Source organism: Methylorubrum populi (assembly GCF_002355515.1).
GTDB lineage: Bacteria > Pseudomonadota > Alphaproteobacteria > Rhizobiales > Beijerinckiaceae > Methylobacterium > Methylobacterium populi_A.
In genome coordinates this window covers 2,416,282-2,469,772 of the sequence record NZ_AP014809.1, presented here as the reverse complement: position 1 = coordinate 2,469,772, position 53,491 = coordinate 2,416,282, and the positions used below count along the sequence as shown (strand labels likewise).

Below are 53,491 nucleotides of genomic sequence, written 5' to 3'. Positions count from 1 at the left end.
CCGACGGCATTTTCCGGGATCAATGACATGGCCTCAGCCGCCGAGCAGCTTGCCGCCAACCTGAATTTCGGCGCCATCGCCAAGGCCGACGAGCTCAAGAAGCGCATCTGGTTCACCCTGGGCGCGCTCATCGTCTTCCGGCTGGGCACCTACATCCCGATCCCCGGCATCGATCCCGAGCAGTTCGCGCGGAACTTCCAGAACCAGGCCGGCGGCGTGCTCGGCATGTTCAACATGTTCTCGGGCGGCGCGGTCGAGCGCATGGCGGTCTTCGCGCTCAACATCATGCCCTACATCTCGGCCTCGATCATCGTTCAGCTCCTCACCTCGGTGGTGCCGAGCCTGGAGGCGCTGAAGAAGGAGGGCGAGTCGGGCCGCAAGGTCATCAACCAGTACACCCGCTACCTCACGGTGGTGCTGGCGCTGGTCCAGTCCTGGGGCATCGCCTTCGGCCTGCAGGGCTCGAACGCGGTCATCAATCCGGGGCCCTTCTTCGTTCTCTCGACCGTCGTGACGCTCACCGGCGGCACGCTGTTCCTGATGTGGATCGGCGAGCAGATCACCTCGCGCGGCATCGGCAACGGCTCCTCGCTGATCATCTTCGCGGGCATCGTCGCCCACCTGCCGGCCTCGATCTTCGGCGCCCTGGAGCTGACCCGCACCGGCGCGCTCTCGCCCGCCATCCTGCTCGGCGCCGGCATCGCGGCGGTCGCGCTGATCTACTTCATTGTGTTCATGGAGCGCGCCCAGCGCCGGCTCCTGATCAACTACCCCAAGCGCCAGGTCGGCAACCGCATGTACGAGGGCCAGTCCTCGTTCCTGCCGCTCAAGCTCAACACCTCGGGCGTGATCCCGCCGATCTTCGCCTCCTCGCTGCTGCTGCTGCCGACCACGGTGGCGAGCTTCTCGGCCAATCAGGGCTCGACCGGCATCCTCGGGACGCTCACGGCCTATCTCGGCCACGGCCGGCCGCTCTACATGCTGGCCTATGCCGGCCTGATCATCTTCTTCACGTTCTTCTACACGGCGATCGTCTTCAATCCGCAGGAGACCGCCGACAACCTGAAGAAGCAGGGAGGCTTCATCCCCGGCATCCGCCCGGGCGAGCGTACCGCTGCCTTCATCGACAAGGTGCTGACCCGTATCACCGTGATCGGCGCGGCCTACCTCACCTTCGTCTGCCTCGTTCCGGAGATCGTGGCCTCCTACACCTCGGCCGCGCTCGGCTTCGGCGGCACCTCGCTGCTGATCGTGGTCTCGGTCACCATGGACACCGTGGCGCAGATCCACGGGCATCTGATGGCGCACCAGTACGAGGGCCTCGTGAAGAAGGCGAAGCTCCGCGGCGCCTCCACGACACGGCGGCGCTGAACCGCCTGACAATCGAGCAGCCTCCGACAAAGGTTCGGTGGACGCGCGCGCCGGAATTGCGCATCACAGCGGTGTGACGACGGCGTGGCTTAGGATGGGGCCCGCCGCCCATGAAGAACGAGCCCGGCGCCGGGCCTTGAGGACGGGGAGACGCTATGCGGATCATTCTGCTCGGACCGCCGGGAGCGGGGAAGGGTACGCAGTCCGAGCGTATTGTGGAGCGCTACCGCGTTCCGCAGTTGTCGACGGGCGACATGCTGCGCGCGGCGGTCGCCGCCGGGACGCCGGTCGGACTGGAGGCGAAGTCGATCATGGAGAGCGGCGGCCTCGTGCCGGACGCGGTCGTGGTCGGGATCGTCGCCGACCGCATCGAGGAGGCGGATGCCAGGAACGGCTTCATCCTCGACGGCTTCCCGCGCACGGTGGAGCAGGCGAAGGCCCTCGATGCCATGCTGGCGGAGAAGGGTATCGCTCTCGACGCGGTGGTGGAGTTCGTCGTCGACGAGAACGCCCTCGTCGGCCGCATCGCCAAGCGCGCCGAGGAGACCGCGGCCAAGGGCCAGCCGGTCCGCAAGGACGACACGCCGGAGGTCTTCAAGACCCGCCTCGACGCCTACAAGCGGCAGACGGCACCGCTCTCCGACTACTATGCCGGCACCGGCCTCTTGCGGAAGATCGACGGCATGAAGCCGATCGACGAGGTGACCGGGGACGTGACCGGACTCCTCGACGGATTCCGGGAGAAGGCGACGTCCTGAGACGTCCCTCTCAGGTGACGCCCACGAAGCCCGCTGCCGTTCCGACGGGGCGGGCTTTTTCATGCCGCGAGGCGGTTCGGCGAAGCGCAGATCGCAATTCCGTTTGCAAAGCGTTGACAAGGGGGGCGGCTCGCGCTAGGCGGACCCCCTTCGTCCAAGCGGGATGTGGTTCGGGGCACCTCTGAGAGGCTGCTTGCGGACCGATTTGTCGTTTCGGGCGGGCGTGCAGGGGCCGGCCTCCACCGGACGCGCGCTTATTCCTGAGTGGCGGCGGGCAACAGACCCGCCCATGGAGAGATCATCTTGGCCCGTATCGCAGGCGTCAACATCCCGACCGCCAAGCGCGTCGTCATCGCGCTCCAGTACATCCACGGCATCGGCCCGAAGAAGGCCGAAGAGATCACCGAGAAGGTCGGCATTCCGGCTGAGCGCCGCGTCAACCAGCTCACCGACGCCGAGGTGCTCCAGATCCGCGAGACCATCGACCGCGACTACCTCGTCGAGGGCGATCTGCGCCGCGAAGTCTCGATGAACATCAAGCGCCTGATGGATCTCGGCTGCTACCGCGGCCTGCGTCACCGCAAGCAGCTCCCGGTCCGCGGCCAGCGCACCCACACCAACGCCCGCACCCGCAAGGGCAAGGCGAAGCCGATCGCCGGCAAGAAGAAGTAATTTTTGGCATTGGAAGGTCGTGCTTCGCTCGGCCTTCTTTCCGTCGCGCCGGGTGTCCCTCGACGTCGGCGGTTGATCGGGACGGATCTGCACGGCAGCCGCGCCCAGGTGACAAAAGAATCCCGAGCGCCTGGTGTTACGGGCGTGATTGAAGGACCAGCGAGAACAAGATGGCCAAGGAACCGACCCGCGTCCGCCGCCGCGAACGCAAGAACATCGTCTCCGGCGTGGCGCATGTGAACGCCTCGTTCAACAACACGATGATCACCATCACCGACGCGCAGGGCAACACGATCTCGTGGTCGTCCGCCGGCGCCATGGGCTTCAAGGGCTCGCGCAAGTCGACCCCGTACGCTGCCCAGGTCGCCGCCGAGGATGCCGGCCGCAAGGCCGCCGAGCACGGCATGCGCACCCTCGAGGTCGAGGTCTCCGGTCCCGGTTCGGGCCGTGAGTCGGCGCTGCGCGCGCTCCAGGCCGCGGGCTTCACCGTGACCTCGATCCGCGACGTCACCTCGATTCCGCACAACGGCTGCCGCCCGCGCAAGCGCCGCCGCGTCTGATCGAACGACACCGGAGCCCCCTCGAACGGAGAAGCCCATGGCGGACGGATCGAAGCCCCTTCCCGGCGCGCTGCGTTGGAATCTCGGCGACCTCACGGTCACCGCGCTCAACGACGGCTGGTTTCAGGGCTCGCTCGATCTCGTCACGGGCATCTCCAAGGAGGAGGCCGGCGCGCTCCAGCGCGCGGGCTTCCGCTCCGAGGCCCCGGTCGTCACGCTCAACGCCTTCCTCGTCACCGGCGCCGGCCGCAAGCCGGTGCTGATCGATTCGGGCTACGGCCATTTCGGTCCGGCCACCATGGGCCGGGTTCCCGCGGCCCTCGCGCTCGCCGGCGTGAAGCCGGAAGAGATCGAGACCGTGCTCCTCACCCACCTCCATCCCGACCATGCGGGCGGGCTGATCAAGGAGGACGGCAGCGCGGCCTATCCGAACGCGGAACTCGTCGTTCACGCGACGGAAGCCGCGCACTGGCTCCCCGACGAGGCGCTGTCGCGGGCTCCCGACGCGGCGAAGCCGTATTTCGAGAACGCCCGCAAGGCGGTCGCGCCCTACGGCGCGCGGCTGCGCAAGCACGAGGGCGGTGAGCTGGTGCCCGGCATCACCGCCGTCCCCCTGCCCGGTCACACCCCGGGCCATTGCGGCATGCGGATCGTATCGGGGGACAAGTCCCTGCTGATGTGGACCGACGTGGTGCATATGCCGGCGATCCAGTTCAAGCAGCCGGAGGCGGGCGTCGCCTTCGACGTGGACGGGGATCAGGCGCGCGCCACCCGCAAGCGGGTGCTCGATGAGGTGGCGACGGAGAAGACCTTCATCGCCGGCTCGCATCTTGAATTCCCGGCGCTCGGCACCGTCGCCCGCGACGGCGCCGGTTACAGCTTCGTTCCCGCCCTCTGGGTGGCAGGCGAGCAGCAGTGATTTTTGGGACCGGTCCGGATGCTCTCAGAGCCATCCAGGGCCGGCCGAAGCGCTTTCCGGGACGCCGGCGGCGCGGGTTTGGCAAGAGGTAGGACCGTGGTCATTCAGAAGAACTGGCAAGAGCTCATCAAGCCGAACAAGCTGCAGGTCTCCGCCGGCGACGATCCCAAGCGGGTCGCCACCGTCGTGGCCGAGCCGCTGGAGCGCGGCTTCGGCACGACGCTGGGCAATTCGCTCCGCCGCGTGCTGCTCTCCTCGCTTCAGGGCGCCGCGGTCACCTCGGTGCAGATCGACGGCGTGCTGCACGAGTTCTCGTCGATCCCCGGCGTGCGCGAGGACGTGACCGACATCGTCCTCAACATCAAGACCATCGCCATCCGTTCGCAGACCGACCAGCCCAAGCGCATGACCCTGCGCAAGACGGGCCCCGGCCTCGTCACCGCGGGTGACATCGGCGCCGTCGGCGACATCCAGATCCTGAACCCCGACCTCGTGATCTGCACCCTGGACGACGGGGCCGAGATCCGCATGGAGTTCACCGTCGCCACCGGCAAGGGCTACGTCCCGGCCGACCGCAACCGGCCCGAGGACGCGCCGATCGGCCTGATCCCGGTCGATGCGCTCTACTCGCCCGTGACCAAGGTCAGCTACCGCGTCGAGACCACCCGCGAGGGTCAGGATCTCGACAAGGACAAGCTGACCATGACGGTCGAGACCAACGGCGCCGTGTCGCCGGAGGATGCCCTGGCCTACGCCGCCCGCATCATCCAGGACCAGCTCCAGGTCTTCGTGAACTTCGAGGAGCCCCGCAAGGAAGAGACCGCGCCGCTCGCGCCGCAGCTCCCCTTCAACCCGGCGCTGCTCAAGAAGGTGGACGAGCTGGAGCTGTCGGTCCGTTCGGCGAACTGCCTGAAGAACGACAACATCGTCTATATCGGCGACCTCATCCAGAAGTCGGAGGGCGAGATGCTGCGCACCCCGAACTTCGGCCGCAAGTCGCTCAACGAGATCAAGGAAGTGCTCGCCGGCATGGGCCTGCACCTCGGCATGGACGTTCCCGGCTGGCCGCCGGAGAACATCGAGGATCTCGCCAAGCGCTTCGAAGAGCACTACTGAGGGGCGAAGCCGCCCCTGGCCGGATTGAGCGGCGCTGCGCGGCGCCGCTCGTTTGGCCGCCTGACCAGGTGCTAAGCCGCTGGGACGACGCTCCCTCCCGCCCCAGCGAAGCCGGGGCGGGCGCTCCCAAAAGAATCCCGCCGCTGGGTTACGCGGAGTTCGATGAAAACAGCCCCAGGGCACTCGGCCGTACCGTGGCACGGCGGCCGTGACTGAGAAGGACCAGCCACCATGCGTCACTCCTACCGCGGTCGCCGCTTCAACCGCACGGCCGAGCACCGCAAGGCGATGTTCGCCAACATGTCCGCCGCGCTGATCAAGCACGAGCAGATCGTCACCACCCTGCCGAAGGCCAAGGACCTGCGTCCGGTCGTCGAGAAGCTGATCTCGCTCGGCCGCACCGACAGCATCCACGCCCGCCGCCTCGCCATGGCCCAGATCCGCGACGCGGACATGGTCAAGAAGCTCTTCACCGTGCTCGGCCCGCGCTATCAGTCGCGTCCGGGCGGCTACTGCCGCATCATGAAGGCCGGCTTCCGCTACGGCGACAACGCACCGATGGCCGTCATCGAGTTCGTGGACCGCGACGTCGATGCCCGCGGCAAGGATTCCGGCCCGACCGCGGTCGAGACGGCCGACGCCGCCTGAGCCCGCTTCCTGCCGCGAACAGCGGCAGAACGGGTGACAATGTGACCGGTGCGAAAGGCGGCCTCACGGCCGCCTTTTTGCGTGTTCGCTCAAGAGAGGTAAGAACGAACGGCCGAACCGGCGGTGGAGAAAGTGCCGGGGCGCGGTCACTGGGACAATTGTGCATATGCCGCGCCGCCTTGCATCCGTTATCGTCTGAAGTCGCGGCAGGGTTGAGGATCACCGGCAGGGTCGCCCGATCTCAAGGCGTCGCCGGCCGGAAGGCATTGTCGAACGGCAGGATGTGAACCGTGAATGCTCCCAATGAGAGCGCAGAGGTGCTGAGGGATCCGCTGCTGCTCGACAACCAGCTCTGCTACGCGCTCTACGCCGCGGCACACCGGATGACCAAATCGTACCGGCCGATGCTCGAGCGGATGGGGCTGACCTACCCGCAATATCTGGTTCTGCTCGTGCTCTGGGAGAACGACGGCATCACCGTTTCCGAAATCGGCCGACGGCTGCGCCTGGATTCCGGCACGCTCACGCCCGTGCTCAAGCGGCTCGAAACCAGCGGCCTGCTGAATCGCAGCCGCCGGCAGTCGGATGAGCGGGAAGTCGAGATCGCCCTGACCGATCAGGGCCGGGCTCTGCGCTCAGAGGCGGTCGCCGTGCGGCAGTCCGTCATGTGCCAGCTCAACATGTCGGAGCCCGAGATCCAGGCGATGCGGGCCGACCTGAACGCGCTCATCGAGAACCTGTCGACCGCGAGCTGATTGCCGAAAATCCGGGCCTGTCGCGTCCTTTTGCCGGTTAAATTTCCATTGAGTTGACGCATCGGTTTCCGGTAGGGACCCTTGTCGCCCAGGCCCCGGCGGCGACAGCAGCATCGATTGCGGCGACGTGCCTTCCCGTCATCAATCCTTCAAGGAAGTTTGGCCTTGTCTCTGCCCGCTCGGGAAAGGCTCGGCGGCAAACGCTGAGCGCGAACTGCGCCGGCCCGAAGGCGTTTCAGACGTATGATGGCCGGCCTGATCGAGAGCAGCCGCGAAGCGCGGCCCCAGGTCGGCGTGCTGCCGATGCGTCGGACTCCGGAGGGTGGAACCGAGATCCTGCTCGTCACCTCGCGGGAGACGCGGCGCTGGATCATCCCGAAGGGCTGGCCGATGAAGGGGCGCAAGCCTTTCGAGGCGGCCGCCCGCGAGGCCTACGAGGAAGCCGGCATCGTCGGCCGCGTCGGCAAGCGTCCGCTCGGGTTCTACCTCTACGAAAAGCGCCTGAAGAACCGTGATGCCGTGCTCTGTCAGGTGACGGTATTCCCCCTTGAGGTGCGCAAGCAGCTCAAGAAATTCCCTGAGCGGGGCCAGCGCGAGGCGCGCTGGTTCTCACCCTCGGAAGCCGCCGACATGGTCATCGAGGCCGGCCTCGCCGGACTGATCCGCGCCGCCGGCAATCGCGATCCGAAGAAGAAGCGCTGAGGCCTGATCGGCCAGGCCGCCTTCTGGACCAAGGGCACGAATCTCGTCGACGCCGCCCGCCCGCGGCGGTGTTAACGGCCTCGGCGGGCCTTGGAGACGTCTCCTATGGGCCGACAGGACCGCACCGAGCCCTCATTCCGGCCGGGATGCCCCGTTAACCCAGACGTGCCCTCCAGCATGGTCCTGAGCCCGCTGAGTTCGATCCCGCAGCCTGACAACGGATGGTCATCCGCCGGTCGCTGGCCGCGATCAATCAGCCGCTCCCACCGGACTACGCGTCTGAGATTCTCGCAGTTCCCTGCTCGCAAGCCAGGATGAGCGCGAACAGGTCCGACCCGGCGGAGCGACGCCGGGTCGTTGGACCGCTTCCGCGGCAGCAGGAGTTACCAGACGCTGCTTTCGGCCTCCGGCTTGTCGAGACGCAGCGGAGCGACAAAGCCCTCGGTCGGCGGCATCTCCGAAGGCGTGTTGTAGGGGATTGGTTCGAGCGGACTTTCGATCCGCACGGTCTGCGCAATCCCGGCCATAGCCGCAACAATCAGATGAAGCGACAAAAAGCCGAAGCTGACGGATTTCGGAACATCCCAGCTGTGCAAGACAGCAGCGCCGGCCGCTCCGACAGCGACGAACCCGACGACTTGATACACCTCCTATTCACCTTTACCTGCGCGCGCTCGGATAGCGCGCAAGTAATATATAGTGTGTCCGCTCTGCCGTTGCCGTGACGCGGCACACCGACATCTCTTCTGTTCAAGCACTACGCTGGGAAGGGCTCAAGCAGACAGACCGACTATTCATATCCGCTCTGCACTTGCGGGGCGACGACCCGCGAAAAGCCGACCTGACTCGAAGAGCGCGCTTGGCTGGAAACCAGATCAGATCACGACCCGTTGTCGCGCGAGGCATCATGAATCCTGCAGCCGAATGGCTCGGTTGCAGGTCGTCGCCCGTGTCGGTGCATGGGAGCATCACGATCGCCGCGGCGGTCCGTTGAGCAGTCGAGCAGCGTCAAGCCAGCCCCAGGCAGTTTGCTGATCGGACCGATGAGCCGCTCGGGTTCGTGCACCGCCGCCTCACCGAAATCCGCTCCCAGATCGTCAAAGGTCCTCGCCACAGCCGTCGAAGGGCGGCGCCTCCTTAGCGGCCCTGGCCGCTGTGAGGCCGATGATCCGGCGGCCGATACGGTTCCGGCTGCCGACCGCTTCGCCGAGGACGGCTTCGACCGTCGCGACCGTGATCCGATCGTTCGATCCTGCACCGATGGCGGCCTGCGCGAGACGGCGGACCATCTCCTTGATGAAGGCCGCGCTCGCCCCCTCCGATCGGGCGACGATGGACTCGACCGCACCGTCTTCGAAGGCGAGGGCTTGTCCGTAGAGGGCGACGAGCCGGCCACGGCAGCGCGCGTCCGGGCTCGCAATCTCAATCGCCTCGTCCACGCGGCCGGGGCGCGAGGCGAGTGCATCCTCGATCTCCTCGGGCCGGTTGGTGGTGAGGATGAACAGCACGTCGGCGTCGTCGCGCAGGCCGTCCATCTCGTTGAGCAGGCGGTTGAGGAGAACCTCGGTCTTCGGACTGTTCATGCCCTCGCGGGAGCGGCCGACCAAGTCGACATCCTCCAGCACGACGATGCTGGGTTGGAGCGTGCGGGCCAGCAGCATGTAGCGATCGAGGTTGGCGACTTCCTCTGCGGTGATGAGCACCGTCGTGCGCTCGGGAAGGTTCGAGGCGATGTAGCGGATGACGTGGGTCTTGCCGGTTCCGGGGGGCCCGTAGAGCAGAAGTCCCTTGCGCGTCGATTGCCCGAGCCGCCTCAGCGATGCGCGATGCCGGTCGAACTCGAAGACGTGCCGGTCGAGCCGCGCCATCGTCGCGGCATCGAGGATCACGGCCTCGCGCGCGACGACCGGCAGCTTGTGCACCTGCATGGCCGCCTTCATGCCGGAATAGTCCGATCCGGACTCGAAGGAGAGAACCTTGCCGCGATAGAGCGCCGAGTTCGCACCGGCCGATTGAACGGCACCGAGGAAGCCGCGCGCGAAGGCCAGCGAAGCGGGAGAAGTTGCGGGACATTCCTGCACTCCCTCAGAGTCCGCTGCACCTTTGCAGGGCCCTTCAAAGAGCCTGTCGAACGAACGTCAAAAACAGTCACCCGCACGGCTTAACTGCTGATGCGCAGCATCTTCATGCGTGTCCACGATCCTGGCGGACAAACGGAAACGGGCGCGGAACTCTCGCTCCGCGCCCGTCTCGAAACTCGTGCTGAGGAAAACCTCAGGCCGCCGTGCCGGCCGCCTCGGCCGCCGCCGCCTGATCCTCGACCAGCTTCCAGGTCTTGGTCTTGGAGTAGGGACGGGACTCCTCGATGAACACCGTCTGGCCGACCTTGGCCGTGTTGGCCTCGTCGTGCGCATGGTAGTTCTTCGAGCGGCGGACCGTCTTCTTCATCACCGGGTGGGTGAAGCGACGCTCCACCTTCACGACGATGGTCTTGTCGGTCTTGTCGCTGACGACGACGCCTTGAAGGACGCGCTTGGGCATGTGGAATCTCCTCAGGCCTTGGCCGCGTCCAGCGTCTTCTGACGCTGCAGCGTGCGGACACGGGCGATGTCGCGGCGGACCTCACGGACCCGGGCGACGTTCTCGAGCTGGCCCGTCGCGCCCTGGAAGCGCAGGTTGAACTGCTCCTTCTTCAGGCTGATGAGCTCGTCGGAAAGCTGATCCGCCGACAGAGCGCGCAGATCAGACAGTCTCTGGTCGGACTTCATGATCTCTTCCTATCAATCAGCGATGCGCTGGATGACGCGGGTGCGCACCGGCAGCTTCGCGGCACCGAGGCGCAGGGCCTCGCGGGCGATGTCCTCGGCCACGCCGTCGACCTCGAACATGATGCGACCCGGGTGAACGCGGGCCGCCCAGTATTCGGGGGCGCCCTTACCGGAGCCCATGCGGACCTCGGTGGGCTTGGCGGTGACGGGCAGATCCGGGAACACCCGGATCCACACCCGGCCCTGACGCTTCATCTCGCGGGTGATCGCGCGGCGGGCCGCCTCGATCTGCCGCGCGGTGATGCGCTCGGGTTCCAGGCACTTGAGGCCGAACTGGCCGAAGTTCAGCTCGAAGCCGCCCTTGGCCGCGCCATGGATGCGACCCTTGAACTGCTTACGGAATTTGGTCTTCTTGGGTTGCAGCATGGCAGCCTCTCAAGATCTCTAAGCGATCGAGCGTCAGGCGTGCGACGGCTCGCGGCGGCCGCGGCCACCCCGGTCGTCACCGTCACGCTCGCGGCGCCCGCCGGAACGGCCACCCTCTTCCTGGGCCTTCTTGTCCTGCGCCATCGGGTCGTGCTCGAGGATCTCGCCCTTGAACACCCAAACCTTGATGCCGCACGTCCCGTAGGTCGTGAAGGCGGTGGCGGTGCCGTAATCCACGTCCGCGCGCAGGGTGTGCAGCGGAACGCGGCCCTCACGGTACCACTCGGTGCGGGCAATCTCAGCGCCGCCGAGACGGCCGGCGCAGTTGATGCGGATGCCCTCGGCGCCCAGGCGCATGGCCGACTGCACGGCGCGCTTCATGGCGCGACGGAAGGCGACGCGACGCTCGAGCTGCTGCGCGATCGACTCGGCGACGAGCGTCGCGTCGATCTCGGGCTTGCGCACCTCGACGATGTTGATCGTCACGTCGGCCTTGGTCATCGTGCCGACGAGCTTGCGCAGCTTCTCGATGTCCGCGCCCTTCTTGCCGATCACCACGCCCGGACGGCCCGAGTGGATGGTGACGCGGCACTTCCGGTGCGGGCGCTCGATGACGATCTTCGAGACGGCGGCCTGCTTGAGCTGCTTCATGAGGGCGGCGCGGATGGCCACGTCCTCGTGCATCAGCTTGGCGTACTCGCCCTTCTCGGCGAACCAGCGGGAATCCCAGGTCCGGTTGATGCCGAGACGCAGGCCGATCGGATTGATCTTCTGACCCATGGGTAAACTCCTCAGGCCGCTTCAGCGCGCACTTCGCGAACCACGATCGTGAGGTTCGAGAAGGGCTTCAGGATGCGCGCGCCGCGACCGCGGGCACGGGCGTGGAAGCGCTTGAGAACCAGCGCCTTGCCGACGAAGGCCTGGGACACGACGAGATCGTCCACGTCGAGGTCGTGGTTGTTCTCGGCGTTGGCGATCGCGCTCTCCAGGCACTTCTTCACATCGCGGGCGATGCGCTTGCGGGAGAATTCGAGGTCGGCAAGGGCCGTATCGACCTTCTTGCCGCGGATCAGCGCCGCCACGAGGTTGAGCTTCTGGGGCGACACGCGGAGCATCCGCGCGACGGCCTTCGCCTCGTTCTCGGGGAGCGCGCGGGGGGTGGCAGGCTTGCCCATCTCAGCGCCTCTTCGCCTTCTTGTCGGCCGCGTGACCGGGGAAGGTGCGGGTCGGCGAGAACTCGCCGAACTTGTGACCGACCATCTCCTCGGTGACGTAGACCGGGATATGCTTGTGTCCGTTGTGCACACCGAAGGTGATGCCGACGAACTGCGGGAGAATCGTGGAGCGGCGGCTCCAGATCTTGACGACCTCGTTGCGGCTGCCGCCGCGGGCGGCGTCGGCCTTCTTGAGGAGGTAGCCGTCGACGAACGGCCCTTTCCAGAGGGAACGTGCCATGGCTGTTACTTCTTGCGGTTATGGCGGCTGGACAGGATGAAGGTGTCGGTCCGCTTGTTGGACCGGGTCTTCTTCCCCTTGGTGGGCACGCCCCAGGGCGTGACCGGGTTCCGGCCGCCCGAGGTGCGACCCTCGCCGCCGCCGTGCGGGTGATCCACCGGGTTCATGGCGACACCGCGGTTGTGCGGGCGCTTGCCGAGCCAGCGGTTGCGGCCGGCCTTACCCAGCGAGATGTTCATGTGGTCCGGGTTCGAGACCGCACCCACGCTCGCGAAGCACTGGCCGTGCACGAGGCGCTGCTCGCCCGAGTTCAGGCGCAGCGTCACGTAGCCCTGGTCGCGGCCCACGATCTGAGCGTAGTTGCCGGCCGAGCGGGCGATCGCGCCGCCCTTGCCGATCTTCAGCTCGACGTTGTGGACGATGGTGCCCACGGGCATCGAGCCGATCGGACCGGCATTGCCCGGCTTCACGTCGACGCTCTCACCCGCGACCACCTTGTCGCCCGGCGACAGGCGCTGAGGGGCGAGGATGTAGCTCTGCTTCCCGTCGGGGAAGGTGATGAGCGCGATGAAGGCGGTGCGGTTGGGATCGTACTCGATCCGCTCCACCGTCGCGGGAACGTTGAGGTTCTCGCGACGCTTGAAGTCGACGTTGCGCAGGACCCGCTTATGGCCACCGCCGCGGAAGCGGACGGTGATGCGGCCCAGGTTGTTGCGGCCGCCCGAGGAGCTCTTGCCCTCGGTCAGCGCCTTTACCGGCTTGCCCTTGTAGAGCTCACGGCGGTCGACGAGCACGAGCTGGCGCAGGCTCGGCGTGACCGGTTTGAATGTCTTCAAGGCCATCGGCTTGATCCTAACGCTTCAAGTCTCAGAGGCCGGTCGTGACGTCGATCGTATCACCCTCGGCGAGGGTCACGATCGCCTTCTTCACGTCCGAACGCTGCCCGCGCTGCCCGCGGAAGAACTTCTTCTTGCCCTTGGTCGTGAGCGTGTTCACGCCCGTGACCTTGACGTCGAACAGCTTCTCGACCGCATCCTTGATCTGCGGCTTGGTGGCCTTCGGGGCAACCCGGAAGACGACCTTGTTCTGCTCGGTGAGGTTGGTCGCCTTCTCCGTGATGACGGGGGAGACGATCACATCGTAGTGGCGCGGATCGGCACTCATTTGAAACGCTCCTCCAGCGCATCGACGGCGGCGCGCGTCAGCACGAGCGTGTCGCGACGCAGGATGTCGTAGACGTTGATGCCCTGCACGGGCAGCACGTCGATCTTCGGAATGGCGCGGGCGGCGCGGCCGAAGTTCTCGTCGACCTCCGAGCCGCCGATGATCAGCGCGCTCGACAGGCCGAGCTTCTCGAAGCGCTCGATCATCGCCTTGGTCTTGTGGCTGTCGACCTTGATGTCGTCCACGACGATCAGGGTCGAGGCCTTGGCCTTCGACGACAGGGCGTGCTTGAGGGCGAGCGCACGGACCTTCTTGGGAAGGTCGTGGCTGTGGTCGCGCACCACCGGACCGAAGGCCCGGCCGCCGCCGCGGAACTGCGGAGCGGAGGCCGCGCCGTGGCGGGCGTTGCCGGTGCCCTTCTGCTTGTACAGCTTCTTCGAGGTGCGATCGACATCCGAGCGGTTCTTGACCGCGTGGGTGCCGGCGCGCCGCTTGGCGAGCTGGTAGCGCACCATGCGCTGCAGGATGTCGGCGCGCGGCTCAAGGCCGAAGATCGCCTCGTTGAGCTCGACCGAGCCGGCGGAGCCGCCGTCGAGCGTGGTGATATCGAGTTTCATCACGCGTTCTCCTCGGACGCCGGAGCCTCGGGGGCCGCCTCGACCTGGGACGCGCCGGCGGAACCGTTCTCACGGAACTTGCCCGGCAGCGGCACGTCGGCCGGCAGCTTGCGCTTGACCGAGTCGCGAACCTGGATCCAGCCGCCGGCGACGCCGGGGACCGCACCCTCGACCAGGATCAGACCGCGCTCCGGATCGGTGCGGACGACCTTGAGGTTCTGCGTGGTGACGCGCTCGACACCGAGGTGTCCCGGCATCTTCTTGTTCTTGAAGGTCTTGCCCGGATCCTGGCGGCCACCGGTCGAACCGATCGAGCGGTGGGAGATCGACACGCCGTGGGTGGCGCGCAGACCGCCGAAGTTCCAGCGCTTCATACCGCCGGCGAAACCCTTACCCGTGGTGGTGCCCGTCACGTCGACGAACTGGCCCGGGATGAAGTGGTCGGCCGTGATCTCGGCACCGACCGGGATCAGCGCGTCCTCGGACACGCGGAACTCGGCGAGCTTCTTCTTGGGCTCGACCTTGGCGACCGCGAAGCGGCCGCGCTCGGCCTGCGACACGTTCTTGACCTTGGCCTTGCCGACGCCGACCTGGAGGGCGACGTAGCCGTCCTTCTCGGTCGTGCGGTGTGCCACAACCTGGCACTGATCGATTTGAAGCACGGTGACGGGCACATGCTCGCCTGCGTCCGTGAAGACGCGGGTCATGCCGACCTTCCGTGCGATGACGCCTGAGCGCATAGGTCTCTCCCTCGCGCGATGAAACGGTAAGCTCTAAATCCAGCGCGGACTTAGAGCTTGATCTCCACGTCCACGCCAGCGGCGAGGTCGAGCTTCATCAGCGCGTCCACGGTCTGCGGCGTCGGGTCGACGATATCGAGCACCCGCTTGTGCGTGCGCATCTCGAATTGTTCGCGCGACTTCTTGTCGATGTGCGGCGAGCGGTTCACCGTGAACTTCTCGATATGCGTCGGCAGCGGGATCGGGCCCCGGATCTGCGCGCCGGTGCGGCGCGCGGTCGAGACGATCTCCTTGGTGGACGCATCGAGGATGCGGTGATCGAACGCCTTGAGGCGAATGCGGATGTTCTGACCGTTCATGACCTGACCTCGGCGGAAACGTTGGAAGGGCGGGCGCGAGGGCCCGCCCCTCTTACGTCCCCTGTCGATGATGCCTTGCGGTGGCGGTTAGTCGTTGATGGCGGCGACGACGCCGGCACCGACGGTGCGGCCGCCCTCGCGGATGGCGAAGCGCAGCTTCTCTTCCATGGCCACCGGCACGATCAGCACCACGTCCATGGTCACGTTGTCGCCCGGCATCACCATCTCGGTGCCCTCGGGCAGCGTGCACACGCCGGTCACGTCCGTCGTGCGGAAGTAGAACTGCGGGCGGTAGTTGGTGAAGAACGGCGTGTGGCGACCGCCCTCCTCCTTCGTCAGGATATAGGCCTCGGCCTTGAACTTCGAGTGCGGCTTCACCGAACCCGGCTTGCACACGACCTGGCCGCGCTCCACGTCCTCGCGCTTGGTGCCGCGCAGCAGCACGCCGACGTTGTCGCCCGCCTGGCCCTGGTCGAGCAGCTTGCGGAACATCTCGACGCCGGTCACCGTCGTCTTCGTCGTCGGGCGGATGCCGACGATCTCGACTTCCTCACCGACCTTGATGATGCCGCGCTCGACGCGACCCGTCACCACCGTGCCGCGGCCCGAGATCGAGAACACGTCTTCGATCGGCATCAGGAACGGCATGTCGATCGGACGCTCCGGCTGCGGGATGTAGGCGTCGACCGTCTCCATCAGCTTCAGAACGGCGTCGCGGCCGATCTTCGGCTCCTTGTCCTCGAGCGCCATCAGGGCCGAGCCCTTGGTGATCGGGATGTCGTCGCCGGGGAAGTCGTACTTGGAGAGAAGCTCGCGCACCTCGAGCTCGACGAGCTCCAGGAGCTCCTCGTCGTCGACCATGTCGACCTTGTTGAGGAACACCACCAGCGCCGGCACGCCGACCTGGCGGGCGAGCAGGATGTGCTCGCGGGTCTGCGGCATCGGGCCGTCGGCAGCGGACACGACCAGGATCGCGCCGTCCATCTGGGCGGCGCCCGTGATCATGTTCTTCACGTAGTCGGCGTGGCCGGGGCAGTCGACGTGCGCGTAGTGGCGGTTGGTGGTCTCGTACTCGACGTGCGCCGTCGAGATCGTGATGCCGCGCGCCTTCTCCTCGGGGGCCTTGTCGATCTGGTCGTAGGCCGTGAAGGTCGCGCCGCCCGACTCCGCCAGAACCTTCGTGATCGCCGCCGTCAGCGACGTCTTGCCGTGATCGACGTGTCCGATCGTGCCGATGTTGCAGTGCGGCTTATTACGGGAGAACTTTTCCTTACCCATCTGGGCCTCCTAATCGTCAGTGTCGTGGTTCGAAGAAGCTTTGCGCGCTCGCCGTTAGGCGTACTTGGCGATGACCTTGTCGGCCTCGCCGCGCGGCACTTCCTCGTAATGGTCGAACTGCATCGTGAAGTTGGCGCGGCCCTGGGAGAAGGAGCGCAGCTGGTTCACGTAGCCGAACATGTTGGCCAGCGGCACCATCGCGTTGATGACGTTGGCGTTGCCCCGCATGTCCTGGCCCTGGATCTGGCCGCGGCGGGAGTTGAGGTCGCCGATGACCGAACCGGTATACTCTTCCGGCGAGACGACCTCGACCTTCATCACCGGCTCGAGCAGGACCGAGCCGCCCTTCTGCAGCGCCTCACGGAAGGCGGCGCGGGAGGCGATCTCGAAGGCGAGCGCCGAGGAGTCGACGTCGTGGTAGGCGCCGTCGACCAGCTCCACCTTCACGTCGACCACCGGGAAGCCGGCGAGCACGCCCGCGCCGAGGACCGAGTTGAGGCCCTTCTCGACGCCGGGGATGTACTCCTTCGGCACCGCGCCGCCGACGATCTTCGACTCGAACGAGAAGCCGGCGCCCGGCTCGTTCGGCTCGACGACGAACTTCACCCGGGCGAACTGACCGGTACCACCGGTCTGCTTCTTGTGGGTGTAGTCGATCTCCTGACGGCGGGTCAGCTTCTCGCGGTACGCCACCTGCGGCTGGCCGATATTCGCGTCGACCTTGTAGGTACGGCGCAGAATGTCGACCTTGATGTCGAGGTGGAGCTCGCCCATCCCCTTGAGGATGGTCTGGCCCGATTCCTGGTCCGTCGAGACGCGGAAGGACGGATCCTCGGCGGCGAGCTTCGAGAGCGCGATACCGAGCTTCTCCTGGTCGGCCTTCGACTTCGGCTCGACGGCGATCTCGATGACGGGCTCGGGGAACTCCATCTTCTCGAGGATCACGGCCTTGTTGGCGTCGCACAGGGTGTCGCCGGTGCGGGTGTCCTTGAGGCCGGCCAGGGCGACGATGTCGCCGGCATAGGCCTCCTTGATGTCCTCGCGGTTGTTGGCGTGCATCAGCAGCATGCGGCCGACGCGCTCCTTCTTGTCGCGCGAGGAGTTCAGCACGCTGGTGCCCGACTCGACCTTGCCCGAGTACACGCGGCAGAAGGTGATCGTGCCGACGTGGGGATCGTCCATGATCTTGAAGGCGAGCATGGAGAAGGGATCCTCGTCCGTCGGCTCGCGCTTGACCGGCTCCTCGGTCTTGAAGTCGAGGCCGTCGACCGCGCCGCGATCGACCGGGGACGGCAGGTAGTCCACGACGGCGTCGAGGAGCGGCTGCACGCCCTTGTTCTTGAAGGCCGAGCCGCACAGCACCGGGTGGAAGGCGCGCAGCTGCACGGCCTTGCGCACGAGGCGGCGCAGACCATCCTCGTCCGGCTCCACGCCGTCGAGATAGGCGGTCATCGCGTCGTCATCGAGCTCGACGCAGGCCTCGACCAGCTTGGTGCGGTACTCGACGGCCTGGTCCTTGAGGTCAGCGGGGATCTCTTCCTCGGCGAAGTTGGCGCCGAGCGCCTCGCCCGACCAGACGATCGCCTTCATCTTGATGAGGTCGATGACGCCCTTGAAGCTCGACTCGGCACCGATCGGCAGCTGGAGGCAGACCGGCTTGCCGGCGACGCGGCCGATGATGTCGGCGACGCACTTGAAGAAGTCGGCGCCGATCTTGTCCATCTTGTTGACGAACACGACGCGCGGCACGTCGTACTTGTCGGCCTGACGCCACACGGTCTCGGTCTGGGGCTCGACGCCCTGGTTGCCGTCGAGCACGCAGACGGCGCCGTCGAGCACGCGCAGCGAGCGCTCCACCTCGATGGTGAAGTCGACGTGGCCGGGGGTGTCGATGATGTTCAGGCGCTTGTCGCGCCAGAAGCAGGTGGTCGCAGCCGAGGTGATCGTGATGCCACGCTCCTGCTCCTGCTCCATCCAGTCCATCGTGGCGGCGCCCTCATGGACCTCGCCGATCTTATGGGACTTGCCGGTGTAGTAGAGGATCCGCTCGGTCGTCGTGGTCTTGCCGGCATCAATGTGGGCCATGATGCCGAAGTTGCGGTAGTCCTCGATCGCATGCGTGCGGGGCATCGGGGTCTCTCCGGGAGAAAGCGGGCACGAAGCGCGGCCCCTTGGCCGCGCTCGAAGGTCTCAGGACCGGTGAATTACCAGCGGTAGTGCGAGAAGGCGCGGTTGGCCTCGGCCATCCGGTGGGTGTCTTCGCGCTTCTTGACGGCGTTGCCGCGGTTGTTGGCGGCGTCGAGCAGCTCGGCGGAGAGACGCTCGACCATAGTCCGGTCGTTGCGGCCACGAGCGGCCTGGATCAGCCAGCGGATGGCGAGAGCCTGGCGGCGCTCGGTGCGGACCTCGACGGGGACCTGGTAGGTCGCGCCGCCGACGCGGCGGGAGCGAACCTCGATCGCCGGGGCGACGTTGTCGAGGGCGGCGCGGAACACCTCGATCGGGTTGGCGCGGGCGCGGCTCTCGACGAGGTCGAAGGCGCCGTAGACGATCCGCTCGGCGGTCGACTTCTTGCCCTCGTACATGATGGAATTCATGAACTTGGTGAGGACGACGTCGCCGTACTTGGCGTCCGGGATGATCTCGCGCTTCTCGGCAGAGTGACGACGGGACATGGTTCAGACTCTCGAAAAACTGGCTTTAAGCACCTCACGCAGGCCGCCTTGAGCGAAGAGCCGGCGACATCCTTGTGAGGCGGTGGAAATAGACGCCCGAAGAAAATCCTCCGGACGCTGATCTTACTTCAGGCGCCGATCTTACTTCGGGCGCTTGGCGCCGTACTTCGAGCGGCGCTGCTTGCGGTTCTTGACGCCCTGCGTGTCGAGCACGCCGCGCAGGATGTGGTAGCGCACACCCGGAAGGTCCTTCACGCGGCCGCCGCGGATCATGACCACGGAGTGCTCCTGAAGGTTGTGGCCCTCACCGGGGATGTAGCCGATCACCTCGAAGCCGTTGGTCAGGCGCACCTTGGCGACCTTACGAAGCGCCGAGTTCGGCTTCTTCGGGGTCGTGGTGTAGACGCGCGTGCAGACGCCGCGCTTCTGCGGGCAGGCGTTGAGCGCCGGCACCTTGTTGCGCGCCTTCTGCGCCTTGCGCGGCTGGGCGATCAGCTGGTTGATCGTCGGCATCCTGTGCCCTCTTCATCCGGCCGCACGGGGCGGCCACCGTCTGAAACCTGTCGAAGCCCCTTGCGGAGCGGTCGGTCCGCAGGCGAACCTGCGGCAAAACGAATAGCGCCAGAGGCCGGTCAGGGCCTTTGGCGATGGTGAGGCAGAGGATCACGCCGTTGAGCGGCGCGGTCTTACCCGCTGATCTGACGAGTACGTCAGGGTGTGGTGCCGGTATCGGTCTGACGACGGTCGCCGAAGCCCCTGGCTTCGACCCGAAAGCGACTCTCGATCCACCGGAGTGGCGCGCTTCTACGCGGGAGGGTCGGCTCCGTCAATGCCCGGAGAGGATAAAGTTCGGTGAACGGCCCTCTCTTCCGCGGCCAAGCTAATTCCCGGCCGCGACGCCGCTATTCGGCGGCGTCCGAGAGGCGGAACGCCTCGATTCCGCGCCGCTCTGGGTTGATTTCGGCGAGTGCCCGTTTCGCCGTTTCCAGCGGATGCTCGGCCTCGATTCGGACCGAGGCGAGATCCGGGCTCTTGTAGACGGTGACGACGGTGTCCATCACCTCGGTGAGCGTCGTGCGCTTGTCCTCCGGCGCGGCGATCAGGAGCTGCAGGCCCCAGGCGCGGAAGAGATCGACCAGCGACTGGCTGTTGCGCACGTCGAGCTTGGAGAAGGCCTCGTCGAGGAGGCAGAGGCCGAGCCCCGGCGTCTCGTCGCCGGGGCGGTCGCCGGGATAATAGGCCGAGGCCATCGAGGCGGCGATCGCCACGTAGAAGGGCGCCTGCGCCTCCCCGCCCGATCCCCGCAGCGCCCGGCTCGACAGGGTGGTGCGGTTGCCCGCCCGGTCGCGCATGCCGATCTCGTAGACGAAGTAGTTGCGGTAATCGGCAAGCCGCGCCGCGCTCTCCTCACCCTCGATCAGCGCGGTGATCTCGGCGAGCGCCGCCGCGAGCGGGCTCTTGTCAGTCCCGTCCTCAGGGCCGGGGAGTACCGCCTGCGCCGCATCGGGCGAGCGGGCGACCTCGGTGGCGAGCGCGTGGACGGCGGCGTAGCGCCGATCCACCTCGGCCTCGAAGGCGTAGGTCTGGCCGGTGAAGGTCTGCGAGGCGAGGCGCTCGTTGAGGGCGTCGAGTCGTGCCCGCATCCGCTCGAACTTGTCGGCGAGCCGGGTCAGCAGATCCTCGGTCATCAGGCGGCGCATCTCGGCCTCCGCCCGAAGCGACTGGTCGCGGTAGCGGCGCAGTTCGTGCCCAGCCACCTCGTCGCGCTCGCGCGTCGCCCAGGCATAGCCGAACGAGGCCGGCTGCTCGCCCGAGCCCAGCGGGTTCTCGACCCGCCACGCGGCGCAGTATTCGGCGAGGTCGCGCTCGGCGGCGCGGCCCTGGTTGCGCACACTGTCGGCCGCCTCGCGGGCGGAGGCGCGGGCCTGCGAGGCCAGAGCCGCGAGCGCCTTGGTGTCGAGCGAGGCCCGGTCGGCCCGCGCCCCGGCGATGCCCTCGATCGTGCCCGGCACGTCGGCGGGGACGGTGCCGGTGAGGCGGATGCGCACCGTGTCGCCGGTGGTCCAGCGCTTGAGCGCCGTGCGGTAGGCCAGGAACGCGGCGCGCGCCGCCTCTCGCCCCTGCGCGACCCGCGCCTTCAGCCCCGCCTCCTCGGCGAGCAGGGCGTCGCGCTTGGGCTCCAGCACCTGCACCAGCTCGGTGAGGTAGGCGGAGCGCTCCTTCTGAAGCTCCTTCAGCTCCGCCTCGATCACGCCGGCATCGGCGCGGGCGACCGTCTCCTGCTCGGTGGCGAGGCTGCGGCGCCGGCCCTCGATGGCGTCCGCCTCGGCGCGCAGGGCCTCGAGATCGACCGGCGCCTCGGCGAGACGGCTGCGCAGCAGGCTGGCGATGCGGGCGGCCTCGCGCATCACGGTGGCCTCGGCGCGCAGAACCCGCGCCTCCTCGCGCGCCTCGTCGAGGCGGCGGCGAGTCTCGGCGGTGGGCCCGCGCTGGCCGCGGGTCATCATCAGCGGCACGGGGCGCACCACCGAATAGGCCATGCCGGAGGTCGAGCGCCCGCTCGGCGCCACCGCGCGGCTCATGTGGCGCAGCGCGGCGTCGTCCGGCGCGAGGTCGTAGCCGCCGAGCCGGGCGGCGAGGAAGGCTTCGGCGTGGTCGCTCTCGGTCTCGATCAGGCCCATCGGCCCGTCGTCGAAGCGGCGTGCCGCGCGGCGGGCGGTATCGGTGGTCTTCACCAGCAGGCAGCGGAAGAACTGGTTCTTGCGCGATTCGAGCAGGGCGAAGGCGCGGTCCAGGCGATCGGGCTCGACCACCAGAGCCTCGCGGGCGCGGCCGAGAAGCCCTTCCAGCGCCGGGCCCCATTTCGGATCGACGATCTCGGCGAGTTCGCAGATCGGCGCCGCCTCGATCCCGAGCCGTCCCAGTTCCTCGCGAAAGGCCTCCGTATCGGAAGACAGACGCGCGGCCGAAGTGCGTCCCGCATTCACCTGCGCGTCGAGGCCGCGAACCTCGTTCTCGCGTTCGCGGGCCTTGAGGGCGAGGTCTTCCGCTTGCTCTTCCAGGGCTCCCGCGACGTCCGGAATCTGCGCGAGGCCGTCGAGCAGACCCTTGAGCGGCCCGTCGACCCTCAAAATGTCCTCCGGCGGCGCCTCGCGGCGCAGCCCCGAGCGGGCGCAGGCCTCGACGATGCGCGCCGCCTGGAGATCGATCCGGCGCAAGGGACCGCTGATCGCGGTGAGGCGGCCGGCATCCTGCACGAGGCCGACGATCCCGGCGAGGCGGTTCGTCAGGTCGCGCCGGTCACGGGCGACCATGGCGAGGCCGGCATGCGAGGCGGCGAGCCGCGCCTCCGCCGCGCTGCCGACGATCAGCGCCTTGCGGGCGGCGATCTCGGTGTCGATCTCGCGCACGAAGCCCTGGCTCGTCGCCACGCTCTCGCGGGCGATGCGCAGGCGCTCCGACGTCTCGGTGAGCAGGCGGCGGGCCTCGGCATGGTCGAGGATGCGGCGGCGCAGATCGGCGCTGCCGGCGCGCATCTCGTCCAGCGCTGCGGTGAGGCTCGCCCGGGCCCAGGATTCGTAGCGCTCGCAGATGCGGGAGAGGTGGGCGAGGCGCTTCTCCAGCTCCTCGATGGTCTCGAGGAGCCGCCGCCACGTCTCGATCGACTGGCGGATGCGGGCGACATCAAGGGGCTCGGCCTCCAGCACGAAGCTGCGCACGAAGGCGCTGGTGTCGAAGATCGGCTTGAACGCCACCGCGTTGGAGAAGGTGCGCAGGAACTGGCGCGGATCGGGCACCGCCGCGCCCTCCCGCAGAGTCGCCAGCACGGCGGCGGTGAAGCGCTCGCCGGAGGTGCGGAACTCCTCGAAGCTGTCGGCCCGGCGGCGCAGATCCGCGGCGACCTCGGCCCAGGGCGCGACGAAGCTGCCCTCCGCCGTCTCACGTACGTAATCGGCGATCTCGAAGCGGTGGCCGATGGCGACGAAGCGCGAGAGCGTCTCCTCCTTCGGCTCCTCGGAGCGGGCGGCGAGCGCCAGCCCGACCGTGACGACGCGCCCGCTCTGCGGGTTCTCGAAGACGAGGGCGATGAGGGTCTCGCAGGCCTCCCGCGTCGGGCGCCCGCCCTCGGCCGGGTCGCTGATCCAGCCGAGGCAGTAGTCGCGCACGGTGCGGGCGCTGCGGCCCGAGGCGGAGGCGTTCAGCGCCAGCCGACTCGCGTTGTTGCCGGCCAGCACGGTGCCGACGGCGTCGAAGATCGTGGACTTGCCCGCGCCCGTGGGACCGACGAGCGCCGCCGCGCCCCGAATCCGGATCTGCTCGCGCCGGATGAGGTACCAGTTCGAGATCGCGATGTCGGTGAGGCGATACACCGGCCCGGCCGCTTGTCCCCGAGGTTGAACGAGAGACAGGGCAATGGACGCTCCGCCCGGCTCACGCAAGGGCGGGATCGCCCGGCGCAGCGGGCAGGAGCGATCGGCGCAGCGGGTAAGAGCGACCGGTGGGGCCGAAGGAAGCGCGAAAACGCCGGAGGTGGCCAATCCGCGTCGCGAGCGGCCGAAAAACAAAGATCACCGAGCCGTGATTTGACGACGTGACGTCGATCCGAGACGAGACCTGTCCGTACGCTGGCCGGCAGGCGATGCTGCGAACAACTGCCACAGACTTGTTTCAACGACAGGTTTATGAGGCACTCTCGATTACTGCCATTCAGGGCGGTATGCGTAGTTTGACACATGCGAGAAGGATCGATTCTGGCAAAACCGGAATGCGATCCATGCCATACGGTAACATGCCCGCCCCCTCTGCCAGCACATCGATTGTTGAGATGCCCGCCCACCGTCCGCGCCTGATTTACGGGATCCTGTTCATCGTCACGTCTGTTGTGCTGTGGGGAACGGCATCGTGGATGGCAGGCACCATCATCTGGGTCTAACCCGCCTCAGACGTCCTTCTTGTAGGCAAGGTAACCTCCGAACACGTAACCTCCCTGCAATGCGCAGAGGGAGGCCGCGATCATCAGCAGGTCGGCGAGCGCAAGCTGGCCGGTGTGGAGATGATAAAAGATTCGTGCCGCGACGACAAAAAAGCTTGCGATAGCAAGCATTCCCCAATGATAAAACAGGCCGATCAGCATACCTGCGATCACAAGAAATAAAATCGTTAGCACTGGATCAAGATCCTATTTGGACGACCCGGCATCTGACGGCCTCTCCGTAGAAATTTTCCTTATGTTATCGCCATGTCGGAGCGTGGGCAAAGGCGCGCTTGGTGTAAAGCTAGTTTGATTCTGCGAGTTTCCCGTTATCGGACGACATCGTTAACGGGTTCGTCACCCTGAGAACCGCGCGTCCGAAAGTCGCCGGGCGCGCATGGGCGGCCCCACGCACCGCGCATTGCCCCTCTCGATCCCATCGGTCGCCGCGCCGTTCCAAGCCGAGGATCTTGGCCGGGCACAGCGTGACGGGGACGCAGGGCCCCCGCCACTTCTCGATATCTCCCGCGGAAGCGCCCGATCCGAGCTCCCCCCGCATCCGGACAGCGAGGCCGCGAGGACGGTTCAGCCGCCGAAACTCCCGGCGAGCCACGCGCCGGCCGCGGCAAGATCCGCCTGCGACAGGCCGTGCCCGGCCGGATTGACCGTGTGGGTCACCGAGGCGCCCGCCTGCCGCAGGCGCGCGGCGAGCCGCTCGGCATTGTCGGCGGGCACGATCGGATCGAGGGCGCCCGAGAGCAGCAGCACCGGGCGCCCGGCGAGGTCGGCCGGCGGGCTCTCGGCCAACGGCACCATCGCCCGCAGCAGCACCGCGCCGGCCAGAACCTCCGGATGCAGCAGCAGCGTCGCGGCGGCGATGTTAGCCCCGTTCGAGAAGCCGACCGCGATCGGCGCGGCAAGCCCGTAGGCGTCGCGCGCCTGCGCCACGAACGCGGCGAGGTCGCCGGCGCGGCGGCGCACATCCGCCTCGTCGAACACGCCCTCCGCGAGGCGGCGGAAGAAGCGCGGCATGCCGTTCTCCAGAACCGGACCGCGGGGCGAGAGCAGGTCCGAGCCGGGGGAGAGGGCGCGGCCCAGCGGGAGCAGGTCGGTCTCGTCGCCACCCGTGCCGTGCAGCAGCAGGAGCGGCGGCGCGCTTGCGCCGGTGCCGGGCTCGAAACGGTGGACGAAGTCGAAGGTGACGCCGTTCGTCATGGCTGTCTCCGTTCAGTGTGAGGATGGGACGGCCGCCCGATCGAGTTCGGACGGCCGCCGAGGCGTGGTGGGGTCAGGCGACCTTCGGCAGCACCGCCTCGATCCGGTCGCGGTGCGGTTCGAGAAAGGGCGGCAGCTTCAGCGCGGTCCCGAGCTCCGCCGCCGGCTCGTCGATGGCAAAGCCCGGCGCGTCGGTGGCGATCTCGAACAGCACGCCGCCCGGCTCGCGGAAGTAGACCGAGCGGAAGTATTGCCGGTCGCGCTGCTCGGTCACCGCCATGCCGTAGCGATCGCTCAGCCGCTCCGACATCGCCGCCTGCCCCGCGTCGTCGGCGGCGCGGAAGGCGATGTGGTGGACCGAGCCCGCCCCCTGCCGACCCGGCAGGAAGTCGCCGACCGCCCGCAGCGTCACGAAGCCGCCCAGGGCCGCCCCGCTGGTCAGCCGGATCTGGCTGCCCTCGCGGGCCGCCTCCGCGAAGCCGAGCACGTCGGTGAGGATCGCGGCGGTCGAATCCGCCCCGCGCAGCAGCAGGGTGACGCCGTGGAAGCCGCGGATCGCGGTCTCCGGCGCGATGCCCTCCGGCGCCCAGGCCGGCTCGGCCTCCGCCCCCTCAACACCGACGAGGGCGAGCGGCATCCCGTCGGGATCGCGGAAGCGCAGCACCGTCTCGCCGAAGAGACTCACCGGCGCCTCGTGGGCGACGTTCAGCGACACGAAGCGGTGCGTCCAGGCGCCGATGGCGGCCCGCGGCACGCGGAAGGCCGTCTCCGAGACCTGCCCGATCCCGACCCGGCCAGGCGCGGCCTGGGCGATGGGGAAGAAGGTCAGGATCGTGCCGGGCGCGCCCGCCTCATCACCGAAATAGAGGTGGTAGGTGCCCGGATCGTCGAAATTGACGGTCTTCTTCACCAGGCGCAGGCCGAGCACGCGGGTGTAGAAGTCGATGGTGCGGGCGGTGTCGCTGGCGAAGGCCGTGACGTGGTGGATGCCGTGCGTGCTCATGGTGCGGGTCTCCTGATCGAGGGATCGCCGCGGGGAGCCGGTCCGGCCCGAGCTGCGATCGGTGTGAAGCCAATCTGGCCCTTGCCTGTGCCGGTGAAAACGGAAACGATTGAAATGTATCGTTTCCGGATTTGATTGATGGCGAAGCTCCCCGATTTCGAGGCCTGGGCCGTGTTCGCGGTGGTGGCCGACGCGCTCTCCTTCGCCCGCGCGGCCGAGGAACTCGGGCTGTCGAAGGCCACCGTGTCGAAGGCGGTGGCGCGCCTCGAGACACGGCTCGGGGCGCGGCTGTTCCACCGCACCTCCCGCCGCCTCGCCCTCACCGAAGCCGGCCGCCTCGCGCGCGAGGACGCGGCCGGCTTGCTCGCCGCGGGCGAGGCGGCGGAGGCCCGCGCGCTCGACGCCAACGGCGTCCCGCGGGGGCGGGTGCGGCTCGCCGCGCCGATGTCCTTCGGGGTCGCCCACCTCGCGCCGGTGCTACCGGAATTCCTGGCCGCGCACCGCGAGGTCTCGGTCGATCTGCACCTGTCCGACGCGCTGGTCGATCTCGTCGGCGGGGGATTCGATCTCGGCCTGCGCATCGCCGCGCTCCCCGATTCCTCGCTCAGAGTGCGGCGGCTCTGCGGCGTGCGCCGCTCGCTCGTGGCGACGCCGGCCTATCTCGAACGGCACGGGGCTCCGCAGCATCCGGAGCATCTGAAGGGCCGCGCCTGCCTCGGCTACGCCTACCTGCCGACGCCCGACCGCTGGCCCTTCACCAACACCGCGGGCGAGACGGTCACGATCGTCCCCGAAGGCCCGCTACGGGCCAACAACGCCGACGCCCTGGCGCCGGCGCTGCGCGCCGGACTCGGGCTGGCGGTGCAGCCGGACTTCACGATCTGGGAGGATCTGAAGTCGGGCCGCCTGGAGCGGGTGATGCCGGACTGGCAGCCGCCGCCGATCGCCCTCAACCTCGTGATGCCGCCGGGCCTGCCGCGCCCGGCCCGGGTCTCGGCGCTGATCGCCTTCCTGGAACGCGCTTTCTCCACCGCGCCCTGGGCGCAGGAAGAGGCTTCGCCTCAGATCGATGTGCGTTGACCCCGCCCATCGGTCGGGATCAACGCGCCCGGCGGACGACCGCCGCCACGCATTCGCGTGGGCGAACGGCAACGAGCCAGGCTCATCGCCGTTCGGTCTCAGGCGCCCCTCCCCTCCCCGGCGGAGGCCCAGGCGCGGACCTGATCCATCCAGGCATCCGGCGAGAGCACGGTGATGCCCGGCATCACCATCAGCGGCGTCACCCGCTCGGCCCGGTCGCGCTCGCCCAGCCGCAGGGCCCCCTTGCGGGCGAACAGGCGCAGGATCTCGATCAGGCGCGCCTCGTCCGGCGGCTCGGCGCGGGCGGCGGAGCGGATCGCGTCGGCGATGTCGTCGGTGGTGCATTCCACCGTGCCGTCGGTGGAGACCCGGTGGTCGCGCAGGCCCTCCTCGTAGGCGAGCCGCAGGGCCAGCAGCACCAGAGTCTCGTCCTTGCGCAGCCGCTCCCCCTGCGCGTCGTGGCGCACGCCGTCCGGCGGCAAGGCAAGGAACACCATCTGGTCGCGGTGGGCGACCTCGAAGCGGTAGCCGAGACAGGCGAAGTAGTCGCGGAAGAACGGCGCGTAGTGCCGGGCGAGTTCGTAGGAGCGGCCGATGCCGGTGGTCGCGGCGTAGATGCACTGGCTCTTCAGCATCACCTGAAGCGCGCGGATCAGCTCCTCCTCGCTCGGGGCCGAGCTGCCGGGCGGGGGCGTCTCCTCACCGTCGAGGATGGCGCGGAAGGGTTCGAGCATGTCGTGTCCGTTCAGCCTGCTTTGCCGGCTCCGCGACGGGCGGCCGGAACGCGCTCGATCACGAAGTCCGGGCAGTCGAGCCAGCCGTTGGAGACGCGGCCCTCGGTCCGGGCCACGCGGTAGCGGTCGCGCAGAACGCCGTCGAACAGCACGTCGATCTCGCGCAGGCGCTGGAACACGACGAAGGCGTCCACGTCGTCCACCGCGATCTCCGAGCCGCGAAGCGTCTTCACCTGCTGCAGCCGGGCATCGAGATAGGCGACGATCCGCTCCGGCGTCACCGTGATGCGGCGGCGGAACTCGTCCTTGGCGGCGATGAAGGCCTCGATCGCCGGATCGACATCGATCTCGGGCAGGGGCTCGTACTCGATGATCCGGCGCGGCATGCGCGGATTGGTGAGCTGCGGCGGACCGATCGGCGAGCGCAGCACCGACACTTGCGGCAGGGGCAGACCGGCAAGGTCGTCCTCGCCCGCGCCGACGGCGCGGAGCGCTGCGGCCGCCCGCTCGATCCGAGCGGAATCGCGCGGGTCGCGGTAGCGGAGCGCCGCCGAGATCCGCCGCTCCAGCCGCGCCACCACATCCGCCACCGCGTCGAGATGCGGGTCGAGGCCCTCGAAGATCGACAGGATCTCGACGAGATCGGTGCGCACCATCCGCTCGGCGGCGGTGATGTCGGCGGCACGGCCCTCGCGCAGGTTGCCGTCCGCCAGCGCCCGGAGCGTCAGCGGATCGCGCAAGGCGCGACCCGCCTCGCGCACGATGCCGGAGCGGAAGCGGAACGGATTGAAGCGGGTGTGCAGCGTCCGGTAGTCGGAGACGAGGTGGCGCTCGACGAATTCCTCGAAATAGAGCCGGAAGGCCGCGCTGAGATCGGGCTCGCGCAGGATCCGCTCTTCGAGCTTGCGCATGGCGCCGGCCAGCCCGCGCAGGTGGCCGAGGAAGGTGCGCGAGGCTTTCGCCGCGTTGCGCAGGGCCTCCGAGCGGTCGGCGGGGCTGGCGATGGCGCTCTCCAGCGCGCTCAGGACTTCGAGCACCGCGCCGCCGTAGGAGCGGGTCTCGCCGCGCTCGATCCGGGCCAGTTCCTCGATCAGCAGCCGCGCGTCGGGGTCGAAATCGACCACCGGGACGTAGCGCTCGCGCCGCTCCACCAGCCAGCCGGCCTCGATCAGCCTGCGGAACACCGCCGAGCGCCGCTCGATCGGATCGACGGGCGTCGCCTCGTCGTCGGCAATTTCGGCCTGGCTCCAGCCGACGGAGAAATCGCCGATGGCGGCCAGCAGCTCGCTCTTGCGCAGGGGCTCGGCGGCATCGCCGAACACCCGGGCATGCAGGTGCAGCAGCAGGGCCGCGTTGAAGGCGCGGCTCGGCGAGGCGAGCGGGCGGAAGAGGTCGTCGGCGAGATGGGTGAACAGCATGCTTTTTCGCGCGCAGCCGGTATCACACCCCGCACCGTTCACGCCAACCCGGACGACTCAGTCCGTCCATTCGGCTCTGGATACGGACGCGACAGAGCGATCAACGGGAGGCATCAGCATCCTGACCTTGCCGCGCGCGTGCCCGTGAGGCGATCCACCAATCGTTCTGCCAATCCTCGTAGCCGAGCAGCATCCCCTCCAGGCGCTGGAACGTCTCGTTCCAGCCACCGGCCGGTCTCGCAGCGGTGCGCAGCAGTCTGAAGGCCGGGATCCGCCACTCCTCGCCTTTCGGCGTGTAGTAGGCGGTTCTGATGCCCTCGAACCGGGGGTGAGGATTGGGCTCGAACGGCTCCAGAACGACCTCCTTGTGCAAAACGCCCCTTTCCACCCACCGGTCGAAGCTGTCCTCGCCGGGGAAGCGATGCGGCGGGTACTCGAACTCCATGAAGGCCAGCTTCTTGCGGCCCTCCAGCATCAGCGGCAGCTCGAAACCCGTATGAATGAGGTAGGGCGCGTCCGTGACGTGCCGCCTCTGCCGGGAAAGATGCACCTCGATCGTCCGCAGGCCCAGCGCCGCGAGATCGAGTCCGACACCGAAGCGGGCTTCGATCGCCTCTCGCTCGGCCGTATCCAGAGCGTAGCACCGGGCAAGGCCTGGATCTGCGGCGGACATCTCGCCAAGGATCGCCCGCAGGTCATCGAGACGGGCGATCTCGAACTTTGCCGCCAGAACGGGGCACCAAAGCTCGACATCCAAGGCTTCGAGCACGAAGACGGATTTTTCCGGATCAGTCTGCATGTCGTCAAGTGATGGCATCCCCCCAGCATTTCAATCTTATTGACATAAACCTCTAGACAGAGGGCATCGACTGTCATTGACCGGAGAAGGACGGATAAATCGGCTCCGCCCGACACCGACACGAAAGGCTGGAGACCTCGCCTCGGCCGAGCGTCGTGGGAACGCATCGTTGGTTGAGCCTCTTGCGATCATGGAGACCGCGGGAGGTTCCATGCGCATCGAAACCGTCTTCCTGTTCGACCTCGACGGCACCCTGGTCGACAGCGTCTACCAGCACGTCCTCGCCTGGAAGGAGGCGCTCGACGCGGAGGGGATTCCGCTCTCGGTCTGGCGCATCCACCGCAAGATCGGGATGAGCGGCGGCCTGTTCACCAACCAGCTCCTGCGCGAGACAGGGCTCGACATCGACCCGGAGCGGATCGGCCGGCTGCGGCGGCTGCATGCGGAGGCCTATGGCCGGCTCTCGAAGGGCGTCGTGCCGCTGCCCGGTGCGAAGGAACTGCTGGCGACGCTGACCGAAAACCGTATCCCCTGGGCCATCGCCACCAGCGGGCGGATGGAGACCGCGGGCCACAACCTCGTCGCGCTCGGCGTCGATCCCGGTCAGGTGCCGGTGGTGACGCGCGACCTCGTGAAATACGCCAAGCCCGATCCCGACCTGTTCCTCGCCGCCGCCGAGCGGCTGAACGCGCCGATCGAGCACGCGGTGATCGTCGGCGATTCGATCTGGGACATGCTGGCGGCCCGCCGCTGCCGCGGCCTCGGAGTCGGACTGCTCTCGGGCGGGTACGGCACGGAGGAGCTGGAGCGCTCCGGGGCAGTCAGGGTCTACGACGACCCCGCCATGCTTCTGCAACATCTCGATGAGGTCGGCGGCCGGCGCTGAGCACGGCGGCCGCGATACGGCCAAGTTTAGACCGACGCCCGACCACACGCATTCGAAGGCGTGGCTCAATGGAGCGATCCTGACATTTGGATGAACAGGTGCATGCACCTTCATTCATGCGACAAAACGTAATGTGAGCTCCGGCACATCGAGAGTGAACCAAATCCAGACCGTGCTCGTTGGGGTGCCAATGGATCGGGGATCCTCCCCTTTCGGAGAGACTTGATGAAGAAGCTTGCGATTCTGTCCGCCGTGGCCGTGCTCGGCGTGGGCGCCCTGTCCTCGACCGACGCCGAGGCCCGCTGGCGCGGCCGGGGTGGCGGCGGTGCGGTGGCAGCCGGTGTCATCGGTGGCCTCGCGGCCGGCGCGCTCGTCGGCGCAGCGGCCTCGAACGCCTACGGCTACGGTGGCGGCTACGGCTACGATTACGGCTATGCCCGTCCGGTCGCCGGCTACGGTTACGGCTACGCCCGTCCCGCCTATGGCTACCGCAGCGTCGGCTATTACGACGGCGGCTACTACGCCCCGCGCCGCGCCTATGGCGGCTATTCCTGGGGTGGCCCGGCCTACGATTACGGCTACGGCTGGTAAGCCCTTCGGCCGTCATCGCCTCTCATGACGGCACGGCCGCGCCCGCTCGGGCGCGGCCGTTTCGCGTTTCAGGCTGCGGCGTCGCGGGCGGCGATGGTCTCGGACCACACCACGGCGCGGCGGGCCATGCCGATATGCTGGCGCTCATACATGCGGCCCTCGACCTTGATCGCCGCGCGCTTTTCGTTTTCCGGCAGGTTGAAGGCCTCGATCACAAGGCGGGCGCGGCGCACCTCCTCCTCGGTCGGCGCGAACGAGGTGTTGGCCGGCTCGATCTGATTGGGGTGGATCAGCGTCTTGCCGTCGAAGCCGAGGTCGCGCGCCTGACGGCACTCCTCGCGGCAGCCCTCCGGATCGGCGATGTCGTTCCACACACCGTCGAGGATGATCAGCCCCTCGGCGCGGGCGGCGGCCAGGGTCAGCATCATCCAGGGGAGCATCGGCACGCGCCCGCGCACGAGCTGCGCCCAGGTATCCTTGGCCAGATCGTTGGTGCCGAGCACGAAACCGGTGAGCCGATTGCGGCGGTCGCGGCGGGCCTTGGCGATCTCGTGGATGTTGAGGATCGCCGCCGGGGTCTCGATCATCGCCCAGACGGCGATGGAATCCGGAGCGTCGAGCGCCTCAAGCGCGTCGGCCACGCTCTCCAGCACCGCCGGAGAGGAAACCTTCGGCATCAGGATCGCGTCGGGCTTGGCCTGGATCGCCGCGCGGAGATCGCCGTCGCCCCAGGGGGTCTGCGGCGCGTTCACCCGGATCACGAGTTCGCGATGCCCGTAGCCGCCGCCCTTCACGGCTTCGCAGACCTGCTCGCGCGCCCGCTCCTTCTCCTCGTTCGCGACGGCGTCCTCGAGATCGAGGATCAGCGAGTCGGCCGGCAGCGTCTTCGCCTTCTCAAGGGCGCGCTGGTTCGATCCCGGCATGTAAAGGACGCTGCGGCGCAACCGCAAATCGGACATGTCTCGTCTCCTCCTAGGGGCCGGTAAGGGACGCCATATGCCGACCTCCGCCCTCGTTTGAATTCATAATACAAAGAATCCCGATCGGTTGGAAGCGGCCGGAAGCGAGGCTACTTAACCGCGAGCGCCCGGCGACCGCCAGAGGGCGCATCCCCTGCCATGGCTTGGAGAGTATCAGATGCCCCTGATGCGTTTCGATTTGATCGAGGGCCGCAGCGATGCGGAGTTGAAGGCTCTGCTCGACGCTGCGCACGAGGCGATGCTCGAAGCCTTCCAGGTGCCGCCCGGCGACCGCTACCAGATCGTCACCGAGCACAAGCCCTCGCGGATGATCGTCGAGGATACCGGTCTCGACATCCCCCGCACGCGGGACGTGGTGGTGGTGCAGATGATCACCCGGCCGCGCGGGCGTGAGAAGAAGGAACTGTTCTACCGGCTGCTGACCGAGAAGCTGCAGGCCGCCTGCGGCATCGCGCCGGCCGACGTGATGGTCTCGACGGTGGAGAACACCGACGAGGATTGGTCGTTCGGCCACGGCCGGGCGCAGTTCCTCACCGGGGAATTGTGAGCACCGGCGCCGCCCCCTCCGCCACCAGCCAGTCGATGAGGGCAGTCAGCGCGGGCGACTTGTCCGCATCGAACGGCGTCAGGGCGAAATAGGCGGCCCGCTCGACCCGGATCTCCGGAAACGGCACCACGAGCCGGTTCGCGGCGACCATCCGGTCGAGCACCGGGAACGGACCGATGCCGAGACCGGTCCCATCCTCCAGCGCCTGGAGGGTCACGAAGAAATGGTCGAACACCCGGCGACGCACACCGCCGGGCAGGGTAATGCCCGCCGCCGCGAGCCAGTCGATCCAATCGCCCGGCCGGGTCTCGGTGCCGAGCAAGACGTGGCTCTCGAGATCGCGCGGGGTCGCGAGCGGCCTGCTCCGCAACACGGCGGGGCTGGCTACCAGGGTATCCGCCTCCGTCAGGAAGGGCACCGCGCGGTGCTGCGGCCACGGCTCGGGGCCGCGCCGGACCGCGAGGTCGAACCCGCCGCGCAGCGCGTCCTGCAGAGTCGTCGTCGTCGTGACCCTGATCTCGGTTCCGGGGCGGGCCGCGTGGAAATCGTCGAGGCGGGGAATCAGCCAGCGCATCGCGAAGGTCGCGGGCGCGCTGACGCGCAGGACGCGCGGCGCCTGGGGCCGCCCGCAGGCCTCCGCCGCCGCCGTGAGCCGGTCGAACGACAGGCTGATCTCCTCGGCGAAGACGCGGGCGGCCGGGGTCGCCACCATCCGCCGCCCGACCCGAACGAACAGCCGCTGCCCGAGCCACGTCTCCAGGGCGGCGATCTGTCGGCTCACTGCCCCGTGCGTCAGCCCGAGTTCGAGGCCGGCCTGAGCATAGCTGCCGGCCCGGGCCGCGACCTCGAACACCTGCAGGGCGTGGAGCGGCGGCAGCCGGCGCATCGAGCACATCCCCCGACCCGTGAGAAAACCGCACGCAACCCGTGCGGAAGGCGGCTCTCATCTCACAAAGCTCACAGGTGTAGGTTCCCCATGCAAGTGTCAGCGGGGACTTTTCGTGTGAACCAGGCTGTTCGACTCGACGGATCGATGCGGGGCGACAGCCGTGAACGCCAGCGGCGCAGCCTCGGCGGGGCCTGCCTCGCCCATGCCCTGCACGACGGCTACACCGATTTGCTCTACGTGATGCTGCCGGTCTGGCAGACGGAGTTCGGCCTCGGCTATGCCGGACTCGCCGTTCTGCGCAGCCTCTACTACGCCACCATGGGTGGGCTGCAGGTGCCTGCCGACCGGCTGGCGGCGCGGTGGCCAATCCGCACGGCCCTCGCCGTTTCGACGCTGGTCGCTGCCGCGGGCTTTTCCGTCATGGCGCTGAGCACGGGCCTGTTCGGGCTCTGCGCCGGGCTGGTGCTCGCCGGAATCGGCGCGAGTATCCAGCACCCGCGCGCCTCGCTCCTCGTCGCGCAGGCCTATGGCGGTTCGGCGCGGGGGCCGTTAGGGATCTACAACTTCGCCGGTGATCTCGGGAAAGCGCTGTTTCCGGTCGCCGTCGCGCTGCTGCTCGGCGTGCTGGCTTGGCGACCGGTCGCCGGGCTGATGGCGGGAATCGGTCTCGCCGCGACGGTCGCACTCGCCCTCGTCCTGCCGCGGGGATCGCTCGCCGCGGCACCGGTGCGGACCCATCGAACCGGCGGCGAGGGAAGCGGCTTCTCCCTCCTGATGACGGTCGGCGCCCTCGACACCGCCACGCGAATGGGCACCCTGCTGTTCCTGCCCTTCCTGCTGGAGGCGAAGGGCGGCACCGGCACGACGACCGGGCTCGCCCTCGCCCTGGTCTTTTCCGGCGGCGCCTTCGGCAAGGCCGTGTGCGGCTGGCTCGGCGAACGCGTCGGAGTCGTGCCCTGCGTCGTCGCGACGGAGACGGCCACCGCACTGCTGGTCGCGGCGCTTCTCGTTCTGCCGCTCGGTCCGGCCCTGGCGGTGCTGCCGCTCGTCGGCCTCGTCCTGAACGGCACCTCCTCGGTGCTCTACGGGACGGTGCCGGATCTCGCGCCGCGCGGCGATGTCGGCCGGGCCTTTGCCCTGTTCTACACCGCCGTGATCGGATCGGGCGGGCTCGCGCCGATCGCCTACGGGGCGCTGGGTGACCGGGCCGGCTCCGGCATCGGCCTGCTGGCGGCGGCCGCCACGGCCCTGACCATCGTTCCCCTCGTGCTCGGCTTGCGCCGGCCGCTCACCCGGATCGAGCGAGAGATCGCACAAGAACAAGCACGGCTTTGACGGTCGATTTTCTTTGCACGGCCAAGGTACGGGCAAGTCACGTCACCAAATCAGGTCAACCTTTCGTCAAGATCGAAGGCCAAGGGCGTCCCCGAACTGTTTTTCAAAGGGACGAACCGGATGCGAAAGACCTGCCTCGGCGCCTGCGCCGGCCTCGCGTTGCTCGCGGGATTGTCTGCGCCCGCGCAGGCCGAGAACCGGACCGCGATGGGCGTCGGGGCCGGTGCCGTGGCCGGCGCGCTCGTGGGCGGACCGGTCGGCGCCGTGGTGGGCGCGGTGGCCGGCGGCGTCATCGGCTCGAACAGCGGCGCGCGTCCCCGCTCCGCCCGCAAGCGCCGCGCCGCCCTGCGCCGGTCGGTCCGTGCGCCCCGCCGCGCCGCGATGGCCGAGCCGGCGCCCGCCCGCTCCGACATTCCCCGCGCGATGAATACGGGCGGCACCGGCAGCGCCGCCCCGGTTCGCTCGGGCTGGCAGGATCCGCGCTGAGCCGGAACCGGACCGGCCTCTGAAACTGTCGCTTTCACGTCACAGCCAGGGAAATGCGCAAGCGTGACCGGTCCGGTGCCATTTTCATGACGCGATGCGGCGCGCAGGATCGGCCTCGTGCAATCGTCCGAGAGCGAGGAAGCGATGGCTGATCCGAGCGCCGACCCGAACCGAACGGACCGAATGCAGACGGTGTCGCGCCTCGAGCGGCCCGTCGTCAGCCGGGTGACCAAGGGTGTCGCCTCCGCCATCGGCAAGCGCCTCTCCGTCGACAAGGACAGCGCCCTGCCCGATCGCCTCGCCTTTCTCGTGGATCGTCTCCAGGCCGGACCTCTCGGCCGCACCTCCCTCAAGCATCGTCGAGTTGCCTGAATGTCCAAGTTCGATCGCGCCCTCAACGACGCCACCGTGGTTCCCTTCCCCGCCGCCGCCACCGAGGCGGTCGCCGACGAGAACGTCGCCTCGATCATCGAGGTGCTTCAGGACCAGCTGAAGCTCGCCCGCGAGGGCAAGCTGCGCTCGGTCGCGGTGGTTTCGGTCTCGAACGACGGCAGCGCCATCGGCACGCAATGGTCCTGCGCCCACGGCGATGTGGCGAGCCTGATCGGCAAGCTCACCGTGCTGTCCCACGACATGATGGCCGCGCGGAACTGATTCTTTTCGACAGTTCAGAATGAAGAAGGGCCGGCGGTGCATCCGCCGGCCCTTCTTCATTCGCGAAGGTAACTATCCGCAGCGTCCCGCTGCTGGGTGACTTCGGCTCCGCCGCACGATGACGGCGGACGAGCCCGTCAGCTGATCGCGCGTCAGCGAAGCGATCCAGGCATCGCGACGATGCCTGGATCGAGCAGCCACCTCAGGCCAGCCCGAGCTTCTGCGCCAGCCCGATGCGCTGGAGCTTCCCGGTCGCGCCCTTGGGGATCTCGTCGAGGATCAGGATCTTGGCCGGCACCTTGAAGGCGGCGAGCCGCTCCGAGGCGAAGCTGCGGATCTCCTTCTCGAGCGCCTCGGCGCCCTCGCGCAGCACGATCGCGGCGGCGACATCCTCGCCGAGCTTGTCGTGCGGCACCGCGAAGGTGACGCATTGCGACACCGCCGGGTGGTCCATCAGGATCTCGTCCACCTCGCGCGGTGAAATCTTTTCGCCGCCGCGGTTGATGATCTCCTTGAGGCGCCCGGTGATCGAGAGGTAGCCCTCAGGGCTCAGCACGCCCTGGTCGCCGGTGCGGAACCAGCCCTGCCGGGTGAAGGCCTCGGCATTGGCCTTGTCGTTGTTCTCGTAGCCCTTCATCACGTTGTCGCCGCGGATGACGATCTCGCCGGTCTCACCCGCGGGCAGCGGCTCGCCGTCGATATCCACCACAGCGATCTCGGGACCGGCCGCGAGTCCGACCGAACCGGCATAGTGGGGCCGGGGCGGCAGCGGGTTCGAGGCCATCTGGTGGGCGGCCTCGGTCATGCCGTAGGCCTCGATCACCGGCGCGCCGAAGGTGTCCTCCAGCTCCTTCATCACCTGCGGCGGCAGGGACGAGGACGAGGAGCGGATGAAGCGCAGGGGGTTGCGCGCGATGATCTCCGCGTTGCGCGCGGCACGCCCCAGGATCGCCTGATGCATGGTCGGCACGCCGGTGTACCAGGTGGGGTTCACCTCATCCATCCAGCCAAAGAACTTCAGCGCGTTGAAGCCCGGCGTGCAGGAGACTTGGCCGCCCGCGGAGAGCGGGGCGAGGATGCCGGCGATCAGGCCGTGGATGTGGAACAGCGGCATGATGTTGAGGCCGCGATCCTCGGACCCGAAGGCGAGCGCGGTGCGGATGTTGCGCGCCGAGGCGCAGACATTGCCCTGCGTCAGCGGCACGATCTTCGGCCGGGAGGTCGTGCCGGAGGTGTGCAGCACCAGCGCGATGTCATCCGTTTCGGCCCGGCCGCCGCGAGCGGGCTCGCCCGTCGCGTCGTCGGCGAAGTGCAGCGTGAAGCTGCCGGCGCCCTCCTCCGGCGTCGGCCGCAGGCGGGCCACCGACACGCCGAGCTTCTCCGCCACGGCGATCGCGGGCGAATCGGAGCCCTCGGCGACCAGGAGGAGCTTGGCTCCGAGATCGCTCATGTAGAACTCGAACTCGTCGGCCTTGTAGCTCGGGTTGAGCGGAGCCGATGTGGTGCCGGCAGCGACCGCGATGAAGGCCGCCGCCATCTCCGGGCCGTTCGGCAGCACGATCGCCACGCGGTCGCCGCGGCCGATGCCGCGGGCGTTGAGACTGGCGATCGTGCGCTCGGTCAGGGCGCGCAGGGCCTGGAACGTCAGCGGCACGCCGCCGGGGCTCGACAGGGCGGGAGCCGCGTCGGCGCCGGCCTGGATCAGCTCGTGAAGAGTCGTCGCGGCCACGCTGGCCTCCTTGGAGTCGGTGGGGGGAAGGGCGGACGTCTCGGGCAGAAGCATCGTGTCACGCTCTCTGGATCGCGAGACGGCCATTGGCGCGCTCCAGGCTCTGGGCCAGGAGCCGCATCAGGGCGAAGACGGTGTCGATATGCGGGGTCGGCGTGCCGGTGAGGCGGCCGAGCTCGATCACCGAGCCGACCAGCGCCTCCAACTCGATCGGGCGGCCGGCCTCGACGTCCTGCAGCATCGAGGTCTTGTGCGGGCCGACCTTCTCGGCGCCGGCGATGCGCTTGTCGATGCCGAGCCGGAAGGTGACGCCGAGCCGGTTCGCGATCACTTCCGCCTCGCGCATCATCTCGGCGGCGATCGCCCGGGTGTCGGGGAAGCGGCAGATGTCCTCCAGCGTCGCGTGGGTCAGCGCGGAGATCGGGTTGAAGCTCAGATTGCCCCACAGCTTGAGCCAGATCTCGGCGCGGATGTCGCTGGTGACCGGCGCGCGGAAGCCCGCCTTGGCCAGACGCTGCGACAGGGCCAGCACCCGCTCCGACTTCGAACCGTCGAGTTCGCCGAGACCGAAGCGGTTGCCCTCGATCACCTTCACCGTGCCCGGATCGGTGAGCACGGTCGCCGGATAGACCACCGAGCCGATGACGTGCTTCGCGTCGAGGTTGTCGGCGATCAGACCGCCGGGATCGGCGCTCTCCAGCCGCGTGCCGGCATACTCGCCGCCATGGCCGCCCATGAAGTACCACCACGGGATCCCGTTCTGCATCGTCACCACGACGGTGTCGGGGCCGATCAGATGCTTGAGATCGGCGGCGATCGGTCCGACCTGATGCGCCTTCACGGTCAGCAGGACGACCTCGTGGACGCCCGCCTCCTGCATGGAGCGGGTCGCCTTGACCGATTTCGAGTGAATCTCGGTGCCGTCCTCCTCGATCAGGCGCATGCCGCCCGCCTGGATCGCCGCCGCGTTGGAGCGGGCGATGAAGGTGACGTCCTCGCCGGCCTCCGCCAGCCTGACTCCGAGATAACCGCCGATGGCGCCGGCGCCGACGATCGCGATGCTCATGTCTCTCACCCGTGCTGCCGTTACCGCTCCGCCGGCCAAGCCTTGAAACGTCGCTTCCTAGAACGCCGATCCGGCCGAGTTCGTCCGCCCGCGGAGACCACTTTTACTTGAGTTCGCCTATTCGAAACGATTGCTGAGCGTTCCGATGCCCTCGATCACAATCTCGACCGTGGCGCCCTTCGGGATCGGACCCGACCCGACCGAGGTGCCGCAGGCGATGACGTCGCCCGGTTCCAGCGTCAGCCCTTGCGAGAGCTGCGCCACGAGCCGGGGAACCGGGATCAGCATGTCGCTGATCGGAAAACTCTGCCGCTCGCGCCCGTTCACCAGGGTTCGCACGGTCAACGCTTCCGGATCGAGCCCGGTGGCGATGACCGGGCCGAATGGGCCGAAGCCGTCGAGGCCCTTGGCGCGGGTCCACTGCGTGAAGCTCGCATCCGCCTTGAGGATCGCGGCGGAGGTGACATCGTTCACGCAGGTGAAGCCGAAGACGTGGCCGGCGGCCTCCTCCTCGGTGAGATCGCGCGCCCGCTTGCCGATCACGATGCCGAGTTCGCCCTCGTAGAGCGCCCGGCCGGACGCCTCCGGCACCGTCACCACCGCGCCCGAGGGCCGGAAGGTGTTGGCGGGCTTGATCAGGAACAGCGGCGCCTCGGGCCGAGACAGTCCCTGCTTCTCCATGAGCGCCCCGAAATTGTTCCACAGGGCGATCATCTTGGAGGGCCGGCAGGGCAGGCCGACGCTCACTTCCGCGAGCGGCAGCGCCTGCCCCGTCGGCCTGTTCTCGCCGAACAGGTCGCCCTCGAAGACCTCAATCCGCTCTCCGTCGAGCCGGCCGAAGCCGGGCGCGCCGTCGTGGGTGAAGCCGATCCAGCGGGTCACGGCCTCCCTCCTCACTGGTTGCGGGCGACGAAGCGGGCGCGCATCGGCTTCAGCACGAAGAGCGCGAGGAAGCCGGCGACGAAGGCCATGCCGGAGGCGAGGTAGAACACGTTCTGCCAGGAGCCGGTCGCGGTCTGGATCGCCAGGAAGGCGGGCAGCATCAGCGAGGCCGTGCCCTTGGCGGTGTAGAGCAGGCCGGCATTGGCGGTGGCGTTCTTGTCGCCGTAGGTGTCGGCGCAGGTCGAGGGGAACAGCGAGTAGATCTCACCCCAGGCGAAGAACACGAGGCCGGTGAGGAGCACGAAGGCCATCGGCGAGTGGGCGAACATGCCGAGCGCCAGGATGCCTGCGCCCTCGACCATGAAGGCGAGGAACATGGTGTTCTCACGCCCGATCCGGTCGGAGATCCAGCCGAAGACCGGCCGCGTCACGCCGTTGAGCACCCGGTCGATGGTGAGCGCGAAGGTCAGCGCCGGCAGGGTCAGGCCCATCAGGGAGACCGGCACCGTATCGACGTGGAAGTCCTTGGCAATGGGCGCGAGCGAGGCCGTCGCCATCAGGCCGCCGGCGGCCATCATCACGAACATCGCGTACATCAGCCAGAAGACCGGGGTGCGCACCATCTCGGCGGAGGAGTACTGGCGGCGGCTCGTCGCGTTGGGGCTGACACGGCCGGCGAGCATCCGCTCCTTGTAGGCGGCGCTCGGCGAGGACAGCAGCAGGGCGGCGACCATGACCACGATGCCCTGGCCGAGGCCGAAGGCGAGGAAGGTCTGCTCGTAGCCGCTGTCGCGGATCATCGCGGCGATCGGGATGACGGTGAGGGCCGAACCCGCGCCGAAGCCAGCGGCGGTGAGGCCGGCGGCGAGGCCCCGGCGATCGGGGAACCACTTGAGGGCGTTGCCGACGCAGGTCCCGTAGACCGCGCCCGCGCCGATGCCGCTAATGGCGGCGGCGAGATAGAGGAACCACAGCGAGTCGGCGACCGAGTTCATCGCCCAGCCGATGGCGCAGAGCGCGCCGCCGAACAGGGTGACGACCTTCGGGCCGTACTTGTCGACGAACCAGCCCTCGATCGGAACGAGCCAGGTCTCGGTCAGGACGAAGATCGTGAAGGCGACCTGGATCGCCGGCTTGCCCCACTGGTACTTGTCGTTGATCGGGTTGACGAACAGCGTCCAGCCATACTGGAGGTTGGCGATCATCGACATGCACAGCACGCCGAGAATGAGTTGTCCCCAGCGCCCGCCTACGGGCGAATCGGCTCGCGAGGCGGAATAGGCACTGGCGCCCGGCAATGGATCGGCGGCTTGAACGGCCATGAAGCGGTCCCTGATCTCACATTTTCTTGGCGGGCCGGGACGGCTGCCCGGCTTTGCCATATTGTAATTTTGGATACGGCATACGTAACCGTTCGCGGCCCGACCTCTGACAGGAAAATATTTGGCCGCTGCGCAGATATTTTTTGAACGTCCGGGCGAATTGAATTCATTTTCAGCGGCATGTGCGGCACGGCACGCCTTATCATAGGAGTGGAACCAAGCGCCGGGGGGATCCGTTCAGCTTGCCGAGAGCGCCGCGAGACGGCGCGAGACCAACGAACGGAGAGACGCGATGAGCAGCACGACCGACAAGATCAAGGGCGCCGCCAACGAGGTCGCCGGCAACGTCAAGCAGAGCGTCGGCAAGGTGACCGGCAACGAGAAGCTGCAGGCCGAGGGCAAGGCGCAGGAAGTGGAAGGCCAGACCCAGCGCGCCGTCGGCGGCGCAAAGCAAGGCGTCAAGGACGCCGCGGATGCGGTGAAGAGCAAGCTCTAAGCTGATCCGTCGGGCTCGTCCCGACAGAGATCCGACGGCCGGAGCCGCACCCGACCGGGTGCGGCTTCTTCGTTTCAGGGCCCAACCGAGAGGCGGACCCGGCCGACCATTTCGCACAAAAGGGATTTCGACATGAACAGGGACCAGATCGAGGGCGGCCTGCGCAACCTCAAGGGCCGTGGCCGTACGGCGATCGGTGCCGTGGCGGGTCGCGCCCGGCCCCAGGTCGAGGGTGCCTACGAGCAGGTCGCGGGCGTGGCCCAGTCGGCCTATGGCCGGACCCGCGAGCGGGCCGAAGATCTCTACGAGGACGGCTACCGCCTCGCTGACGAGGCGGTCTCCCGCGGCCGGCATCTGCGCGAGGAGGCCCTCGAACACGGTCGCCATCTGCATGAGGAGGCCCGTTCCCGCGGGCGTCACCTCCGCGACGAGGCGAACCGGCACGGTCGCGAACTCGCCATCCGGGCCGACGAGAACCGCGGCACGACGCTGGCGCTGGTCGCCGCGACGGCCTTCGGGCTCGGCTGGCTCCTCAGCCGTCGCCGCTGACGGTGGAGTGCCGGGCGGCCTCCTTCGCCGCCTCCTTGGCCTCGTAGAGGGCGCGGTCGGCCCGGGTCAGCATTCCGGCCGTCAGGGAGATGGGCGCGGAAAGGGCCGCACGAATCGCCTCCGACGATAGCTCCGCCCCGTCCGGCAGGACGAGGACGAATTCGTCGCCGCCGGGCCGGGCCGCGAACAGGCCGTGGCCGGCCGCCAGATCCGCGAGCCGGCGGCCGATCTCCGTCAGGACGCGGTCGCCCGCGGGATGGCCCAACCGGTCGTTGATCGGTTTGAAGCCGTCGAGATCGAGGCTGATCACGCCTGGCCGCTGCCCGGCGGCCAGCCGTTCGGCGAGTTGCTCGCGCAGGTACATCCGGTTCGGCAGACCGGTGAGGTCGTCGTGCCGGGCGATGTGGCGGAGCCGCTCGTTCGCGGCCTCCCGTTCGGTGATATCGCGATCGATGCCGCGATAACCGAGCAATGTGCCGTCCGGGTCGAGCAGCGGCACGCCGCTGGTTTCCAGCACGACGAGACTGCCGTCCTTGCGCAGGTTGCGGTTGAGGAGCTGGGAGAACGGCCGCCGCTCGGCGGCGATGGCGCCGAAGATCCGGCCGACCCGCTCGGCCTCGGCGGGGGGCATGAAATCGAAGGGCGTGCAGCCCAGCACCTCCTCCGGCTCGCGGCCGAGCAGAGCGATGCATTGGCGCGAGGCGTAGGTGTAGCGCCCCTGCGCGTCCACCTCCCAGATCCAGTCCGAGTTCTGCTCCAGCATCTCCCGCAGACGGGCCAGCTCCCGGCGCATCGCCTCGGCGGGATCCGCATCCGCGGCACCGGAGACGGGCGGCGTCGGAGGGGGCCGGTTCGGAGAATTTGTGTTCACGGAGATTCGGTGCCGGCCACGGACATGATCCCGCATGACGTGATCGCGCAAGACATGGGACATCTTGACTAACGAGCGGTTGAGACCGGAAGCGATCCGGGATCGGCGGGCTTAGAGCATCATCCCGGCAGGCGGTTTGCGGCTTTCGGAAAAAGATGATGCAAAAACAAAAGCCTGGCGCATCGTGCCGGATCCGATATCCGGCACGATGCGCCAGGCGCGCGAGAACGGAGACGACAGCATGCCGGCGCGATCCTGGCTCGACCTCACGACGGCGGAGATCCGCGCACGCGACATGAGCCGCGCCATCGCGGTGCTTCCGGTCGCGGCGGTGGAGCAGCACGGGCCGCACCTGCCGCTCGGCACCGATACCCTGATCGCGGAAGGCTATCTCGAGCGGGTATCACGGCTCGTGCCGGAAGCGCTCGACGTGCTGCTCCTGCCCGTCCAGGCGATCGGCAAGTCGGACGAGCACGCTTCCTTCCCCGGGACGCTGACCCTGACCGCCGCGACCGCCCTCGCCGCCTGGACCGAGATCGGCGCGAGCCTGCATCGGGCGGGCTGCGCGAAGCTCGTGATCGTCTCCTCCCACGGCGGCAACAGCGCCCTCATCGATCTCGTGGCGGGCGAGTTGCGGGGTCGCCACGGCATGGTCGCGGTGACGACCTCGTGGAGCCGCCTCGGCCTGCCCGAGGGCCTGTTTCCAGCCGACGAGATCCGCCACGGCATCCATGCCGGCGGCCTCGAGACCGCGCTGATGCTGGCGCTGCGGCCCGAGCTCGTGCGGCAGGACCGGATCGAGAACTTCGAGCCCCGCACGGTGGCGATGGCGCACGACTTCTCGCTTCTGCGCGCCGGCCGTCCGGCGGCCTTCGCCTGGAAGACGGAGGACCTCCACGCCTCCGGCGCCCTGGGCGACGCCCGTCTCGGCACGGCGGAAGCGGGCGAGGCCGCGCTCGATCACGGGGCGCGCACCTTCGTACGGCTGCTGGAGGAGGTGGATCGGTTCGCGCTGTGAGGGTCCATCTGCGTGCGAAGGCCGAGCGGGTCGCCGGCGGACTCAACGGTCCAGCCGTCGAACCGTCCGGATGAAGGTCTCCACCGCGTCGCAGGCCTGGGCGATGCCATCCTCCTGCGCCATCCGCGCCTTGGCGGCGGTGCAGGCCTGGGCGACGCGGGGATCGCTCAGCAACCGGCGCAGCGTGGGCGCGGCGCGGGCCGGGGTGAAGCGGCGGCGACTCAGGGCGGCGCCGACACCGAGCCGCCGCAGCCAGCGCGCCTCGTCGAAGTGATCGAAGGCGACGGGGACGACCAGTTGCGGGATGCCGGCCGCGAGCCCCTGCGCGACGGTGCCGATCCCGCCGTGATGGACGAGCGCGGCGCAGCGGGGCAACACCCGGCTGAAGGGGGCATAGGGGACGTGCAGCACGCTCGCAGGCAGATCCGCCGGCACCTGTCCGCCCTGCGGCGCCAGGAGGATGCCGCGCCGCCCGAGATCGGTGCAGAGCCGCAGCGCAGTTTGGAAGAAGGCCCGGCTCCGGGACATGGCCGAGCCGTAGGTGAAGGCGAGCGGCGGCGGCCCCTCGTCGAGGAAGCGGGTCAGGGCCGCCGGCGGCTCGGCGACGTCGCCGAAGCGATCGGCGAGCGGGAAGCCGACCTGCTGCGCCTGCGGAATCCGGTGCGGCTGCGGCGCGGCGTACCATCTGGGGAAGGTGAACAGGACGCGCTGCGGGCTGCTCCACCAGCGGCGGAGGCGGTGAACCGGCGGCAGATCCAGCCTCGCGCGAAACGCGTTCAGGGCCGGCAGGGCGGCGGGGCCGATCACGAAGCGGTCCGCCCCGCGCCCGATCCAGTGGCGGACGCGCGCCGGCACCCGCTCGGGAAGCGGCAGGCCGGGCAGGACCGGGGGATCGATGCGGCTCCCGGCGAGCAACGGCATGAGATGCACGGTGACGACGTCCAGCCCGAGCTTCTCCTGCGCCACCCGCGCCCCGAGTGCCAGGGTCGAGGCGAGCACGATGCTCTCACCCGGACGCGCGTTCCCGGCGAGCCAGGCATAGGTCGGCTCCGTGAGGAGCGAGACGTGGCGGAACATCAGCCCGACGCCGCGCCAGGGACGCCAGAGTCCGGTCTCGGTGGCGGCGCAGCGGTAATCCGCCTCCGTCCCGAGGGCGAAAAACGGCAGGCCTGCCCGCTCCGCCATCGCGGCGAAGGGCGCGGGCGCCGCCAGGGTGACCGCGTGCCCGCGTCGCCGCAACTCGGTCGCGATGGCGAGGAGCGGCAGGACATCTCCGTGGCTGCCGACGGCAACGGCTAAGACGCGCATCGACCTCACGACCGGTTCGCGCTCGTCACCCGCGGAGACGAGCGTTCGGATCAGAGCGGAAGGGCGGGCTCAGGTTCGCGGCACGCGGCGGGGGCGAGCACCTGCTCGCGCAGCCGCCGCGGGCCCAGGGTCATCGCGAAGAAATCGTAGGCGCCCGGCCGCTCGTTGGCGAGCAGGAACTGGAAATGCATCCGGAACGGTCGGAAGCGCACCCGCTGGTAGGTCTCCGGACACAGCAGGTCGCGGAAGCGGGCCGAGCGCACGAGGGGATTGGCGACCGGCTGCCCGCACAGGCGGAGCTTGAGATCGTGCTGCGGATTGAAGCCCGGAAAATTCATCCAGTCCTGGGGCGCGTGAAAGTCGCACCAGACGACGCGCCGCTCCGTGACGAGGCGTGCGATCTCCGCCCGCAGGCGCGCGGCGGCGGGCTGCATCGCCACGAGCGGCAATCCGGACCCCAGCGTCGCCAGCGACAGGTTCGGTCCCGCGGCGCCGATCGAGGCGTCGCGGGCGAGCACCCGGGCCGCGACCTCTGCGGCGGTCAGCCCGCCGGAGGAATGGCCGACGATCATCACCTCGTCGGTCGGCTGCCCGGCCTCCGCCCGCGCCGCGAGCGAAGACAGGATGTGATCGGCAAAGGCATCGAGACGGCGCTCGTAATCCGGCCTCCAGCCCTGGCCGTGCTGCCAGTTGAAGACCCAATCGTTCAAGAGCTGCCAGAAGAAGACACGGTTCAGGAAGGCCTCGATCGCCTTGATCCAGACGATACCGGCGACCACGCCCAGCGGCAGCGAGACCCAGAGCGGAAGACCGAGGCTGTGGCCGAACCCATTGCCCAGATGGGCATGGACCGTCACGCCGATGGCGACGGACAGGGCGGCGAGGAGGATCACCATCACGAACGGGTAGAGGATGACGTTCCCGTACTTCCAGTTCAGCCGGTAGAAGCGGAACATCAGGCCGTTCAGGATCGTCTGCAGCGTGCCCGCGACGAGGAGCGCGACGCTGACGAAGCGGGATCGGGCAAAGTCGCGGGCGACGATGTCGTCCCACAGGAGCACGTCGTACCGGGTCTCGGCCCCCTCGCCCTGCTGCGGGGCGCTCACGGTCCAGCTCTGGACCAGCCCGTCCTTGCTCAGCCGGGCGCAGGAGATGTTCCGCCGATCGCCGCCGAACCGCTTGGTGTATCGGGACCATTCCCGCACGAACAGCAATCGGTAGCGCGTCCGCGCCTCGGGATCGTAACCGGGGATATAGAAAACATAGCGGTGGCGCACTGTTCCGAGCCGCGCCTCCTGCAGATCGGGCGGCGTGAAGCTCAGCGAATTGTGCATACGCCCGAATGCCCCATCCGGATGACTGCCCTCGCTCGTGATCGGGCAGGTCCGCTGCAATGAAAGAGAGCCTCAAAGCCCCTTCAAATGCACTATCATTCGTTACAGCTTTTAGAATTGTGAAAAGCCGGGCGCGTCTTTCGAAATCGATGCAGTGTCAGGGCATTTGTCGCGATCGAATCTCCCGATCGTGTCTCGGACGGGCGGACCACCGCCGACCTCGATCGTGGCGAGGCGTCGGATCCGATCACATGGTCGAGGGAGAGTCCGATGGTGCCGGTTGCGGGACTCGAACTCGCGACCTACCGCTTACAAGGCGGTTGCTCTACCAACTGAGCTAAACCGGCAGCGCACCACCCGCTATCAGCCCGCCCCGAACGGCGCAAGCGCATCCAAGTCCGTTCTCTCCGCTTTAACAGGCCAGGCGCCGTATATTGCGCACAACTGATCTTGTTCTCAACAGCCGAGTTCAAGCATTCGAGCCCGGCCGGCAACAGGTCGATCGCACCTAGTCCGGTTAGCCGACCGGCTCAGAATGCGATGTGACCGGGATCAGCGACGACGCCTTGAGGTCTGGGAGCGGCCACCGTCAGGCCGCCTCCGGGTGATCCTGGATCTTCCCTCGGCCATCCTTCGGCAACGCGACTCGCCGGGCGGATCCGCGCCGCTCAAGAGTCGAATCGAGATTCGGATCGAGGCATGCCACGGGCTCCGGGCGGCCGAACAGGTAGCCCTGCAGGTCGAGCCCGCGTTCCTTCGCAAGCAGACGGCGCTGCTCCTGCGTTTCCACGCCCTCCGCCGTCACCGCGAGGCCGAGGCTGCGCGACAGCCCGATGATCGCCCGCACGATCGCCGTCGATTGCGGGTCCAGGCCGAGTCCCCGGACGAAGCTCCGATCGATCTTGAGGCGGGTGAGCGGGAAGGTGTGGACGAAGCTCAGGGACGAGTAGCCGGTGCCGAAATCGTCGAGGGCGATCATCACTCCCAGAGCCCTCAGGCGCTGGAGCAGGCCGAGGGCCGACTCGCGGTTCTGGAGCACCGCCGTCTCGGTGATCTCGATCTCCAACCGGTGCGGCGGCAGACCGCTTTCGGCAAGCGCCCGCTCGACGGCGTCGATGAAGAGCGCGCTGCGCAATTGCGTCGCCGAGACGTTGACCGCGACGGTGAGATGAGCGGGCCAGGTCGCCGCCTCGCGGCACGCCGCCGCCAGGATCCACGCACCGATTTCGGGCATCAGCCCTGCTTCCTCGGCCACCGGCACGAAGTCCGCGGGCGATATCGCCATCCCATCCGGCCGGCGCCAGCGCAGCAGCGCCTCGAAGCCGATGGTCGCGCCGGTACGCGCACGCACGATCGGCTGGTAGTGCAGGACGAATTCGCGCCTCTCGACGGCACGGTTCAGATCGGCCTCCAGGCTCGCCCGCGCCGCGGCGCGGTCCCCCATCGCCGGGTCGTAGAAGCTGTAGCGGTTCCGGCCCTCCTTCTTGGCGTCGTAGAGGGCGAGGTCGGCGTTGCGCAGAAGGAGATCGGGATCGCGTTCGGCCGGGAGGGCGACGGCGATGCCGATGCTGGCACCGATGCGGACCGACAGCTTCTTGACCGTGTAGGGCCGGTTGAGGACCTCCAGGAGCTGTCGGGCCGTATCCGCCAGCCGGAGGGGATCGGCGGGCCTGAGGATCAGCGCGAACTCGTCGCCGCCGAGGCGCGCGATCACGTCCTGCGCACGCACCGTCCGCTGCAGGCGCCGCGCGACCTCTTGAAGGAGCTGGTCGCCGACGGCGTGCCCGAACGTGTCGTTGATCGGCTTGAAGCGGTCGAGGTCGATGTAGAGGACGGCGCAACTCTCCCACGTCTCGGAGGCCAGCGTCTCCGTCAGGGCATGATGCAGCGTCGCGCGGTTGGCGAGATCCGTCAGGGGATCGTGCTCGGCGAGGTGCTGGATCTGTTTCTGGAACCGCCGCCGCTCCGTCACGTCGGCGAAGGTCGAGACCCATCCGCCGGCGGCGAGACACCGGGTTGTGACCGACAGGATCCGCTCCCGATGCAGGATCTCGGAGATCGCGGGCGCCTGAGGGTCGAGGTCGGGGCGGAGGTGGTCGCGCAGGAAGGGGAGCGCGGCCGTCTCGCTGAGGGCGCCGCACAGCACCGCCCGTATCGCTGCTCCCGCCAGCGGCGCCTCGCCCGGCAGTGCGAGCATCTCGTGCATCCGCGCGTTGGCGAGCACGACGCGCTCTTCGCCGTCGATGAGACACAGGCCATGGGCCATGTTGGACATAGCGAGGTCGAGATTTTCGAGGGCCGAATCGAGCTTCACCGTGTTGGCCCGCTTCTCGGTGCAATCACGCGTGACCTTCGCGAAGCCGATGAAGCGACCGTCGTCGTGGATCGCATCGATGACGATATGGGCCCAGAAGCGGGAGGCGTCCTTGCGAAGGCGCCATCCCTCCGCCTCGAACCGGCCGTCCTGCCGCGCCGTCCTGAGACCTCGCTCGGGCAGGCCCGAGGCACGATCCTCCAGCGTGTAGAAGCAGGCGAAGTTCTGCCCCACGATCTCGTCGGCCGCGTAGCCCTTCGCGCGCTGCGCCCCCACGTTCCAGTTTGCCACGGTGCCGTCCGGAGACAGCATGAAGATCGCGTAGTCGGTCACTCCCTGGACGAGCAGGCGGTACATGATGTCGGCGTCGTCGCGGCGGTCGGGCATCGGCGATTCCAACAAAATTCGCTGGGCAAGGGAAATGCCACAAAAGTTAAATCTTGTTGCGACACGCCCGCTCTCGCCTTGTCCAGCCGCCCGGGCAATCATCCTTTCGGAGGAGGAATTGGCCGCCTTCAGGTTGCGCTGCCCGGGGCAAATGTAACCCCGTCACCAGTGGCGACCCTGACACCGTGCAACGACACCTCACATCGCTGCGGCCATCGGCTGAATATCACGATGGCGTGAACCAATTCGCTGGCGAAGTGCACGAATGGCGAAGCCGTGGTCGGCAAGACACTCGCCTGTGCCCGCCCCTTCCGCCCGCTGCTTGATGTAACCTTTCACCGATGCGAGACGGCACGGTCCGGACGCAGCGGGATCAGCGTGGGGCGTGCCGCGACGGCAGGATCCGATCGGCGCGCCGATCCGGTCGAGTTCCGGATGACATCCGGGCGCGCCGAAGGGCAGAGGAAGCTCGGACCGTTTCCGTGCCGCCGGGAAGACGGCGTTGGCGAGGCCTTCCGATGCACACTCCCTACACCCTGGGCACGGACGGCCTCGTTCTCGCGGTGCGGCTGACGCCGCGGGCGGGCCGCACCGGCCTCGACGGGGTTCGCACGGAGGCGGACGGGCGACCGGTTCTCTGCCTGCGGGTGGCAGCGCCGCCGGTCGAGGGCGCCGCCAACGCGGCCCTCACCGCCTATGTCGCCAACAGCCTCGGGCTGCGCAAGGCCGAGGTGACGCTCGTCTCCGGCGAGACCTCCCGCACCAAGCGGCTGCACCTTGCCGGCGATCCGCAGGCGCTCGCCGCGCGCGTGGAAGCGTGGCTGGAAGCGGAGAGGTGAGCCGACGGGGCCTTCGAGGGGTCCTCAGGCGGCCTTGAGCCGCTCCACGATGGCGACCGCCTCGGCAAAGGCGGCCTCGGCATCGAGTTCGGTGGTATCGAGCACCACCGCGTCCTCGGCGGCCTTCAGCGGGGCGGCGGCGCGGCTCGAATCGCGGGCATCGCGGGCGCGGATGTCGGCGAGGATCGCGGCGAGCGTCGTCTCCTCGCCGCGTCCGAGCAGTTCGCGGTGCCGCCGCCGTGCCCGCTCCTCGGGCGCGGCGATGATGAACAGCTTCACCCGCGCCTTGGGGCAGACCACCGTGCCGATGTCGCGCCCGTCGAGAACCGCGCCCTCCGCGCCCTCGGCGAAGCGCCGCTGCCAGGACAGCAGGGCGGCGCGCACCTCCGGCACCGAGGAGACCCGCGAGGCCGCCTCGCCCATCGCCCGCTCCCGCAGGCGGGGATCGGAAAGCCGCTCGGCCGAGAGTGCGGAGGCGGCCCGCGCCGCCGCCGCCGTATCGTCGAGGTCGGTTCCCTCGTCGATCAGGGTCAGCGCGACGGCGCGGTAGAGCAGGCCGGTATCGAGATGCGGCAGCCCGTAATGCAGGGCGAGGCGCTTGGCGAGCGTGCCCTTGCCCGAAGCGGCCGGGCCGTCGATGGCGATGACGAGGGGCGCTCCGTTCCGCTCCACGGCGACATCACCCGGGATCATGCCGCGGCCCCGTCCTCGATGCGGGCGCCGAGCGCCAGCATGGTCGGGCGGAAGCTCGGGAAGCTCGTGGCGATCATCGCCCCGTCATCCACGGTGACGGGGCGACTCGCGGCGAGCCCCATGACGAGGAAGGCCATGGCGATGCGGTGATCGAGATGGGTCGCGACCGTGCCGCCGCCCGCGGGCGCCGCGCCGTTGCCCGTCACGATCAGGTCGTCCCCCTCCACCGTGTGGGTGACGCCGTTGGCGGCGAGCCCCGCCGCGACCGCCGCGAGCCGATCGGATTCCTTGACGCGCAATTCGTGCAGACCGTTCATCCGGGTCTTGCCCTCGGCGAAGGCCGCGGCGACCGCAAGGATCGGATATTCGTCGATCATTGAGGGCGCCCGCTCGGCGGGCACGTCGACGCCGCGGAGGCGGCTCGCGCGCACCCGCAGGTCGGCCACCGTCTCGCCCCCTTCCTCGCGCTCGTCGAGGCGCTCGATATCGGCGCCCATCTCGATCAGGGTAGTGATGAGGCCGGTTCGCAGCGGGTTCATCATCACGCCGCGCAGCGTCACCTCCGAGCCCGGCACGATCAGGGCCGCGACCAGCGGGAAGGCGGCCGAGGACGGATCGGCCGGCACGACCACGTCGGTGCCGCGAAGGGTCGGCTGGCCGGTCAGCGTCACCGTGCGGCCATGCCCGCCCTCGCCCGACGGCGTCACGCTCACCTCGGCGCCGAACAGGCGCAGCATCCGCTCGGTATGGTCGCGGGAAGCGGCCTTCTCGATGACGGTGGTGGTACCCGGCGCGTTGAGCCCGGCGAGCAGCACCGCCGACTTGATCTGTGCCGATGCCACCGGCAGCTCGTAACGGATCGGGATCGCCTCGCGCGGGCCCTTCAGAGTCAGCGGCACACGCCCGCCCTCGGCCTCGGACACGATCTGCGCGCCCATCTTCAGGATCGGATCGAGGATGCGCCGCATCGGCCGCTTGCGGAGGCTGGCATCGCCGTCGAAGGTCGCGGTGACGGGCTGGCCGCCGACCACGCCCATCATCAGCCGCGACCCGGTGCCGGCATTGCCGAAATCGAGCACCTCGGCCGGATCCTGCATCCCGCCGATGCCGACGCCGACGATCCGCCAGCGGCCCTCGCCCTCGCGGGTGACCTGGGCACCCAGCGCCTCGGCGGCGGCGGCGGTGCGCAGCACGTCGTCCCCCTCCAGCAATCCCTCGACCCGCGTCTCGCCGATGGCGAGCAGACCCAGGATCATCGCCCGGTGCGAGATCGACTTGTCGCCCGGCGGCTTCAGGGCCCCGTTCAGGGAGCCTCCGGGATAGGCGGTGACGGGCTGCGGTTCGGAATCGTGCGACACGGGGATCTGACGTCTCACTCGAGCGCTGCGCTGAGGCGTGTCGGCACCCGAAAGGGCACCACGGCCGCCCGCCGGACGACCCGGCGCGACCGGCGCCCGTTACCATGCGGGCCGGCCCGCGTCATCCGGGCGCCGGCCGGCAGGTGCGGCGCCCGGCATGTGCGGGGCAACCGGCGGCCGTTGGATTCAGGATCCTGCATCCGTCGCGTCCCGCGACAGGGCCAAATCGAGACAGGGCGATACCGAGCCGCAAGGCGGATCCGTCCCGGCTGCGATCACCCCACCCTGTCGCGTTCATGGCTCCGCGGCCCGCGCCCTGGGTGACCGATCCCTGTGTGAAAGGTCCACAGACAAGCATTCGGGCGGTGTCCGATACTCGACAATTCGCAACATAGGTTTATGGTGGCTTCCATGACGCCCGTGAGCCAGTGCCTGCGCAAGGTCGATCATGCATCCGCCGTTGCCGATTCATCGGCAGGCGAACGCGTTCTCAAGGCCCTGGACGAGCTGGAAAGCGCCTATCGTCGGCCCAGCGAGCGCATCGTCGCCCTCGAAGCGATCCTGCACGAGTTCGACCGCCGTGGCCGGGTGACAGGCACGCCGTTCAGCCGCCTCCTGCGCGTCGCCGTCGAGCGGCGGCAGAACAAGTGGTCGCGCTACGCCTGACCCGGCTCTCCTCTCCGTTCGCGGCCATCTTCGCCGAGCGCCCCGCACGGGATGCAGCGCGATACGATACGGCGCGCGACATGCCGT

Annotated in this window: 59 protein-coding genes and 1 tRNA gene; 22 read left to right on the top strand and 38 right to left on the bottom strand. The window is 68.4% G+C overall.

Annotated features, from left to right (window positions below):
* Nucleotides 1-27 precede the first annotated feature (27 nt).
* The 9 genes from secY to MPPM_RS11300 all read left to right on the top strand — a co-directional run bounded on the left by secY (nt 28) and on the right by MPPM_RS11300 (nt 7,501).
* Complete coding sequence (secY, locus tag MPPM_RS11340; RefSeq protein WP_096485156.1) at nt 28-1,371, top strand: preprotein translocase subunit SecY; 1,344 nt, start codon at nt 28-30, stop codon at nt 1,369-1,371.
* 155 nt (nt 1,372-1,526) lie between these two features.
* Nucleotides 1,527-2,129: an adenylate kinase gene (locus MPPM_RS11335; protein ID WP_096485155.1), complete on the top strand. Its 603-nt coding sequence runs from the start codon at nt 1,527-1,529 to the stop codon at nt 2,127-2,129.
* 303 nt (nt 2,130-2,432) lie between these two features.
* Complete coding sequence (gene rpsM / locus MPPM_RS11330; RefSeq protein ID WP_012454040.1) at nt 2,433-2,801, top strand: 30S ribosomal protein S13; 369 nt, start codon at nt 2,433-2,435, stop codon at nt 2,799-2,801.
* A gap of 170 nt (nt 2,802-2,971) precedes the next feature.
* Nucleotides 2,972-3,361 (top strand): 30S ribosomal protein S11, encoded by a 390-nt coding sequence (gene rpsK / locus MPPM_RS11325; protein WP_009866710.1) that lies wholly within the window; start codon nt 2,972-2,974, stop codon nt 3,359-3,361.
* Between the two features lie 37 nt (nt 3,362-3,398).
* Nucleotides 3,399-4,280 carry an MBL fold metallo-hydrolase gene (locus MPPM_RS11320; RefSeq protein ID WP_096485154.1) on the top strand — a complete coding sequence of 294 codons (882 nt, stop codon included), beginning with the start codon at nt 3,399-3,401 and terminating at the stop codon, nt 4,278-4,280.
* 96 nt (nt 4,281-4,376) lie between these two features.
* Complete coding sequence (locus MPPM_RS11315; protein ID WP_096485153.1) at nt 4,377-5,396, top strand: DNA-directed RNA polymerase subunit alpha; 1,020 nt, start codon at nt 4,377-4,379, stop codon at nt 5,394-5,396.
* Nucleotides 5,397-5,627: 231 nt separating this feature from the next.
* Nucleotides 5,628-6,044: a 50S ribosomal protein L17 gene (gene rplQ, locus MPPM_RS11310; RefSeq protein WP_012454037.1), complete on the top strand. Its 417-nt coding sequence runs from the start codon at nt 5,628-5,630 to the stop codon at nt 6,042-6,044.
* A gap of 290 nt (nt 6,045-6,334) precedes the next feature.
* On the top strand, nt 6,335-6,799 hold the full coding sequence (locus MPPM_RS11305; protein ID WP_096485152.1) for a MarR family winged helix-turn-helix transcriptional regulator: 465 nt from the start codon (nt 6,335-6,337) through the stop codon (nt 6,797-6,799).
* A 243-nt stretch (nt 6,800-7,042) separates the two neighbouring features.
* On the top strand, nt 7,043-7,501 hold the full coding sequence (locus MPPM_RS11300) for an NUDIX hydrolase (protein WP_096485151.1): 459 nt from the start codon (nt 7,043-7,045) through the stop codon (nt 7,499-7,501).
* Between the two features lie 383 nt (nt 7,502-7,884).
* Here MPPM_RS11300 and MPPM_RS11295 read toward each other — a convergent pair whose 3' ends face one another.
* The 21 genes from MPPM_RS11295 to MPPM_RS11195 all read right to left on the bottom strand — a co-directional run bounded on the left by MPPM_RS11295 (nt 7,885) and on the right by MPPM_RS11195 (nt 26,173).
* On the bottom strand, nt 7,885-8,148 hold the full coding sequence (locus MPPM_RS11295; RefSeq protein ID WP_096485150.1) for a hypothetical protein: 264 nt from the start codon (nt 8,146-8,148) through the stop codon (nt 7,885-7,887).
* 450 nt (nt 8,149-8,598) lie between these two features.
* Nucleotides 8,599-9,582, bottom strand: coding sequence for an AAA family ATPase (locus tag MPPM_RS11290; protein ID WP_244573539.1), 984 nt, complete (start codon nt 9,580-9,582; stop codon nt 8,599-8,601).
* A gap of 193 nt (nt 9,583-9,775) precedes the next feature.
* Nucleotides 9,776-10,042, bottom strand: a complete 267-nt coding sequence (gene rpsQ / locus MPPM_RS11285; protein WP_012454031.1) for a 30S ribosomal protein S17 — start codon at nt 10,040-10,042, stop codon at nt 9,776-9,778.
* Nucleotides 10,043-10,053: 11 nt separating this feature from the next.
* Entirely contained in the window at nt 10,054-10,269 is a 216-nt protein-coding gene (rpmC, locus tag MPPM_RS11280; protein ID WP_003597107.1) for a 50S ribosomal protein L29, read from the bottom strand.
* Nucleotides 10,270-10,281: 12 nt separating this feature from the next.
* Nucleotides 10,282-10,695 (bottom strand): 50S ribosomal protein L16, encoded by a 414-nt coding sequence (rplP, locus tag MPPM_RS11275; RefSeq protein ID WP_017485512.1) that lies wholly within the window; start codon nt 10,693-10,695, stop codon nt 10,282-10,284.
* 33 nt (nt 10,696-10,728) lie between these two features.
* Entirely contained in the window at nt 10,729-11,475 is a 747-nt protein-coding gene (rpsC, locus tag MPPM_RS11270; RefSeq protein ID WP_003597102.1) for a 30S ribosomal protein S3, read from the bottom strand.
* 11 nt (nt 11,476-11,486) lie between these two features.
* Nucleotides 11,487-11,870 (bottom strand): 50S ribosomal protein L22, encoded by a 384-nt coding sequence (rplV, locus tag MPPM_RS11265; protein ID WP_009865531.1) that lies wholly within the window; start codon nt 11,868-11,870, stop codon nt 11,487-11,489.
* 1 nt (nt 11,871) lies between these two features.
* Nucleotides 11,872-12,150, bottom strand: a complete 279-nt coding sequence (rpsS, locus tag MPPM_RS11260; protein ID WP_003597098.1) for a 30S ribosomal protein S19 — start codon at nt 12,148-12,150, stop codon at nt 11,872-11,874.
* Nucleotides 12,151-12,155: 5 nt separating this feature from the next.
* On the bottom strand, nt 12,156-12,992 hold the full coding sequence (gene rplB, locus MPPM_RS11255; RefSeq protein WP_012454029.1) for a 50S ribosomal protein L2: 837 nt from the start codon (nt 12,990-12,992) through the stop codon (nt 12,156-12,158).
* Nucleotides 12,993-13,017: 25 nt separating this feature from the next.
* On the bottom strand, nt 13,018-13,314 hold the full coding sequence (locus MPPM_RS11250; RefSeq protein ID WP_012454028.1) for a 50S ribosomal protein L23: 297 nt from the start codon (nt 13,312-13,314) through the stop codon (nt 13,018-13,020).
* Nucleotides 13,311-13,931: a 50S ribosomal protein L4 gene (rplD, locus tag MPPM_RS11245; RefSeq protein ID WP_017485510.1), complete on the bottom strand. Its 621-nt coding sequence runs from the start codon at nt 13,929-13,931 to the stop codon at nt 13,311-13,313. Before rplD ends, MPPM_RS11250 begins: the two co-directional genes overlap by 4 nt.
* A complete protein-coding gene (gene rplC, locus MPPM_RS11240) occupies nt 13,931-14,671 on the bottom strand; it encodes a 50S ribosomal protein L3 (protein WP_012454026.1) in 741 nt (246 codons plus the stop codon). Before rplC ends, rplD begins: the two co-directional genes overlap by 1 nt.
* A gap of 50 nt (nt 14,672-14,721) precedes the next feature.
* Nucleotides 14,722-15,030: a 30S ribosomal protein S10 gene (gene rpsJ, locus MPPM_RS11235; RefSeq protein WP_003597088.1), complete on the bottom strand. Its 309-nt coding sequence runs from the start codon at nt 15,028-15,030 to the stop codon at nt 14,722-14,724.
* An 87-nt stretch (nt 15,031-15,117) separates the two neighbouring features.
* A complete protein-coding gene (tuf, locus tag MPPM_RS11230; protein WP_012454025.1) occupies nt 15,118-16,308 on the bottom strand; it encodes an elongation factor Tu in 1,191 nt (396 codons plus the stop codon).
* Nucleotides 16,309-16,362: 54 nt separating this feature from the next.
* Nucleotides 16,363-18,438, bottom strand: a complete 2,076-nt coding sequence (gene fusA, locus MPPM_RS11225; RefSeq protein WP_096485149.1) for an elongation factor G — start codon at nt 18,436-18,438, stop codon at nt 16,363-16,365.
* Between the two features lie 74 nt (nt 18,439-18,512).
* Entirely contained in the window at nt 18,513-18,983 is a 471-nt protein-coding gene (rpsG, locus tag MPPM_RS11220; RefSeq protein ID WP_012454023.1) for a 30S ribosomal protein S7, read from the bottom strand.
* Nucleotides 18,984-19,124: 141 nt separating this feature from the next.
* On the bottom strand, nt 19,125-19,496 hold the full coding sequence (gene rpsL / locus MPPM_RS11215) for a 30S ribosomal protein S12 (protein ID WP_004447775.1): 372 nt from the start codon (nt 19,494-19,496) through the stop codon (nt 19,125-19,127).
* Nucleotides 19,497-19,885: 389 nt separating this feature from the next.
* On the bottom strand, nt 19,886-23,353 hold the full coding sequence (locus MPPM_RS11210) for an SbcC/MukB-like Walker B domain-containing protein (RefSeq protein ID WP_096485148.1): 3,468 nt from the start codon (nt 23,351-23,353) through the stop codon (nt 19,886-19,888).
* Between the two features lie 569 nt (nt 23,354-23,922).
* The gene (locus MPPM_RS11205) at nt 23,923-24,129 is read right to left on the bottom strand and encodes a hypothetical protein (RefSeq protein ID WP_244573538.1); all 207 of its coding nucleotides are present in this window, start codon (nt 24,127-24,129) and stop codon (nt 23,923-23,925) included.
* A 411-nt stretch (nt 24,130-24,540) separates the two neighbouring features.
* The gene (locus MPPM_RS11200; RefSeq protein ID WP_096485146.1) at nt 24,541-25,170 is read right to left on the bottom strand and encodes an alpha/beta hydrolase; all 630 of its coding nucleotides are present in this window, start codon (nt 25,168-25,170) and stop codon (nt 24,541-24,543) included.
* Between the two features lie 73 nt (nt 25,171-25,243).
* The gene (locus MPPM_RS11195) at nt 25,244-26,173 is read right to left on the bottom strand and encodes a ring-cleaving dioxygenase (protein WP_096485145.1); all 930 of its coding nucleotides are present in this window, start codon (nt 26,171-26,173) and stop codon (nt 25,244-25,246) included.
* A 138-nt stretch (nt 26,174-26,311) separates the two neighbouring features.
* Here MPPM_RS11195 and MPPM_RS11190 point away from each other — a divergent pair, with 138 nt between their 5' ends.
* The gene (locus MPPM_RS11190) at nt 26,312-27,253 is read left to right on the top strand and encodes a LysR family transcriptional regulator (protein WP_096485144.1); all 942 of its coding nucleotides are present in this window, start codon (nt 26,312-26,314) and stop codon (nt 27,251-27,253) included.
* Nucleotides 27,254-27,351: 98 nt separating this feature from the next.
* Here MPPM_RS11190 and MPPM_RS11185 read toward each other — a convergent pair whose 3' ends face one another.
* The 3 genes from MPPM_RS11185 to MPPM_RS27965 all read right to left on the bottom strand — a co-directional run bounded on the left by MPPM_RS11185 (nt 27,352) and on the right by MPPM_RS27965 (nt 30,222).
* Complete coding sequence (locus MPPM_RS11185) at nt 27,352-27,987, bottom strand: DUF4194 domain-containing protein (protein ID WP_096485143.1); 636 nt, start codon at nt 27,985-27,987, stop codon at nt 27,352-27,354.
* 11 nt (nt 27,988-27,998) lie between these two features.
* Nucleotides 27,999-29,405, bottom strand: a complete 1,407-nt coding sequence (locus tag MPPM_RS11180) for a Wadjet anti-phage system protein JetA family protein (protein ID WP_096485142.1) — start codon at nt 29,403-29,405, stop codon at nt 27,999-28,001.
* A 100-nt stretch (nt 29,406-29,505) separates the two neighbouring features.
* On the bottom strand, nt 29,506-30,222 hold the full coding sequence (locus tag MPPM_RS27965; RefSeq protein WP_162296265.1) for a hypothetical protein: 717 nt from the start codon (nt 30,220-30,222) through the stop codon (nt 29,506-29,508).
* A 193-nt stretch (nt 30,223-30,415) separates the two neighbouring features.
* Here MPPM_RS27965 and MPPM_RS11165 point away from each other — a divergent pair, with 193 nt between their 5' ends.
* Both MPPM_RS11165 and MPPM_RS11160 read left to right on the top strand, forming a co-directional pair.
* On the top strand, nt 30,416-31,090 hold the full coding sequence (locus MPPM_RS11165) for an HAD family hydrolase (protein ID WP_096485139.1): 675 nt from the start codon (nt 30,416-30,418) through the stop codon (nt 31,088-31,090).
* Nucleotides 31,091-31,315: 225 nt separating this feature from the next.
* The gene (locus MPPM_RS11160) at nt 31,316-31,681 is read left to right on the top strand and encodes a hypothetical protein (protein ID WP_096485138.1); all 366 of its coding nucleotides are present in this window, start codon (nt 31,316-31,318) and stop codon (nt 31,679-31,681) included.
* Between the two features lie 68 nt (nt 31,682-31,749).
* Here MPPM_RS11160 and MPPM_RS11155 read toward each other — a convergent pair whose 3' ends face one another.
* Nucleotides 31,750-32,640, bottom strand: coding sequence for an HpcH/HpaI aldolase/citrate lyase family protein (locus tag MPPM_RS11155; protein ID WP_096485137.1), 891 nt, complete (start codon nt 32,638-32,640; stop codon nt 31,750-31,752).
* A gap of 178 nt (nt 32,641-32,818) precedes the next feature.
* Between MPPM_RS11155 and MPPM_RS11150 the strand changes: the two genes are divergently transcribed.
* Nucleotides 32,819-33,208, top strand: a complete 390-nt coding sequence (locus tag MPPM_RS11150; protein WP_009864586.1) for a tautomerase family protein — start codon at nt 32,819-32,821, stop codon at nt 33,206-33,208.
* On the opposite strand, the gene MPPM_RS11145 is transcribed toward MPPM_RS11150, so the two are convergent.
* Nucleotides 33,192-34,094 carry a LysR substrate-binding domain-containing protein gene (locus MPPM_RS11145; protein ID WP_096485136.1) on the bottom strand — a complete coding sequence of 301 codons (903 nt, stop codon included), beginning with the start codon at nt 34,092-34,094 and terminating at the stop codon, nt 33,192-33,194. The genes MPPM_RS11150 and MPPM_RS11145 overlap by 17 nt on opposite strands.
* A gap of 117 nt (nt 34,095-34,211) precedes the next feature.
* Here MPPM_RS11145 and MPPM_RS11140 point away from each other — a divergent pair, with 117 nt between their 5' ends.
* The 4 genes from MPPM_RS11140 to MPPM_RS11125 all read left to right on the top strand — a co-directional run bounded on the left by MPPM_RS11140 (nt 34,212) and on the right by MPPM_RS11125 (nt 36,572).
* Nucleotides 34,212-35,432 carry an MFS transporter gene (locus MPPM_RS11140; RefSeq protein WP_096485135.1) on the top strand — a complete coding sequence of 407 codons (1,221 nt, stop codon included), beginning with the start codon at nt 34,212-34,214 and terminating at the stop codon, nt 35,430-35,432.
* Between the two features lie 120 nt (nt 35,433-35,552).
* Entirely contained in the window at nt 35,553-35,918 is a 366-nt protein-coding gene (locus MPPM_RS11135; protein WP_096485134.1) for a hypothetical protein, read from the top strand.
* A 144-nt stretch (nt 35,919-36,062) separates the two neighbouring features.
* Complete coding sequence (locus MPPM_RS11130) at nt 36,063-36,290, top strand: hypothetical protein (RefSeq protein ID WP_244573537.1); 228 nt, start codon at nt 36,063-36,065, stop codon at nt 36,288-36,290.
* Entirely contained in the window at nt 36,291-36,572 is a 282-nt protein-coding gene (locus MPPM_RS11125) for a hypothetical protein (protein ID WP_012454006.1), read from the top strand.
* 202 nt (nt 36,573-36,774) lie between these two features.
* Here MPPM_RS11125 and MPPM_RS11120 read toward each other — a convergent pair whose 3' ends face one another.
* From MPPM_RS11120 to oxlT, 4 genes are all read right to left on the bottom strand, one after another.
* On the bottom strand, nt 36,775-38,355 hold the full coding sequence (locus MPPM_RS11120; RefSeq protein WP_096485132.1) for an acyl--CoA ligase: 1,581 nt from the start codon (nt 38,353-38,355) through the stop codon (nt 36,775-36,777).
* 4 nt (nt 38,356-38,359) lie between these two features.
* Complete coding sequence (locus MPPM_RS11115) at nt 38,360-39,367, bottom strand: 2-dehydropantoate 2-reductase (protein WP_096485131.1); 1,008 nt, start codon at nt 39,365-39,367, stop codon at nt 38,360-38,362.
* A gap of 117 nt (nt 39,368-39,484) precedes the next feature.
* Nucleotides 39,485-40,249, bottom strand: coding sequence for a fumarylacetoacetate hydrolase family protein (locus tag MPPM_RS11110; protein ID WP_096485130.1), 765 nt, complete (start codon nt 40,247-40,249; stop codon nt 39,485-39,487).
* Nucleotides 40,250-40,260: 11 nt separating this feature from the next.
* The gene (gene oxlT, locus MPPM_RS11105) at nt 40,261-41,571 is read right to left on the bottom strand and encodes an oxalate/formate MFS antiporter (RefSeq protein WP_096485129.1); all 1,311 of its coding nucleotides are present in this window, start codon (nt 41,569-41,571) and stop codon (nt 40,261-40,263) included.
* Nucleotides 41,572-41,863: 292 nt separating this feature from the next.
* Between oxlT and MPPM_RS11100 the strand changes: the two genes are divergently transcribed.
* Both MPPM_RS11100 and MPPM_RS11095 read left to right on the top strand, forming a co-directional pair.
* Nucleotides 41,864-42,067, top strand: coding sequence for a CsbD family protein (locus tag MPPM_RS11100; protein ID WP_096485128.1), 204 nt, complete (start codon nt 41,864-41,866; stop codon nt 42,065-42,067).
* Between the two features lie 132 nt (nt 42,068-42,199).
* Nucleotides 42,200-42,616 (top strand): CsbD family protein, encoded by a 417-nt coding sequence (locus MPPM_RS11095; RefSeq protein ID WP_096485127.1) that lies wholly within the window; start codon nt 42,200-42,202, stop codon nt 42,614-42,616.
* Here MPPM_RS11095 and MPPM_RS11090 read toward each other — a convergent pair.
* Both MPPM_RS11090 and MPPM_RS29185 read right to left on the bottom strand, forming a co-directional pair.
* Nucleotides 42,600-43,409 (bottom strand): diguanylate cyclase domain-containing protein, encoded by an 810-nt coding sequence (locus MPPM_RS11090; RefSeq protein WP_096485126.1) that lies wholly within the window; start codon nt 43,407-43,409, stop codon nt 42,600-42,602. The genes MPPM_RS11095 and MPPM_RS11090 overlap by 17 nt on opposite strands.
* 189 nt (nt 43,410-43,598) lie before the next feature.
* The gene (locus MPPM_RS29185) at nt 43,599-43,730 is read right to left on the bottom strand and encodes a hypothetical protein (protein WP_280176351.1); all 132 of its coding nucleotides are present in this window, start codon (nt 43,728-43,730) and stop codon (nt 43,599-43,601) included.
* Here MPPM_RS29185 and MPPM_RS11085 point away from each other — a divergent pair.
* On the top strand, nt 43,729-44,505 hold the full coding sequence (locus tag MPPM_RS11085; protein ID WP_096487808.1) for a creatininase family protein: 777 nt from the start codon (nt 43,729-43,731) through the stop codon (nt 44,503-44,505). The two genes, MPPM_RS29185 and MPPM_RS11085, sit on opposite strands and share 2 nt — an antisense overlap.
* A 42-nt stretch (nt 44,506-44,547) precedes the next feature.
* Here MPPM_RS11085 and MPPM_RS11080 read toward each other — a convergent pair whose 3' ends face one another.
* From MPPM_RS11080 to MPPM_RS11065, 4 genes are all read right to left on the bottom strand, one after another.
* Entirely contained in the window at nt 44,548-45,813 is a 1,266-nt protein-coding gene (locus MPPM_RS11080; protein WP_096485125.1) for a glycosyltransferase, read from the bottom strand.
* Between the two features lie 50 nt (nt 45,814-45,863).
* Complete coding sequence (locus tag MPPM_RS11075) at nt 45,864-47,147, bottom strand: hypothetical protein (protein ID WP_096485124.1); 1,284 nt, start codon at nt 47,145-47,147, stop codon at nt 45,864-45,866.
* A gap of 271 nt (nt 47,148-47,418) precedes the next feature.
* A tRNA-Thr gene (locus MPPM_RS11070) sits at nt 47,419-47,494 on the bottom strand.
* A 242-nt stretch (nt 47,495-47,736) separates the two neighbouring features.
* Nucleotides 47,737-49,848, bottom strand: coding sequence for a putative bifunctional diguanylate cyclase/phosphodiesterase (locus MPPM_RS11065; protein WP_096485123.1), 2,112 nt, complete (start codon nt 49,846-49,848; stop codon nt 47,737-47,739).
* 518 nt (nt 49,849-50,366) lie between these two features.
* Between MPPM_RS11065 and MPPM_RS11060 the strand changes: the two genes are divergently transcribed.
* On the top strand, nt 50,367-50,687 hold the full coding sequence (locus MPPM_RS11060; RefSeq protein ID WP_096485122.1) for a DUF167 family protein: 321 nt from the start codon (nt 50,367-50,369) through the stop codon (nt 50,685-50,687).
* Between the two features lie 24 nt (nt 50,688-50,711).
* Here the strand turns inward: MPPM_RS11060 and cmk are convergent, their stop codons facing one another.
* On the bottom strand, nt 50,712-51,380 hold the full coding sequence (cmk, locus tag MPPM_RS11055) for a (d)CMP kinase (RefSeq protein WP_096485121.1): 669 nt from the start codon (nt 51,378-51,380) through the stop codon (nt 50,712-50,714).
* The gene (gene aroA / locus MPPM_RS11050) at nt 51,377-52,738 is read right to left on the bottom strand and encodes a 3-phosphoshikimate 1-carboxyvinyltransferase (RefSeq protein WP_096485120.1); all 1,362 of its coding nucleotides are present in this window, start codon (nt 52,736-52,738) and stop codon (nt 51,377-51,379) included. Before aroA ends, cmk begins: the two co-directional genes overlap by 4 nt.
* A 399-nt stretch (nt 52,739-53,137) precedes the next feature.
* Here aroA and MPPM_RS11045 point away from each other — a divergent pair, with 399 nt between their 5' ends.
* Nucleotides 53,138-53,404, top strand: coding sequence for a hypothetical protein (locus MPPM_RS11045; RefSeq protein WP_096485119.1), 267 nt, complete (start codon nt 53,138-53,140; stop codon nt 53,402-53,404).
* Nucleotides 53,405-53,491 lie beyond the last annotated feature (87 nt).

Excerpts from the sequence above, each read along its gene's own strand:
- secY (WP_096485156.1), top strand. The coding sequence starts at position 28 with ATGGCCTCAGCCGCCGAGCAGCTTGCCGCCAACCTGAATTTCGGCGCC.
- MPPM_RS11335 (WP_096485155.1), top strand. The coding sequence starts at position 1,527 with ATGCGGATCATTCTGCTCGGACCGCCGGGAGCGGGGAAGGGTACGCAG.
- rpsK (WP_009866710.1), top strand. The coding sequence starts at position 2,972 with ATGGCCAAGGAACCGACCCGCGTCCGCCGCCGCGAACGCAAGAACATC.
- MPPM_RS11320 (WP_096485154.1), top strand. The coding sequence starts at position 3,399 with ATGGCGGACGGATCGAAGCCCCTTCCCGGCGCGCTGCGTTGGAATCTC.
- rplQ (WP_012454037.1), top strand. The coding sequence starts at position 5,628 with ATGCGTCACTCCTACCGCGGTCGCCGCTTCAACCGCACGGCCGAGCAC.
- MPPM_RS11300 (WP_096485151.1), top strand. The coding sequence starts at position 7,043 with ATGATGGCCGGCCTGATCGAGAGCAGCCGCGAAGCGCGGCCCCAGGTC.
- rpsQ (WP_012454031.1), bottom strand. The coding sequence starts at position 10,042 with ATGCCCAAGCGCGTCCTTCAAGGCGTCGTCGTCAGCGACAAGACCGAC.
- rpmC (WP_003597107.1), bottom strand. The coding sequence starts at position 10,269 with ATGAAGTCCGACCAGAGACTGTCTGATCTGCGCGCTCTGTCGGCGGAT.
- rplP (WP_017485512.1), bottom strand. The coding sequence starts at position 10,695 with ATGCTGCAACCCAAGAAGACCAAATTCCGTAAGCAGTTCAAGGGTCGC.
- rpsC (WP_003597102.1), bottom strand. The coding sequence starts at position 11,475 with ATGGGTCAGAAGATCAATCCGATCGGCCTGCGTCTCGGCATCAACCGG.
- rplV (WP_009865531.1), bottom strand. The coding sequence starts at position 11,870 with ATGGGCAAGCCTGCCACCCCCCGCGCGCTCCCCGAGAACGAGGCGAAG.
- rpsS (WP_003597098.1), bottom strand. The coding sequence starts at position 12,150 with ATGGCACGTTCCCTCTGGAAAGGGCCGTTCGTCGACGGCTACCTCCTC.
- rplB (WP_012454029.1), bottom strand. The coding sequence starts at position 12,992 with ATGGCCTTGAAGACATTCAAACCGGTCACGCCGAGCCTGCGCCAGCTC.
- MPPM_RS11250 (WP_012454028.1), bottom strand. The coding sequence starts at position 13,314 with ATGAGTGCCGATCCGCGCCACTACGATGTGATCGTCTCCCCCGTCATC.
- rplD (WP_017485510.1), bottom strand. The coding sequence starts at position 13,931 with ATGAAACTCGATATCACCACGCTCGACGGCGGCTCCGCCGGCTCGGTC.
- rplC (WP_012454026.1), bottom strand. The coding sequence starts at position 14,671 with ATGCGCTCAGGCGTCATCGCACGGAAGGTCGGCATGACCCGCGTCTTC.
- rpsJ (WP_003597088.1), bottom strand. The coding sequence starts at position 15,030 with ATGAACGGTCAGAACATCCGCATTCGCCTCAAGGCGTTCGATCACCGC.
- tuf (WP_012454025.1), bottom strand. The coding sequence starts at position 16,308 with ATGGGTAAGGAAAAGTTCTCCCGTAATAAGCCGCACTGCAACATCGGC.
- fusA (WP_096485149.1), bottom strand. The coding sequence starts at position 18,438 with ATGCCCCGCACGCATGCGATCGAGGACTACCGCAACTTCGGCATCATG.
- rpsG (WP_012454023.1), bottom strand. The coding sequence starts at position 18,983 with ATGTCCCGTCGTCACTCTGCCGAGAAGCGCGAGATCATCCCGGACGCC.
- rpsL (WP_004447775.1), bottom strand. The coding sequence starts at position 19,496 with ATGCCGACGATCAACCAGCTGATCGCCCAGCCGCGCAAGGCGCAGAAG.
- MPPM_RS11200 (WP_096485146.1), bottom strand. The coding sequence starts at position 25,170 with ATGACGAACGGCGTCACCTTCGACTTCGTCCACCGTTTCGAGCCCGGC.
- MPPM_RS11195 (WP_096485145.1), bottom strand. The coding sequence starts at position 26,173 with ATGAGCACGCACGGCATCCACCACGTCACGGCCTTCGCCAGCGACACC.
- MPPM_RS11190 (WP_096485144.1), top strand. The coding sequence starts at position 26,312 with ATGGCGAAGCTCCCCGATTTCGAGGCCTGGGCCGTGTTCGCGGTGGTG.
- MPPM_RS11185 (WP_096485143.1), bottom strand. The coding sequence starts at position 27,987 with ATGCTCGAACCCTTCCGCGCCATCCTCGACGGTGAGGAGACGCCCCCG.
- MPPM_RS11180 (WP_096485142.1), bottom strand. The coding sequence starts at position 29,405 with ATGCTGTTCACCCATCTCGCCGACGACCTCTTCCGCCCGCTCGCCTCG.
- MPPM_RS27965 (WP_162296265.1), bottom strand. The coding sequence starts at position 30,222 with ATGCCATCACTTGACGACATGCAGACTGATCCGGAAAAATCCGTCTTC.
- MPPM_RS11165 (WP_096485139.1), top strand. The coding sequence starts at position 30,416 with ATGCGCATCGAAACCGTCTTCCTGTTCGACCTCGACGGCACCCTGGTC.
- MPPM_RS11160 (WP_096485138.1), top strand. The coding sequence starts at position 31,316 with ATGAAGAAGCTTGCGATTCTGTCCGCCGTGGCCGTGCTCGGCGTGGGC.
- MPPM_RS11155 (WP_096485137.1), bottom strand. The coding sequence starts at position 32,640 with ATGTCCGATTTGCGGTTGCGCCGCAGCGTCCTTTACATGCCGGGATCG.
- MPPM_RS11150 (WP_009864586.1), top strand. The coding sequence starts at position 32,819 with ATGCCCCTGATGCGTTTCGATTTGATCGAGGGCCGCAGCGATGCGGAG.
- MPPM_RS11145 (WP_096485136.1), bottom strand. The coding sequence starts at position 34,094 with ATGCGCCGGCTGCCGCCGCTCCACGCCCTGCAGGTGTTCGAGGTCGCG.
- MPPM_RS11135 (WP_096485134.1), top strand. The coding sequence starts at position 35,553 with ATGCGAAAGACCTGCCTCGGCGCCTGCGCCGGCCTCGCGTTGCTCGCG.
- MPPM_RS11130 (WP_244573537.1), top strand. The coding sequence starts at position 36,063 with ATGGCTGATCCGAGCGCCGACCCGAACCGAACGGACCGAATGCAGACG.
- MPPM_RS11125 (WP_012454006.1), top strand. The coding sequence starts at position 36,291 with ATGTCCAAGTTCGATCGCGCCCTCAACGACGCCACCGTGGTTCCCTTC.
- MPPM_RS11120 (WP_096485132.1), bottom strand. The coding sequence starts at position 38,355 with ATGCTTCTGCCCGAGACGTCCGCCCTTCCCCCCACCGACTCCAAGGAG.
- MPPM_RS11115 (WP_096485131.1), bottom strand. The coding sequence starts at position 39,367 with ATGAGCATCGCGATCGTCGGCGCCGGCGCCATCGGCGGTTATCTCGGA.
- oxlT (WP_096485129.1), bottom strand. The coding sequence starts at position 41,571 with ATGGCCGTTCAAGCCGCCGATCCATTGCCGGGCGCCAGTGCCTATTCC.
- MPPM_RS11100 (WP_096485128.1), top strand. The coding sequence starts at position 41,864 with ATGAGCAGCACGACCGACAAGATCAAGGGCGCCGCCAACGAGGTCGCC.
- MPPM_RS11095 (WP_096485127.1), top strand. The coding sequence starts at position 42,200 with ATGAACAGGGACCAGATCGAGGGCGGCCTGCGCAACCTCAAGGGCCGT.
- MPPM_RS11090 (WP_096485126.1), bottom strand. The coding sequence starts at position 43,409 with ATGCGCCGGGAGCTGGCCCGTCTGCGGGAGATGCTGGAGCAGAACTCG.
- MPPM_RS11085 (WP_096487808.1), top strand. The coding sequence starts at position 43,729 with ATGCCGGCGCGATCCTGGCTCGACCTCACGACGGCGGAGATCCGCGCA.
- MPPM_RS29185 (WP_280176351.1), bottom strand. The coding sequence starts at position 43,730 with ATGCTGTCGTCTCCGTTCTCGCGCGCCTGGCGCATCGTGCCGGATATC.
- MPPM_RS11080 (WP_096485125.1), bottom strand. The coding sequence starts at position 45,813 with ATGCGCGTCTTAGCCGTTGCCGTCGGCAGCCACGGAGATGTCCTGCCG.
- MPPM_RS11075 (WP_096485124.1), bottom strand. The coding sequence starts at position 47,147 with ATGCACAATTCGCTGAGCTTCACGCCGCCCGATCTGCAGGAGGCGCGG.
- MPPM_RS11065 (WP_096485123.1), bottom strand. The coding sequence starts at position 49,848 with ATGCCCGACCGCCGCGACGACGCCGACATCATGTACCGCCTGCTCGTC.
- MPPM_RS11060 (WP_096485122.1), top strand. The coding sequence starts at position 50,367 with ATGCACACTCCCTACACCCTGGGCACGGACGGCCTCGTTCTCGCGGTG.
- cmk (WP_096485121.1), bottom strand. The coding sequence starts at position 51,380 with ATGATCCCGGGTGATGTCGCCGTGGAGCGGAACGGAGCGCCCCTCGTC.
- MPPM_RS11045 (WP_096485119.1), top strand. The coding sequence starts at position 53,138 with ATGGTGGCTTCCATGACGCCCGTGAGCCAGTGCCTGCGCAAGGTCGAT.